General features: G+C 34.8%; 55 protein-coding genes, 1 tRNA gene and 1 pseudogene (2 of these 57 only partly in view). 25 read left to right on the top strand and 32 right to left on the bottom strand.

The genetic code is table 11. From position 1 onward, the window contains the following. Together HZF24_RS04225 and HZF24_RS04220 are read right to left on the bottom strand one after the other, a co-directional pair. On the bottom strand, window positions 1-406 hold the 5' end (the start) of the coding sequence (locus HZF24_RS04225) for an ABC transporter substrate-binding protein (protein ID WP_179237020.1). The gene continues 743 nt to the left of window position 1, outside the view; the window shows 406 of its 1,149 coding nt (coding positions 1-406); the start codon lies at window positions 404-406; its stop codon lies beyond the left edge, outside the window. 218 nt (window positions 407-624) lie between these two features. Continuing rightward, window positions 625-2,241 carry a PucR family transcriptional regulator gene (locus HZF24_RS04220; RefSeq protein WP_179237019.1) on the bottom strand — a complete coding sequence of 539 codons (1,617 nt, stop codon included), beginning with the start codon at window positions 2,239-2,241 and terminating at the stop codon, window positions 625-627. Between the two features lie 243 nt (window positions 2,242-2,484). On the opposite strand from HZF24_RS04220, the gene HZF24_RS04215 reads away from it, so the two are divergent. From HZF24_RS04215 to HZF24_RS04205, 3 genes are read left to right on the top strand one after another with little or no spacing between them, the layout of a single operon-like run. Next, window positions 2,485-2,862 (top strand): hypothetical protein, encoded by a 378-nt coding sequence (locus tag HZF24_RS04215; protein ID WP_179237018.1) that lies wholly within the window; start codon window positions 2,485-2,487, stop codon window positions 2,860-2,862. Window positions 2,863-2,864: 2 nt separating this feature from the next. Further along, the gene (locus HZF24_RS04210; protein ID WP_179237017.1) at window positions 2,865-4,586 is read left to right on the top strand and encodes an ABC transporter ATP-binding protein; all 1,722 of its coding nucleotides are present in this window, start codon (window positions 2,865-2,867) and stop codon (window positions 4,584-4,586) included. 10 nt (window positions 4,587-4,596) lie between these two features. Beyond that, window positions 4,597-5,325: an MBL fold metallo-hydrolase gene (locus HZF24_RS04205; protein WP_179237016.1), complete on the top strand. Its 729-nt coding sequence runs from the start codon at window positions 4,597-4,599 to the stop codon at window positions 5,323-5,325. A gap of 180 nt (window positions 5,326-5,505) precedes the next feature. Here the strand turns inward: HZF24_RS04205 and HZF24_RS04200 are convergent, their stop codons facing one another. Together HZF24_RS04200 and HZF24_RS04195 are read right to left on the bottom strand one after the other, a co-directional pair. Further along, window positions 5,506-5,772, bottom strand: a complete 267-nt coding sequence (locus HZF24_RS04200) for a GlsB/YeaQ/YmgE family stress response membrane protein (RefSeq protein ID WP_179237015.1) — start codon at window positions 5,770-5,772, stop codon at window positions 5,506-5,508. A 97-nt stretch (window positions 5,773-5,869) separates the two neighbouring features. Beyond that, the gene (locus tag HZF24_RS04195; RefSeq protein WP_179237014.1) at window positions 5,870-6,847 is read right to left on the bottom strand and encodes a C39 family peptidase; all 978 of its coding nucleotides are present in this window, start codon (window positions 6,845-6,847) and stop codon (window positions 5,870-5,872) included. 191 nt (window positions 6,848-7,038) lie between these two features. Between HZF24_RS04195 and HZF24_RS04190 the strand changes: the two genes are divergently transcribed. Next, on the top strand, window positions 7,039-7,260 hold the full coding sequence (locus HZF24_RS04190) for a hypothetical protein (protein ID WP_179237013.1): 222 nt from the start codon (window positions 7,039-7,041) through the stop codon (window positions 7,258-7,260). On the opposite strand, the gene HZF24_RS04185 is transcribed toward HZF24_RS04190, so the two are convergent. Genes HZF24_RS04185 through HZF24_RS04175 form a run of 3 tightly spaced genes read right to left on the bottom strand, consistent with a single transcriptional unit; the run spans window position 7,244 to window position 9,886 of the window. Beyond that, window positions 7,244-7,993 (bottom strand): ABC transporter ATP-binding protein, encoded by a 750-nt coding sequence (locus HZF24_RS04185; RefSeq protein ID WP_179237012.1) that lies wholly within the window; start codon window positions 7,991-7,993, stop codon window positions 7,244-7,246. The genes HZF24_RS04190 and HZF24_RS04185 overlap by 17 nt on opposite strands. Then, window positions 7,980-8,882 carry an ABC transporter permease gene (locus HZF24_RS04180; RefSeq protein WP_246345946.1) on the bottom strand — a complete coding sequence of 301 codons (903 nt, stop codon included), beginning with the start codon at window positions 8,880-8,882 and terminating at the stop codon, window positions 7,980-7,982. Before HZF24_RS04180 ends, HZF24_RS04185 begins: the two co-directional genes overlap by 14 nt. A gap of 17 nt (window positions 8,883-8,899) precedes the next feature. Further along, window positions 8,900-9,886, bottom strand: coding sequence for an ABC transporter substrate-binding protein (locus HZF24_RS04175; protein WP_179237011.1), 987 nt, complete (start codon window positions 9,884-9,886; stop codon window positions 8,900-8,902). 457 nt (window positions 9,887-10,343) lie between these two features. On the opposite strand from HZF24_RS04175, the gene HZF24_RS04170 reads away from it, so the two are divergent. The 5 genes from HZF24_RS04170 to HZF24_RS04150 are packed head-to-tail and all read left to right on the top strand — an operon-like array spanning window position 10,344 to window position 14,232. Beyond that, window positions 10,344-11,318, top strand: a complete 975-nt coding sequence (locus tag HZF24_RS04170) for an RnfABCDGE type electron transport complex subunit D (RefSeq protein ID WP_322790719.1) — start codon at window positions 10,344-10,346, stop codon at window positions 11,316-11,318. After that, complete coding sequence (locus tag HZF24_RS04165; protein ID WP_179237009.1) at window positions 11,315-11,917, top strand: FMN-binding protein; 603 nt, start codon at window positions 11,315-11,317, stop codon at window positions 11,915-11,917. Before HZF24_RS04170 ends, HZF24_RS04165 begins: the two co-directional genes overlap by 4 nt. Then, window positions 11,918-12,544 (top strand): NADH:ubiquinone reductase (Na(+)-transporting) subunit D, encoded by a 627-nt coding sequence (locus tag HZF24_RS04160; protein WP_179237008.1) that lies wholly within the window; start codon window positions 11,918-11,920, stop codon window positions 12,542-12,544. It abuts the gene before it with no gap. Beyond that, window positions 12,541-13,131, top strand: coding sequence for an Rnf-Nqr domain containing protein (locus tag HZF24_RS04155; protein ID WP_179237007.1), 591 nt, complete (start codon window positions 12,541-12,543; stop codon window positions 13,129-13,131). The genes HZF24_RS04160 and HZF24_RS04155 overlap by 4 nt, the downstream gene beginning before the upstream one ends. 9 nt (window positions 13,132-13,140) lie before the next feature. Then, window positions 13,141-14,232 carry an NADH:ubiquinone reductase (Na(+)-transporting) subunit F gene (locus tag HZF24_RS04150; RefSeq protein ID WP_179237006.1) on the top strand — a complete coding sequence of 364 codons (1,092 nt, stop codon included), beginning with the start codon at window positions 13,141-13,143 and terminating at the stop codon, window positions 14,230-14,232. A 63-nt stretch (window positions 14,233-14,295) separates the two neighbouring features. Here HZF24_RS04150 and HZF24_RS04145 read toward each other — a convergent pair whose 3' ends face one another. After that, on the bottom strand, window positions 14,296-15,519 hold the full coding sequence (locus HZF24_RS04145) for a CCA tRNA nucleotidyltransferase (protein WP_179237005.1): 1,224 nt from the start codon (window positions 15,517-15,519) through the stop codon (window positions 14,296-14,298). Between the two features lie 146 nt (window positions 15,520-15,665). After that, window positions 15,666-15,938 (bottom strand): annotated as a pseudogene (locus tag HZF24_RS04140) (anaerobic carbon-monoxide dehydrogenase catalytic subunit); the annotation flags it as partial. 305 nt (window positions 15,939-16,243) lie between these two features. On the opposite strand from HZF24_RS04140, the gene HZF24_RS04135 reads away from it, so the two are divergent. Beyond that, the gene (locus tag HZF24_RS04135; protein WP_179237004.1) at window positions 16,244-17,896 is read left to right on the top strand and encodes an EAL domain-containing protein; all 1,653 of its coding nucleotides are present in this window, start codon (window positions 16,244-16,246) and stop codon (window positions 17,894-17,896) included. Window positions 17,897-17,977: 81 nt separating this feature from the next. Here HZF24_RS04135 and HZF24_RS04130 read toward each other — a convergent pair whose 3' ends face one another. Further along, window positions 17,978-18,493 carry a GNAT family N-acetyltransferase gene (locus HZF24_RS04130; protein WP_179237003.1) on the bottom strand — a complete coding sequence of 172 codons (516 nt, stop codon included), beginning with the start codon at window positions 18,491-18,493 and terminating at the stop codon, window positions 17,978-17,980. A 132-nt stretch (window positions 18,494-18,625) separates the two neighbouring features. Continuing rightward, window positions 18,626-18,712: transfer RNA gene (locus HZF24_RS04125), tRNA-Ser, on the bottom strand. 284 nt (window positions 18,713-18,996) lie between these two features. On the opposite strand from HZF24_RS04125, the gene HZF24_RS04120 reads away from it, so the two are divergent. Beyond that, complete coding sequence (locus HZF24_RS04120; protein WP_179237002.1) at window positions 18,997-20,340, top strand: MATE family efflux transporter; 1,344 nt, start codon at window positions 18,997-18,999, stop codon at window positions 20,338-20,340. A 130-nt stretch (window positions 20,341-20,470) separates the two neighbouring features. After that, window positions 20,471-20,689, top strand: a complete 219-nt coding sequence (locus HZF24_RS04115) for a hypothetical protein (protein WP_179237001.1) — start codon at window positions 20,471-20,473, stop codon at window positions 20,687-20,689. 61 nt (window positions 20,690-20,750) lie between these two features. Here HZF24_RS04115 and HZF24_RS04110 read toward each other — a convergent pair whose 3' ends face one another. Together HZF24_RS04110 and HZF24_RS04105 are read right to left on the bottom strand one after the other, a co-directional pair. Next, entirely contained in the window at window positions 20,751-21,431 is a 681-nt protein-coding gene (locus tag HZF24_RS04110; protein ID WP_179237000.1) for a CPBP family intramembrane glutamic endopeptidase, read from the bottom strand. Between the two features lie 29 nt (window positions 21,432-21,460). Next, window positions 21,461-22,333 (bottom strand): DegV family protein, encoded by an 873-nt coding sequence (locus HZF24_RS04105; RefSeq protein ID WP_179236999.1) that lies wholly within the window; start codon window positions 22,331-22,333, stop codon window positions 21,461-21,463. 217 nt (window positions 22,334-22,550) lie between these two features. Between HZF24_RS04105 and HZF24_RS04100 the strand changes: the two genes are divergently transcribed. Next, the gene (locus tag HZF24_RS04100) at window positions 22,551-23,105 is read left to right on the top strand and encodes an NADPH-dependent FMN reductase (RefSeq protein ID WP_179237147.1); all 555 of its coding nucleotides are present in this window, start codon (window positions 22,551-22,553) and stop codon (window positions 23,103-23,105) included. Window positions 23,106-23,252: 147 nt separating this feature from the next. Here HZF24_RS04100 and HZF24_RS04095 read toward each other — a convergent pair whose 3' ends face one another. The 4 genes from HZF24_RS04095 to HZF24_RS04080 form a co-directional block, all read right to left on the bottom strand. Next, window positions 23,253-24,530, bottom strand: coding sequence for an HD domain-containing phosphohydrolase (locus tag HZF24_RS04095; protein WP_179236998.1), 1,278 nt, complete (start codon window positions 24,528-24,530; stop codon window positions 23,253-23,255). A gap of 123 nt (window positions 24,531-24,653) precedes the next feature. Continuing rightward, entirely contained in the window at window positions 24,654-25,409 is a 756-nt protein-coding gene (locus tag HZF24_RS04090; protein WP_179236997.1) for a tRNA threonylcarbamoyladenosine dehydratase, read from the bottom strand. 62 nt (window positions 25,410-25,471) lie between these two features. Then, a complete protein-coding gene (locus HZF24_RS04085) occupies window positions 25,472-25,942 on the bottom strand; it encodes a YbaK/EbsC family protein (protein WP_179236996.1) in 471 nt (156 codons plus the stop codon). 211 nt (window positions 25,943-26,153) lie between these two features. Next, window positions 26,154-27,092, bottom strand: coding sequence for a hypothetical protein (locus tag HZF24_RS04080; protein ID WP_179236995.1), 939 nt, complete (start codon window positions 27,090-27,092; stop codon window positions 26,154-26,156). Between the two features lie 251 nt (window positions 27,093-27,343). Here HZF24_RS04080 and HZF24_RS04075 point away from each other — a divergent pair, with 251 nt between their 5' ends. Continuing rightward, a complete protein-coding gene (locus HZF24_RS04075; protein ID WP_179236994.1) occupies window positions 27,344-27,529 on the top strand; it encodes a DUF1858 domain-containing protein in 186 nt (61 codons plus the stop codon). 335 nt (window positions 27,530-27,864) lie between these two features. Here HZF24_RS04075 and HZF24_RS04070 read toward each other — a convergent pair whose 3' ends face one another. Further along, window positions 27,865-28,089, bottom strand: coding sequence for a glutaredoxin family protein (locus HZF24_RS04070; protein WP_179236993.1), 225 nt, complete (start codon window positions 28,087-28,089; stop codon window positions 27,865-27,867). 208 nt (window positions 28,090-28,297) lie between these two features. Here HZF24_RS04070 and HZF24_RS04065 point away from each other — a divergent pair, with 208 nt between their 5' ends. Continuing rightward, the gene (locus tag HZF24_RS04065) at window positions 28,298-29,161 is read left to right on the top strand and encodes a DUF11 domain-containing protein (RefSeq protein ID WP_179236992.1); all 864 of its coding nucleotides are present in this window, start codon (window positions 28,298-28,300) and stop codon (window positions 29,159-29,161) included. Window positions 29,162-29,232: 71 nt separating this feature from the next. Here the strand turns inward: HZF24_RS04065 and HZF24_RS04060 are convergent, their stop codons facing one another. The 6 genes from HZF24_RS04060 to HZF24_RS04035 all read right to left on the bottom strand — a co-directional run bounded on the left by HZF24_RS04060 (window position 29,233) and on the right by HZF24_RS04035 (window position 35,404). Then, window positions 29,233-31,206, bottom strand: coding sequence for an LTA synthase family protein (locus HZF24_RS04060; RefSeq protein WP_246345945.1), 1,974 nt, complete (start codon window positions 31,204-31,206; stop codon window positions 29,233-29,235). A gap of 27 nt (window positions 31,207-31,233) precedes the next feature. Further along, complete coding sequence (locus tag HZF24_RS04055; RefSeq protein ID WP_179236990.1) at window positions 31,234-32,256, bottom strand: DmpA family aminopeptidase; 1,023 nt, start codon at window positions 32,254-32,256, stop codon at window positions 31,234-31,236. A gap of 29 nt (window positions 32,257-32,285) precedes the next feature. Further along, window positions 32,286-33,194 carry a D-2-hydroxyacid dehydrogenase gene (locus tag HZF24_RS04050; RefSeq protein ID WP_179236989.1) on the bottom strand — a complete coding sequence of 303 codons (909 nt, stop codon included), beginning with the start codon at window positions 33,192-33,194 and terminating at the stop codon, window positions 32,286-32,288. Window positions 33,195-33,324: 130 nt separating this feature from the next. Beyond that, entirely contained in the window at window positions 33,325-34,188 is an 864-nt protein-coding gene (locus HZF24_RS04045) for a nitroreductase family protein (protein ID WP_179236988.1), read from the bottom strand. 76 nt (window positions 34,189-34,264) lie between these two features. Next, window positions 34,265-35,089 (bottom strand): DegV family protein, encoded by an 825-nt coding sequence (locus tag HZF24_RS04040; RefSeq protein ID WP_179236987.1) that lies wholly within the window; start codon window positions 35,087-35,089, stop codon window positions 34,265-34,267. A gap of 72 nt (window positions 35,090-35,161) precedes the next feature. After that, window positions 35,162-35,404 carry a GIY-YIG nuclease family protein gene (locus HZF24_RS04035; RefSeq protein WP_179236986.1) on the bottom strand — a complete coding sequence of 81 codons (243 nt, stop codon included), beginning with the start codon at window positions 35,402-35,404 and terminating at the stop codon, window positions 35,162-35,164. 125 nt (window positions 35,405-35,529) lie between these two features. On the opposite strand from HZF24_RS04035, the gene HZF24_RS04030 reads away from it, so the two are divergent. The 5 genes from HZF24_RS04030 (at window position 35,530) to HZF24_RS04010 (ending at window position 39,754) form a co-directional block, all read left to right on the top strand. Continuing rightward, on the top strand, window positions 35,530-36,222 hold the full coding sequence (locus tag HZF24_RS04030) for a 5'-methylthioadenosine/adenosylhomocysteine nucleosidase (RefSeq protein ID WP_179236985.1): 693 nt from the start codon (window positions 35,530-35,532) through the stop codon (window positions 36,220-36,222). Between the two features lie 43 nt (window positions 36,223-36,265). Next, complete coding sequence (locus tag HZF24_RS04025) at window positions 36,266-37,021, top strand: acyl-CoA dehydratase activase (protein WP_179236984.1); 756 nt, start codon at window positions 36,266-36,268, stop codon at window positions 37,019-37,021. 14 nt (window positions 37,022-37,035) lie between these two features. Continuing rightward, window positions 37,036-38,082 carry a 2-hydroxyacyl-CoA dehydratase family protein gene (locus HZF24_RS04020; RefSeq protein ID WP_179236983.1) on the top strand — a complete coding sequence of 349 codons (1,047 nt, stop codon included), beginning with the start codon at window positions 37,036-37,038 and terminating at the stop codon, window positions 38,080-38,082. A 138-nt stretch (window positions 38,083-38,220) separates the two neighbouring features. Further along, complete coding sequence (locus tag HZF24_RS04015) at window positions 38,221-39,498, top strand: double-cubane-cluster-containing anaerobic reductase (protein WP_179236982.1); 1,278 nt, start codon at window positions 38,221-38,223, stop codon at window positions 39,496-39,498. Between the two features lies 1 nt (window position 39,499). Then, window positions 39,500-39,754 carry a DUF3343 domain-containing protein gene (locus tag HZF24_RS04010; protein WP_179236981.1) on the top strand — a complete coding sequence of 85 codons (255 nt, stop codon included), beginning with the start codon at window positions 39,500-39,502 and terminating at the stop codon, window positions 39,752-39,754. 191 nt (window positions 39,755-39,945) lie between these two features. On the opposite strand, the gene HZF24_RS04005 is transcribed toward HZF24_RS04010, so the two are convergent. Both HZF24_RS04005 and cls read right to left on the bottom strand, forming a co-directional pair. Further along, window positions 39,946-40,836, bottom strand: a complete 891-nt coding sequence (locus HZF24_RS04005; RefSeq protein WP_179236980.1) for a diacylglycerol/lipid kinase family protein — start codon at window positions 40,834-40,836, stop codon at window positions 39,946-39,948. Window positions 40,837-40,956: 120 nt separating this feature from the next. Then, on the bottom strand, window positions 40,957-42,402 hold the full coding sequence (gene cls, locus HZF24_RS04000) for a cardiolipin synthase (RefSeq protein ID WP_179236979.1): 1,446 nt from the start codon (window positions 42,400-42,402) through the stop codon (window positions 40,957-40,959). Between the two features lie 133 nt (window positions 42,403-42,535). On the opposite strand from cls, the gene HZF24_RS03995 reads away from it, so the two are divergent. Together HZF24_RS03995 and HZF24_RS03990 are read left to right on the top strand one after the other, a co-directional pair. After that, complete coding sequence (locus tag HZF24_RS03995) at window positions 42,536-43,423, top strand: DMT family transporter (protein WP_179236978.1); 888 nt, start codon at window positions 42,536-42,538, stop codon at window positions 43,421-43,423. A 21-nt stretch (window positions 43,424-43,444) separates the two neighbouring features. Next, entirely contained in the window at window positions 43,445-44,620 is a 1,176-nt protein-coding gene (locus HZF24_RS03990) for an O-antigen ligase family protein (RefSeq protein WP_179236977.1), read from the top strand. A gap of 39 nt (window positions 44,621-44,659) precedes the next feature. Here the strand turns inward: HZF24_RS03990 and HZF24_RS03985 are convergent, their stop codons facing one another. Beyond that, window positions 44,660-46,264: a CTP synthase gene (locus HZF24_RS03985; protein ID WP_179236976.1), complete on the bottom strand. Its 1,605-nt coding sequence runs from the start codon at window positions 46,262-46,264 to the stop codon at window positions 44,660-44,662. A 334-nt stretch (window positions 46,265-46,598) separates the two neighbouring features. On the opposite strand from HZF24_RS03985, the gene HZF24_RS03980 reads away from it, so the two are divergent. Continuing rightward, window positions 46,599-48,146, top strand: coding sequence for a DUF3794 and LysM peptidoglycan-binding domain-containing protein (locus HZF24_RS03980; RefSeq protein WP_179236975.1), 1,548 nt, complete (start codon window positions 46,599-46,601; stop codon window positions 48,144-48,146). Between the two features lie 70 nt (window positions 48,147-48,216). Here the strand turns inward: HZF24_RS03980 and dnaB are convergent, their stop codons facing one another. From dnaB to HZF24_RS03955, 5 genes are all read right to left on the bottom strand, one after another. After that, entirely contained in the window at window positions 48,217-49,548 is a 1,332-nt protein-coding gene (gene dnaB, locus HZF24_RS03975) for a replicative DNA helicase (RefSeq protein WP_218835248.1), read from the bottom strand. Between the two features lie 10 nt (window positions 49,549-49,558). Then, window positions 49,559-50,005 carry a 50S ribosomal protein L9 gene (gene rplI / locus HZF24_RS03970; protein ID WP_179236974.1) on the bottom strand — a complete coding sequence of 149 codons (447 nt, stop codon included), beginning with the start codon at window positions 50,003-50,005 and terminating at the stop codon, window positions 49,559-49,561. Next, on the bottom strand, window positions 50,002-52,011 hold the full coding sequence (locus tag HZF24_RS03965; protein ID WP_179236973.1) for a DHH family phosphoesterase: 2,010 nt from the start codon (window positions 52,009-52,011) through the stop codon (window positions 50,002-50,004). Before HZF24_RS03965 ends, rplI begins: the two co-directional genes overlap by 4 nt. A 21-nt stretch (window positions 52,012-52,032) precedes the next feature. After that, window positions 52,033-52,998, bottom strand: coding sequence for a DUF2232 domain-containing protein (locus HZF24_RS03960; protein ID WP_179236972.1), 966 nt, complete (start codon window positions 52,996-52,998; stop codon window positions 52,033-52,035). Between the two features lie 66 nt (window positions 52,999-53,064). Beyond that, window positions 53,065-54,798: a sigma-54 interaction domain-containing protein gene (locus HZF24_RS03955; protein ID WP_179236971.1), complete on the bottom strand. Its 1,734-nt coding sequence runs from the start codon at window positions 54,796-54,798 to the stop codon at window positions 53,065-53,067. A 352-nt stretch (window positions 54,799-55,150) separates the two neighbouring features. Between HZF24_RS03955 and HZF24_RS03950 the strand changes: the two genes are divergently transcribed. Beyond that, on the top strand, window positions 55,151-56,410 hold the full coding sequence (locus HZF24_RS03950) for an L-cysteine desulfidase family protein (RefSeq protein WP_179236970.1): 1,260 nt from the start codon (window positions 55,151-55,153) through the stop codon (window positions 56,408-56,410). A 65-nt stretch (window positions 56,411-56,475) separates the two neighbouring features. Continuing rightward, window positions 56,476-57,671: the 5' portion of a S41 family peptidase gene (locus HZF24_RS03945; RefSeq protein WP_179236969.1), read on the top strand. 178 nt of this gene lie beyond the right edge of the window; 1,196 of the gene's 1,374 nt are visible here — the first part of the coding sequence; the start codon lies at window positions 56,476-56,478; its stop codon lies off the right edge, out of view.

Here is a 57,671-nt window from a genome sequence, read left to right as displayed (position 1 = left end):
ATGGTACTATATGAGGAGTTTTCGTTTCTGCAATCATATCGAGGACTGCCAATACCTCAGGGCTATTATTAGAACCAATTGTTGCAATTACTTTATCTTTGTGAAGAAACTTATTCATAATATTAACCGCATTTTGAGCATTACCTTCAGTATCTTCAAAAATTGGGACAAGTTTTGCACCTAAAACTCCGCCCGCTTCATTAATCTTGTCAATTGCATATTGAACACCATCTTTCTGACGTGTTCCTCCAATTGCCATAGTACCTGTTAAAGGACCGAAAACTCCTATTTCAATCTCTTTTACATCAGATTCTTTACTATTACTACCGCTGTTTGAACATCCACTAAACATCATCGTAGTTAACATAATAAACACAAATAATGATACTAATATTCTTTTACCCATCTCTTTCCTCCTCTTAATAATTATATTAATCGACATCCATATGGATATCGATTTGAAAACCTTATCATTGATAATTAAAAATTATAATTATTATTTATTTTGAAATATTATATCACATCTTGGAAGGAATGCTCGTTAATACTTTTATGTGATATCATAGAAAAAGGCACCATTAGTTATGATATCACATAGCTAAAGGTGCCACGAACGAACGGCTTTTATTCATTATCTCCTATTATAAAATGGAGCTTAATAGTTAATTGTAAGACAAGCAATCCATCTGATGTATCTAAAGTGTACCCTGTAAGCTGCTCAATTTTATTTAACCTGTATCGAAGTGTTTCAACATGAATAAATAGACTGTCTGCGGTATCTTTCATATTCATATTATAATCAAAATAATATTTAAGTGTTTTAATTAGTTCTCGCCCATACTTTTTATCATAATCTGACAACACATCAATAGTTTTTTTATAATACTCCGTAAATTGCTTATCATCTTTAAGAGGATAAACAAGTTTTACAGTATCAAGTGAATCATAATACGTTATTTCATACTTTTTATCAAACATTCTTGTTATCATACAATCATTATACATTTCAAGAACATCTCTGATTGACTCATACATGCGTGATATTCCAAATGTTATTCTTATATTTTTATTGTAGTTCTTTTTTAAATACAGCTTAATAGTTTTTAACAATCGATCCATATCTTCTATACTGTCTATTGCAAAAAAAACAATTATACTGTTTTGCCTTTCTGTAATTAAATATTCAATTTTTTCAAATATTCTATTAATAATTCTGTAAATATATTGCTTCATTTTTTGTACGTCTTTATTAACAGAAAATTTTCTTGTGTCCTCAGAAGTAATTACCAGACCGATTGCACCTTTCTTTGAATTCCACGAATAATCATATTCAATACTATTATAAAAATCTTCCCCAAGATTTGCATTGTTTAGAATCAATTCCGTAATTGAACGCTTTAACTTAATCTCTTTTAAACTTTGTCGTTCTTCTTTTTTTTCTTTTAGTGAAAATATCATGCTGCCGTATTGCAGCGCTTTTTCCTGAAGAATACTAATTTCCATATCGCCGGCTGCACACATATAACTTGCAACCCCATCCGACGGCATTAGGAAATATTTAACAAAATAGGTCTTGTCATCAACCTCCAATCTATAACACTTACCAAATTTTCTTTTATTAAGCAAATCCTTATATTCAGCACTTTCAAAAACTAATTTATGTGTTTCATTAACCAAACAACTTGATATTTCGAAAAATGCTTCATCGTATACAACTATGGAAACATTGGTAAGTCCGGAAATCCCTACTATTACTTCATCCGCTTTATTCTTATCGAAAACAAGATTCAACAGTCTTTCATCCATGTTTTTTGCCTGTACAAGATACTCATTTTTGATATAAAACAGCGCCTCATAAAAAGATGCAATTTTATCAGTATAAATAGAGTCAATAGGTAGCAATATGATTGGTAGATTATATTTGTCGGCCTGTTCTATCATTTCTTGAGGGATTTTTGATAAATATCTTTTTTCTTTTATAGCTATTGCGGCTATCCCCATCTTGTGTGCCCTGACAATTACAGTTTTCCAAGCCTCAGGATTATCCTTAAAAGCAAATCCGGACGTCAAAAGAAATTCTCCTCCCTGAAGCCACTCAATTCCTTCCGGTGTCTCTAAAATAATCATATGCCTGCAGCGATTATTAAGTCCACCTTTTCCTGCAATAAGTTGATATCTTTCAAAATTTACATTATTTAATACTTCTCCAACACTTAGAGTATTGCTTACAAGATCCTGCAAAAATTTTCCTTGATTATTTGATATTGCCCTCACCTACTTTTCAAATTCCACTTTTATTTATAGATAATATCAAATTCGTGTTTGAAAAACAATGCATATGTTTAAAAGTTTTTAAGTTTTACATGCTCAATACAATTTTAAATACTGCTTAAAGGTATACAGGGAAATTGACCAAAATTGACGTTGTAAAGTACATTGAAAAATGATAATATAAATACATAATATGTATATCCGAGGTGCCCTATGTACGAAATGCGAAAAAGAAAGCAGAGAGAAATGCAGCAAAAAAATTGGTGGAGCTATGCTCTGTTGGCAGCTGCCATATTTGTATACACGCAAGGATGTTCATTGATAAAAACTAATATGGGTTATTCACTTCCTGTAATTTTATTAAGTTTTATTATGCATTTAAGAAGTGTGGGGGATTTATCAACAAAAATTTTTAAATTAAAAGAATCCAAAACAGCAAATATAGCAATGCTGATTGCGTTAACAGCTGTAGCAGTTATTTGCTATTTAAAGGAACTTAATATTTTTTATATTTTACTATTAAATATAGCAGCAATATTTATTTACATAATTGCAGCGGCAATATTTTCTAAACATAATAAGGAGCAATAATAATGATCAAAAGATTTATATCGTACTACAAACCTAAGCCTATCAAGAAAATATTCATTACAGATATGATATGCGCATTTATTATGGCGGTTTGTGATTTGTTTTACCCTATGATTACGAGGAACATAATAAATATCTATGTACCTAACCAGCAATTCCAGCTGATGGTTACATGGCTTGTAATCCTTGGTTTTTTGTATATATTGAAAGTAGGACTGAATTATTATATAACATACTACGGTCACATAATGGGCGTTATGATGCAGTCAAACATGAGGAGAGATATATTTGAACATCTGCAGGATCTTCCCTTTGTATTTTTTGACGAGAATAAAACAGGAACCCTGACTTCAAGAATTATCAATGATTTGATGGAGGTTTCTGAATTAGCTCATCACGGTCCCGAGGACTTGTTTATTTCACTTGTAATGCTGGTTGGTTCATTTATTGCACTGAGCACTATAAATCTGCCCCTTGCCTTAATAGTGTTTTCTGTCGTTCCTTTTCTTGTATTTTTAGCAATGAAATTAAGAATTAGAATGTCTGATTCATTTATGGAAACGAGAGAAACCATCGGCGAGGTAAATGCTACAATTGAAAACAGCATTTCAGGCATAAGGGTATCTAAAGCATTCAGCAATAAGGACAATGAAATTGAAAAATTTGAACGCAACAATGTTAAATTCATTAAAGCAAGGGAAAAAGCATACAAGGTCATGGCCGAGTTTCATGTGAGCTCATCCTTTATAATAGATTTTCTTAACATCTTAGTATTGAGTGCCGGCGGTATATTTTTCTTTAAAGGTTATATAAACTTCGGTGATTTTGCGGCATTTATATTATACATAGGAAATTTTTTAAATCCTATACGTAAGCTGATTAACTTCGTGGAGCAATATCAGTCCGGTGTATCAGGCTTCAAAAGATTTACTGAAATTATGGATAAGAATGTTGAATACGACGAGCCTGATGCCAAAGATATTGAATCGGTAAGAGGCGATATAAGATTTGAAGATGTAAGCTTCTCATACGACGATAACAAAGAAATTTTAAAGGATATAACCTTCAATATTGAACAAGGCAAGACGGTTGCATTTGTAGGACCTTCGGGAGGAGGAAAGACAACTCTCTGCCATCTGATTCCCCGCTTTTATGAGGTAGAAGAAGGAAGTATTTATATAGACGATACAAACATTAAGGATTTCACAAGAAAATCCCTGAGAAAAAATATAGGTATAGTACAACAGGATGTATTCCTTTTCACGGGAACTATTGCCGACAACATACAGTGCGGCAAATTTGATTCAACCGAAGAGGAAATACAGGCAGCAGCTAAAATGGCAAACATTCATGATTTTATAATGTCGTTGCCGGAGGGATACAACACATATGTGGGCGAACGCGGAGTAAAGCTTTCAGGCGGACAGAAGCAAAGAATTTCAATAGCAAGAGTATTTTTGAAAAATCCTCCTATATTAGTATTGGATGAAGCAACCTCCGCTCTTGACAATGCTACAGAATTGCTTATCCAGAATTCATTGGAAGAACTTTCAAAGGGAAGAACAACAGTTGTAGTAGCTCACAGATTATCAACAATAAAAAATGCAGATGAAATAATTGTTATAACAGATAAGGGCATAATAGAAAGAGGACGGCACGAGGATTTAATCAGCAATAACGGCATTTATGCGGAATTGTACAATTCACAATTTAAAAATATGTAATGGAGAAATTATGAAGGTTACAATAATAGGACATTGGGGAGGTTTCCCCAAGGCAGGGGAAGCAACCTCGGGATATTTAATAGAGCATGATAATTACAGACTGTTACTGGAATGCGGCAGCGGGGTAATCAGTTCAGTTCAAAAGGTTACGGACATAGGAAAGATTGACTCTGTTCTTATATCGCATTATCATTATGACCATTGCTGCGACATAGGACCCCTGCAATATGCGCGGCAAATTAAGACGCTTCTGGGAGAAATAAATACCTCTCTGCCTATTTACGCACCTGAGGGTGAATTCTTCAAGCTTTTGAAGTGGGAGAATTATACCTACGGCGAGAGCTTTGATAAAGACAGCATATTAAACTTAGGACCCTTTGAAATCAGCTTTCTGAAAAATAATCATCCTGTTTTAAGCTACAGCATTAAAATCAAATGCGATAATAAAATATTGTCGTTTACTTCGGATACTTCATACTTTGATGAGTTGGCTGATTTCTTTAAAAACTCAGATTTGTTAATTGCTGAATGCAGCTTTTATTCACAGATGGACGGTACGCAGGCAGGACATCTGAACAGCTCACAGGCAGGAATGCTGGCAGAAAAGTCAAAGTCTGAGAAGTTAATACTAACACACTTGCCCCACTTCGGAAGCATAGATGATTTGGTATCCCAAGCCAAGGAGCAATATAGGGGAGAAATAATTTTAGCATCATATTTGCTGGAAGTAAATATATAAATAAATTTACTATAGAGGAGCTTATGAAGATTCACTAAGCTCTGCACTTCTGCCGCGAGATGATTTGTAGAACTTTCTAAATTCTCTTGCCATTATTTTTAACCACCAATATAATAGATGTGCTTGCATTAAAAAGGCAACAGATTAATTTCTGCTGCCTTAGCTATACTAAAAATTACCCTATTCTTTTGTAGATTCATTACCTTTTAATCTATTTACTATATACAATAATACACAAGAACCAATTACAGCAACTATTATACTCCATATATTAAACCCCGTAACACCGGATGCTCCTATTAAATTAAATATAACTCCTCCAACAAAAGCTCCTACAATACCAACCGTAATATTTGCAAAAGCACCCATCTCTGAATCCTTACCCATAAACATACTTGCTATCCATCCTGCAAGTGCTCCTAAAACCAACCATGCAATATATCCCATGATTTCACCTCCTTATTTATTTGAAAGTATACCCAATATATTACAATAATATTAAAAATGTTGTTCGTAATATACTGCTTTATCATTTTGTTTTCATTTATTTTTCAACATCAGGAGTTACGATATAAACATAATGCCTCCACACCTTAACCCATTCATCAAGCAGGTATGATTTTCTTACTTCTGCATCGGAATTGGCAGCAGGGTCATTTACAACTATGTATTCTGTTCCGTCCTTTATTTCAAAGCCGACAACGACCATCAGGTGTCCGTGAGGAAATGCAGATATGGCTCCTGATAATTGTTCTTTATCCTGTACGCATACGGAAGCAACAACCGGAATTCCCTTGGCAATAAAATTTTTCACCGGATTGATGGACTTGCATCTCTTGGTGTAGGCTCTCATCCCCAATTCGCCTGCCATAGCTACATTTTGAGGCCAATTTCCGTAAGCACCGTTTCCTGAGTCAAGTGTCCCTCTTGCAACCTGATCTAAATCAACATTTTTCCCATGAAACTTTAAAGCCATTGTCAAGGAAGTGGGACTGCAAATCACGCGGGCATCCTTATGGCCGCTTGCGAGCTGAGAAATCAGCGGAATATTCTCAAGAATTCTCAGATAACTTCCTTCAACAGCCTCATCTTCGCCTCCGTCGGTACTGAATGCAATAAGCGTGAGCTTAGGATTGTTTCCTTTAAATACCACCTTTATATGAACGGCATCTCCGAATTTTTCATCCTTAACAAATATTCTGTCGCTTGTAACCTTCATAAGGTCATGGGATTCGCGTTCTTTAATACCTATATTATTTCCATTTGTTGACCATACACCGTAGCTAATATATGGTGTCCACTTATTTTCTGCTCTTATTCTTATTAATAATTCAACCGAGCTGTCAATATTAGTTTTTGAATTCCAGGACGGAGTTATCTCTGTAAACCTTTCAGTTTCTATTATCGGAGTTTCCAAATAGCCTTCTTCATGATTTTCTTTTAATTCAACATAATCATTATTAATCTGTAAATTATGAAGTATATTTTCAGACAACGCACCTTTTTCACATATCCAATCCATTTTTTACCTCCCTATATAATACACTAACCTCATATTATCATCTAAAATTTGGTTTTTCAATTTATTCTTGAAAAACTTTTTATAAGAATGTATAATTGGCTATAATGGAACCTTTTGTGGACGGTCCTTTTTGGGACGAAGTTCAGTCCCAAAAAGGACCGTCCACAAAAGGTTGAATAGGATGTGAATTGATGATAGCTGTTAAAGGCAGACGCAAATGTGAAAACTGCGGCAAAAGATATAATTATTACTATGCTAAGGGTCCCGAAGCAGAAAAAAAAGTAAAATTCAAGGGCAAGGATGAAAACGGCAGTGAAGCAACAAAGGTAAAGGTGCTCTCTGTTTATACGTATGAAGTAACCGTAAGCTGCCCTGAATGCGGATTTGAAGAAATATTTATTTATACTGACTAACCAGCTCCTGAACGGTTAGTTTTTTTCTTTCTTCTCCGCATACATCAATAATTATTTCCCCCAGATCCATCATTATTGTTCTGCTTCCGTAATCTAAAGCAGATGTTATGTTATGGGTAATCATCAGTGTCGTTATATTATTTTCCGTTACAATCTTTTCTGTAAGTTCCATCACCGCTTCTGCACTGACGGGGTCCAAGGCTGCCGTATGCTCATCCAGCAGCAACAGCTTCGGTTTGACCAGTGTAGCCATGACTAAGGCTACCGCCTGTCTTTGGCCGCCTGAAAGCAATCCGATTTTAGTGTTTAATCTATCCTCAAGCCCTAATTTCAAATCTGCAAGGCGCTCCTTAATATAATTCTTTTCCTTACTTGACGGAATGCTCAGATTGTTTTTCTTCATGCTTTTCATATATGCGATGATTAAATTCTCTCCGACAGTCAGGCTTGGAGCAGTTCCTTTCATCGGGTCCTGAAAAATCCGCCCAACATAAGAAGCGCGTTTATATACAGGCATATAGGTTATATCCGTTCCGTCTAATTCTACCACTCCTGAATCGCATAAAATGCTCCCTGAAATTATATTGAAAACAGTGGATTTTCCTGCACCGTTCCCTCCTATGACAGTTACAAATTCCCCTTCCGAAACGGACAAGTTTAAGCTTTTTAATGCAATGAACTCGTCAGGCGTATTTTTATTAAACACCTTATGAACCGATTCAATTCTTAGCATGCAATCTCCTCCTTTCCAATTTCCTTACATCCATTTTCTTTTTAATGTTCGGAAAAGAAAGTGCCGTTATTACAATCAGTGATGATATCAGCTTCAGATATGACGGCGGGAAATTGGTTGTAAGTATGAGTGCGATTATAAATCTGTATATCAGGGAGCCTATTATTACAGAAAGAAGTCCCAATGTTATATTTTTGTTTTTTATTATAGTGCTTCCTATGATAATTGATGCAAAGCTTATTACCACCATCCCCGCTCCCATATTCACATCTGCCGACTGCTGCATTTGTGCAACCAGTGCGCCGGATAATGCAACTATCGCATTTGATAATGAAAATCCTACAATTTTAATAAAATCCGTATCTATGGATGATGCCTTGCACATTTCTTCGTTATCTCCTGTAGCTCTTATGGACAGACCCAGCTGAGTTCTGAAAAACCAGTTCAGAATGGCAAATACAAATGCTATGATTATAAACAGGGCAGCTATTTTGTATCCTCTCCCCGGAAACAATTGCTCAGCATAGGTAAAAATGCTTGTTTTGTTCAGCAGTGGTATATTTGCTTTTCCTCCCATTACTGTCAGATTCACTGAATACAGTCCCGTCATTGTAAGAATACCTGAAAGTATGGGCTGTATACCCATCTTGGTCTGAAGCACGGCGGTGATAGTCCCCGCCAGTGCCCCTGCTGCAATTGCCACTATAAGTCCCAGAACCGGATTGCCTGAAAATGTGAACACTGCCGAAGCTGCTGCTCCCAAAACAAAGCTTCCGTCAACCGTCAGATCAGCTACATTCAATATTTTGAATGATATATATGTTCCAAATGCCAGAAGTGAATAAACCAGTCCCAGTTCTATCGCTCCTATAAATGATGTCAAGCTCAATTTGTGCCTCCCTTATATTATTCAAACACTTTTATTTCCTTTAATGCATCCTCGGAAATTTCAATACCGAGAGATTTTGCTGTGGTTGTGTTTACCATTCTTGAATATTGACTTATAATTTCAACAGGATTGTCGGAAATTTTCTCCCCTTTTAAAATTCTTTCTGCCATAGCAGCAGTCTGTCTTCCCAGAACCTTGTAATCAATACCTACTGTTGCAAAGCCTCCGTCCTTAACCATGGAATCTGCTCCCGTATAAACTGGTATACCTGCATCAATTGCCTCCTGTGCAAGTACGGACATTGCAACAGCCACGGTGTTGTCATTTGGTACGAATATAGCATCAACTTTGCTTGCCAATGACTGTGCCGTTTGCTGAAGCTCACCTGAATTTGCAATATTTGCTTCAACATACTTAAGGCCGTTTGCATCGCAGTAGTCCTTTGCTCTCTTGATGCCTGATGCAGAGTTCACCTCTCCCGGGTTGTATATGAAGCCGTATGTTTCAACCTCAGGTGTCAGCTCGGCAGAAAGCCTGAATATATCTTCCACTGCTATTGCATTGGATACTCCCGTTATGTTGCCGTCTGTTTTATTCATATCCTCAACCAACCCTGCCTGTACGGGATAGCTCACTGCCGCAAACACTATGGGTATATCCCTGGTCGCCGCCAATGCCGACTGTGCTGCACCTGTTGCAATGGGAATAATCATATCAACATTTTCTCCCACAAACTGATTTACAATGGTTGTTACGTTTGTGGGATCATTTTGTGCGTCCTTGTATATTATTTCCACGCTGTCCTTCATGCCTGCTTCCTCAAGTCCTATAATTATATACTCTCTTATTTCGTCCAGAGACGGATGATTTTGCGCCTGCACTATCCCTATCCTGAATTTTTTGTCATCACCTGAAGCTCCTTTGTCATCTGCCTTCGCCGCACATCCTGATAAAGATGTAAATAGTACTGATAATAATGTTAAAACTGCAATAATTTTTTTCATGTTATTCTCCTGAATTTTATTTACAAAAACGAACAAAAAAACCTGTCCTTTACATAAAAGGACAGGTATAACCTGCGGTACCACCTTAATTGACTGAAAGTTCAATCCACTTTAACAAAAATGCCATCACATTTTCTGCCTGTAACGTAGGCATACGTTTCAGATACTAGAGTGTTAACCCGTTCACCTCACCCTCAGCGATCCATTTGTCTGTACTGCGTTCTGCCGGGCTCTCATCCATCCCAACTCTCTGTAAGTGCACATATCAGTTTAATCTTCGCTTCAACGGTTTGTTTTTGTATTATTGTTATGCAGTTTATCACCCACTTTTATCTTTGTCAATGGTTAATTTTAAAAATTGTGTTTTTTATTTTTTTAAAGTATGTTTTTTGTTATGTTTTATCTTGCCAAAAGTGAGGTATATATTATAGAGTTAAAACGTAGGTCTATTATGGAGGTGCATATTTTGAATGAATTTTATAAAAAAATTTTTATTAAACAAAAATTAATGCGTACAGTACTTATATCCTTAATTCCAATTATTATTTTTTCTACATATCTTTTTGGAATCAGAGTCCTTGTTCTGCTTGCGGCAGTTGCAGCCACGGGAACCATTACAGAATATCTATGGGAAAAGCACTATGGTAACAAAGCGTCTGAGGCAGTATTTGTCACATGCGTTCTTTATACATTAACACTGCCTGTATCTACTCCTGTATGGATTGCAATTTCAGGTATATTGTTTGGTCTTTTTTTCGGCAAGCTTTTCTTCGGTGGATTTGGTAAAAATACTTTTAACCCTGCACTCGTCGGAAGGATTTTTATATATGTGAATTTTCCGGAACCCCTGACAAATTCGTGGAATAATGCTGCATCGATATTTCCCGGCGGATTCAGTACATATCTGACCGACCACATTGATGCAGTATCAGAAGCAACTCCAATGATATTATACAACAATACTGCAAAGTTATATGATATTCAATCTCTTTTATTGGGTACCGTACCCGGTGCAATAGGAGAGACAGCCAAGCTGCTCATAATATTGGCAGGATTATATTTGATATATAAAAAGGTTGCATCATGGGAAATTATGACCGGAACGATAATTGGATTTATTGCCACAAATGTTGTATTTTATTTTTTCAATCTGCCTGTTTTAAATCCCCTTCACGGAATACTGATGGGTGGATTTTTATTCGGAACAGTCTTTATGGCAACAGATCCTATCAGCGCTCCAAAAACCAAGACAGGAAAATGGATTTACGGAATAATTATCGGCTCGGTTACGCTGTTAATCCGGATATTATCTCTTTTTAACGGTGGTATGATGTTTGCAATTCTTATAGGTAATACATTTGCTCCAATAATCGATTACTTCGTAAAGGAAAGCGCAGCAAGAAAGAAAAATAAATTGGAGGCAATTTCATGAAAAATTCATTATATTACCCGATTTTATTTATGATAGCAGTCACAGTAGTATTTATTGCAATACTTGCATCAATTAATTACATGCTCACCGACACCATAGCATTCAATCAGGAAAGTGAACTAAGGCAAAAAATACTTTACATATTCGATGTCTTGCCGGAAAATGACGACCCGCAGGAAATCAAGCGTGCTTTTGATGAAAAAATAAAGCAAAAAACTATTAATGATATTGAGGTATATACCCTTATTGAGAACAACCAGGAGGCAGCTTATGCTGTTCCGATAAACGGACCCGGTCTTTGGGGATCTATAAACGCTTATATAGGACTCAATAAGGATTTTACAAAAATAATAGGTATAGAATTTATAACCCAATCCGAAACTCCGGGACTTGGCGGCAGAATATCAGAGGACATATATAAGAATCAGTTCAGAAACATTGATATTGAAGGTGCTGCAGATGGAAATTATATTATATCATCTCCTCAGCCGGGAAGTAATGTGGATGCCATAGCAGGTGCAACACAAACTTCATCTGCGGTTGTCAAGATGATAAACGAAGACCTTAATACATTTTTTGAATCGACGGGGGTGAGATAATTGATTAAAAAATCTGAAGTTAAAAAAATCTTTAAAAAAGGAATTTATACGGAAAACCCCGTGTTTGTTCAGGTTATCGGAATATGCTCTGCTCTTGCCGTAACTAACCTGATGATGAACTCATTAATTATGGGAATTGCACTTTCATTTGTAACTGCTTTTTCTTGTTTGACCGTATCACTTTTAAAATCCTATACTCCTAAGCATATACGCATGATGGTTCAGGTATTAATAATTTCATCCTTTGTAATTATTGTTGATATCTATTTGAAAGCATATATGCCCAATATGAGCAAGTCACTGGGACCATACGTGGGATTAATTATAACAAACTGCATCATAATGGGAAGAGCAGAGGGCTTTGCACAAGCTAATCCTCCTATTTTATCATTTCTGGACGGCATAGCTTCAGGACTTGGCTATACCTTGGTTTTATTGATGATATCATCAATAAGGGAAATCTTAGGCTTTGGTACCGTGTTCGGTTTTCAAATATTACCGGAAACAATAACGAAATGGACTCTCATGGTAATGCCTCCATCTGCATTTTTCATACTTGCATGCATCATGTGGGTAACAAACAACAGAAGATTAAAGCTTGAAAGAAAAGGAGTTGAGAAAAGATGATAGAAGTTAACCCGATTATAATAATCTTTGCAGCCATATTCACAAGCAACATGATTTTCTCAAACTTCCTTGGAATGTGCTCCTTCATAGCCGTTTCAAAAGAGATTCCCACGGCAATAGGTCTGGGTATTTCCGTTACAATGGTTATGACTGTCACAACAATATTGAATTACATAATATATTGGACCGTCCTGGTTCGTTTTAATTTAGAATATCTGATGTTCATAATATTTATTCTGATTATAGCTGCATTTGTACAGCTGTTGGAAATGGTGCTGGAACGTTATCTGCCAACTCTATATTACTCGTTAGGAATATTTTTGCCGCTAATAACAGTGAACTGTGCAATATTGGGGATTTCTCTGTTTATGGTAACGAGACAGTATAATTTTATGCAGACACTGGGATATGCCGTAGGTTCAGGGATAGGATGGCTGCTTGCTATTACCGCAATGGCGGGAATCAGGTCAAGATTAAATGAAAAATCCATACCCGAAGGTCTGAGAGGCACACCCATCACCTTAATTATAACGGGTATCATGGCACTTGCATTCGTAGGATTCAGCGGCATGGTACAAATTCAATAGGAGGCGGCAATGAATACAATACTGACAACCATATTTATTGTTACTTGCATTACTGCGATACTTGCCACATTGCTGACCATATCGAATAAAACCATCGGTAATTACGGTGAAGTAACCTTAACTATAAATGATGATAAGGAATATATTGTTCAAGGCGGCAACACCCTGTTGGACACTCTCAGAGCAGAAAGTATTTTTATACCGTCGGCATGCGGCGGCAAGGGCTCATGCGGCTACTGCAAAGCAAGGGTGCTTGAGGGCGGAGGTCCTGTTCTTGCAACGGAAAAGCCCTTGCTTTCAAAAGAAGAGCTCGATAGTAATGTAAGATTGACATGTCAATGCAAGGTAAAACAAAACATTAAGATAGAAATTCCCGAAGAGCTGTTTAATGTAAAGGAGTATGCTGTCTACATTGAAAAAATTGAACAGCTTACATCTACAATAAAGCTGCTGCGATTTAATTTCGGCGATGAGGAAATATCATTTAAACCGGGTCAATACGTACAGCTTAAAGCCCCTGCGTACGAAGGCAACGAAGAAGAGGTCTACAGAGCCTACTCAATTGCATCATCCGTAAATGATACGCATGCGGTGGAGCTTCTTATCGGATATACAGGAGGTATTGCAACCACATATGTACACCATCATTTAAGAGAAGGGGATCAGGCCCATGTAAACGGACCTTACGGAGATTTTTATTACCATGAGGACGACGGGGGACCAATCATACTTGCGGGAGCCGGAACAGGCATGGCACCCATTATGTCAATTCTGCAGTACATGGCAGATAATGATATTAAGCGTAAGGCAATATTTTTCTTTGGTGCGAGGACCGTGGATGATTTGTTTTTGTTGGATAAACTGAAAATGCTTGAAGAAAAGCTGTATGACTTTAAATTTATTCCAACTCTTTCCCGTGAAGAATCACAGGAATGGAAAGGCGAAAAGGGCAGAGTAACTATAGCAATAGATAAATATGTAGAAAAGGGCGGAAACTATACTGCCTACCTTTGCGGCAGTCCACAAATGATCGACTCTATAGTAGAGGCATTATTGAAAAAAGAAATTCCTTTAGAAAAAATATATTACGATAAGTTTTAATATATAAAATAGTAATATGATAAAAATTATAGGCTGTTTAAAAGGCTCATCTTTTTAAACGGCCTATTTTCTATGATTCTTCACATAATCAATCAATACATCCCTTTGATTTTCTAATTTCTCTTCTATTACGAGATTCAAAACATCGTTTAAAGTCACACCTACTTCCTTACCTTTTTTGAAACCTTCCTTTATTAAATCACCGCCGTTTATTGCTAATGATTTTAAGTCGTATGCTTCATTTTTTTCTATGATTTCATCTATCATTTTTTTAGAATTTTTAATAATTATAACCTCATTGACGATATTATCGGCCAAGGCAGCCGCAGTCTTAAAATTTAACAATAAAAATAAATTATCATGACCAAATTTATTTAATTGCTTTTTTAATTTAATTTTATCAGCTATAATCATTTCATTTACATTACTGTTTAATAATACTGCTGTGGTGATTGTTGCATTATCATATTTTAAATCCTTTAAAATGGACTCTGTTCTGTTTGTATATAACAGCAATAATGCCAATTTGACAGTTTGATTATCTGCAAAGCACATGGATTTTAACGCATGGTCCCATTCCATCCGGGTATAATTTTTTATTTCAGGTATGAATATCTCTATGACATCCCTGTATTTATTTAAAATATTTAAAAAATTTTCCCCGTTAATAAGCTTATTCAACTCTACGCTTATTCTTTCCCTGGAAATATTTTTCAGAAGCTCTTTGTTCTTATGTACACTGTATGATGTTTCATCATCTATGATGAAATTTAAGACGGATGCGAAACGGAGTGCTCTTAAAATTCTGAGACCGTCCTCATTGAATCTTTCATCGGGATTTCCAACACATTTTATTACTTTGCTTTGCAAATCCTTTATTCCATCAAACAAGTCCACAATTCCATTATTATTGTATGCGAGAGAATTTATGGTAAAATCTCTTCGCTTTAAATCATGATATACATCATCGGTGAATACCACGTTATCAGGCCGCCTGTTATCAGTATACTTGCCGTCAATCCTGTAGGTGGTAACCTCAATCTGGACATGATCAATAAGCACCGTAACCGTTCCGTGCTTAAGACCCGTATTAATAGTCCTATAGTTGTTAAAGCAATTTATAATTTCATCCGGTTTAGCCGATGTGGTAATATCCCAATCATGAGGAGCAGTACCCAATAAGCTGTCTCTTACACAGCCTCCTACAACGTATGCTTCATAACCACTTTTCTTCAGAGTATTTAATGCTGTTTCAACTTCTTTTGGCATATTTATTTGTACATTCATAATTTCCCGCCATTTTCCTTTTTATATAATTATAACCTATGCGAAAATGAATTCAAGCTGTTTTTTAGGCAGATGACTCAAATTTTAATTTGGTGTCAGTCGCTTATACTGTAAGTGCAAAAAAGCTGCCATGTTGGCAGCTATATTTATATTCCCATCTTCTGTCTCTTCATCATTATATGGGCCTCAATACCGTTGGCAGCTTCAACAGGGTCATCACCCACTGCAACCTTACCGCCTGTCAGGCTCTCCACATCTTCCGTAAGAAGCTTAACTAAATTTGGAGCTCCGGTTATAAAAGGTGTAGGAGACAAATGAGTGTAACAGCCATAAGCAACTGCAAACAAACCGTCAATGGTAGCTTTTTGCTCCATCCATTCGTGGGCCGTAACCGCAATCGGTAAATACGAGACACGACCTTCCATTCTTTCTAAAACTGTTTCAGACATATAACCCTCCCTAAAATTGTTCTAATTCATATTTAGGATGACCACATGCATAAATAAAATTCTTTTTTTTGCTAATTTTATGAAATATATGTTTTGGCGTATATTATATTGGTATATATATGGTAATGACAATAATTAACAACATTTGACATGGAGCAATAATATATCATATCTGAGCCGAGTGCAGCGCAAGCTCGCTTGCATTGCCGAGGCGATGGTATGATATATGCATTATATCATAATAAGTAAAACGTTATCAATTTCGTGGAGGTATTATGCTGTTTGATTTGATAGGTTTCGGCAAATATAAAGAAAACAGGCCCTTTAAAATAGTGGCGGGCTTGGCAATAATAGCAATGATAATTTTATTTCGCTTTATCATATATTTATCAGGTGGAACTACAGCATTTGTACACATAATGTATATTCCTATTCTTTCATCTGTGTTTATATTAGGTATAAAGGCCGGAATAGCTGCCTCCATAATAGCAGGAATACTTCTTGGACCTTCCATGCCATTCGTTGTAAGCCAGGGAATAATGCAAGACACAAAATCCTGGGTGTTCCGTATATTCATGTTTATTACAATAGTATTGGTGGTGGGCATCTTACTTGAATATATAAAAAGAATGCATGAGAGAGAAAAAGAAAAAGCATATATTGATGTCATAACCGGTTACCCCAACACCAATAAATTTGTAGAAGATTTAAACTTTATGATAAATGAAGGCAGATTCAATACACTGTCAATTATAGTATTTGAATATAAAAATATGGAAATGATAAATCAATATGTTAATCATGAGGTGGGAAAAAAATCATTTATTAATTTATTAAAGCATGCTGATAAGCATTTTAAACACTGCAATATATATACTATCAGCACAAATAAATTTATTATAATAATACCTGAAACAGACTGCAGCAGAGCAAATCATATGGCAAACAAATTTGAGGAAAAAACAAGAAAGCCAATGTTTGTTGATACCCTTCCTATTTCCCTCATTGTAAGAGGAGGAATAGTTAATTATCCGATGCATGGAAACCACATAAATGAAATTACATCAAAATTAGAAAAGGTTATGACCCAATCAGTAAAAACTCAAAAAATCATAACTATTTACGATAATATTATAGAAGCAGAACGTATGAAGTACTATGATACATTGGTTTCATTATACTTTTCATTGCAAAATGATATGTTCTATTTAGTATATCAGCCAAAGATAAAAATAGATACAAATGAGATAGTGGGAACTGAAGCATTATTAAGAATAAAAAATGATGAATACAGTAATATTTCAATATCACAATTGATTGAAATGGCCGAAGAAGTAGGATTTATAAATGAAATAACCAAATGGGTCATTACAAATTCAATATTACAAATAAAGAAATGGAAGGAATCAGGAATTCATACGAAGGTATCCGTTAACCTGTCATCCATCGATTTAAATGATGAGTCCATTATTGACTTTACCATTGATTGCTTAGATGAAAATCATATAGATTCATCTCTTATAGAATTCGAGCTTACCGAAAGATCTATTATTGAGGATGTTGAAAGGGCTTTATTTGTTTTAAAAAAGATGAGAGAAAAGGGAATAAAAATATCTTTAGATGACTATGGATCAGGTCACAATTCCCTGAGCCATCTGATGAAATCATCAAACCAATTTGATTATATAAAAATTGATAAAATTTTCATCGATAATATAGACGAAAAACAAAATGAAGTTTTAGTAGAGGGAATAATAAATACGGCTCACACCTTAGGCATGGAGGTAGTTGCCGAGGGTGTCGAAACAGAAGTTCAGGTTGAAATATTAAGAAAAATCGGCTGTGATATCATTCAAGGCTACTTTTACAGTAAACCTCTGCCACCGGAAGAATTTCTTAACCATAAAAAAATTACGCAATGTCAATAAGCGTAATTTTTTCGCTGATACAGCGCTTATTCTCTTCGGCTTTGAAACTTTCCAGATAAAGTTGCCTTCTACAAGATATGACTACAAGGTAATCCAGTATCGTTGCGTAATACTTTCCATCTCAGAAATTTCATTTTCTAAAATTCCACCATTATTCTGAATCGTTTTAGCAGAAGCAATATTTTGCTTATCACAAGTAACGAGAACCTTAAATATCCCAAGTTCCCTGCATTGCTCTAATGCAAGTGCCAACATTTTTGTTGCGATACCTTTTTGTCTTTGCGATTTTATAACGCTATATCCAATGTGACCGCCAAAATTCATTAAATAATCATTTAATCTGTGTCTAATATCAATCATTCCGACTAAATCATCGTTCTCATCAACTGCCAAGAATGTAGTTGCCGGGACTGAGCCATCACGCACAGTTGATTCTGACAAGTTATCTTTCCATACAGCATACCATTCTTCAAATGTAAGCGCATCTTCCAGCCCTGCGCTCCCATCCATGCTGTCACCATTTTTAATAAAATCTGCCTTGTATCTTAAAAGCTTTTCTTTGTAATCAATAGATGGTAAAACAAGTTTAATCTCCATTTCTGCAGTCCCTTCTGTTACATAAATCATGTAAAATGAAATAGCTTTTTGCTCTGTATTATTTAAAGTATAGTATAAAAAATCAAGCTGAAACAGAAGCAGTTCTGCATCTGTTTCAGCTTGATAACCTGACGGAGAATGAGGGATTCGAACCCTCGATACAGTTTCCCGTACACACGCTTTCCAGGCGTGCTCCTTCAACCACTCGGACAACTCTCCAAAATGCTTTACAGCAGATGTTATTATATCCTAAAAAACAGGTATATGTCAATGGCTTTTTGAAGCTTATACTAAAAAGAAACGCTAAAAAGAATTTTTAGTTGTAAATATCTTGACAAAAATATTCTGCTTTGATATCATGTGGTCAATGTAAAGTGAATACATCTCATATATTATGCTCGCCGGAGAATAATATATCTTTAAAATGAGAAAACAAAATCGCAACGGTAGGCCTGAGGTTGCATCAGGTCTGCCGTTTTTATTTTTATCTTGGGAGGATTAGTATGAAAAATTGTAAAACAGCAGCGGAAAATCAGTCAATAAGTATATTAAGGCAATTATTGTCCTACATTATACCCGGAATAGCAGGTCTCATTTTTAACTCGTTATACATCGTAGTTGACGGAATTTTCGTGGCAAGAATGCTTGGAAGAGAACCTCTGGCAGCAGTAACTGTCGGTGTGCCCGTCGTAGAAGTATTGCTTTCTTTAAGTATGCTTGTATCAGTGGGGGCAGGTGTGCTGATTTCAGTTAAAAACGGCAGAAGAGAGCATAAAAAAGCAAGAGATATTTTTAATATATCTGTCAGATTGTTGGCCATAGCTTCTGTACTGATAGCAGCAATCAGCTTGATATTTATAAATCCCCTCGCAAGGATGTTAGGAGCTACTTCGGACATAATGGCTTTGGTAGTTGAATATTTGTCATATTTTTTTGCATTTTCTCCTGCCTTTATGTTCAGCTATGCCATGTGCACCTGGCTTAGAAATGATTCTCAGCCAAGGCTTGCAATGACTGCTCAGATTATCGGCGCACTGTCTAATGTATTTTTAGACTGGTATTTCATGGGGCCTTTAAAAATGGGGATTGGAGGCGCTGCAATAGCTACCGGCCTGGGTCCGTTAATTAGTATAATAATAATGCTGCCGCATTTTATGTTGAAAAAAGGTAATTTATATCTTGAAAATGTAAAAATGGATTTGAAAATTATCTATGAAATACTTTTAAGGGGAATACCTTCATTTATTATGGAATTCGCACTTGGTATAACAACACTGTGCGTTAATATTGCAATAGGAATACACATAGGTGCTTTAGGCTTTGCGGCATTTGGGATAGTCGGATATATAGCTTTAATAGTCTTGTCGGTATTTTTAGGTATGGCAGAAGGTTCACAACCGCTAATAAGCTTTTACCATGGAGCCAATGAAAAAAACAATATACGAACAATTTTAAAAATCAGCCTTTGCATATCTTCGGCAATTGGAATAATAGCATATTTACTTTTATTTAAATATCCTGAAATTCCGGTGAATGTATTTGCTGATAATGATATAGAGCTTGTTGAAGCGGCTGCTACTGCAACTATTTATTATTTTCCGGCTTTGTTTGTATCCGGTATGAACATTCTTTTAGCCTCATATATGCAATCTATAGGGCATTGGAAGGAGTCTGTGGTTATATCCTTATGCAGGTGTTTGCTTTTACTTCTTCCGTTATTGATGGTATTACCTATGTTTTTAGGAAATAACGGTATATGGATATCCGTACCACTTGCAGAAATATTAACTCTGCCTGTAGCTTATGTATTATTGAGCAGGAGACATAGTTGCGTAAAAGGTATATGATTATCTTATTTAATCTTATTGAAAAGTATTATCTTGCGATAAACCAAAAAAATTAGAAAAACTTAAAATAAATAATTAATATAAATGTAATAAAAAAATTAAATATTTTTAATTCGTCATGCAATACTAAATGTATATTTTAAAGGCATCCGTGATGCTTCTTCCAATATATACTGCAATTGAAACAGCATGGAAAAACAGAACAATACAAGGAGTATGTATGAAACAGCAAATAGCAAAATTAACTGACGAACAGGAAAAAAAGATTAAAAAAATGGAAAGTGAATTAGGCTGTGTATTAGTTGCTTATCAAGCACAAAACCCTTCAGGCGGCGGTGAAATGAAATAGTATAAAAAATACTGCAAACATCTTTTTAGTTTGCAGTATTTTTCTTATAGTTATTATACAGTTATATCATCCCGAACATCATAAGGCCTATGGTATTGATAGAAAAATTTGCACACATATGCACAATCCACGAGTTAAGTATATTGTTATATCTGTCGTTCAGCCGGTTAAAGAATAAGCCCGTTACAAATAAGCCTGTTATAAACAATGCATAAATTATTATGTTAAACCAATTGGCAAGTATGGACACATGGTAAACAGAAAATGCAAGTGAACTGATTATGTATGTATACCTTTTCGATGAGAACTTACGGAGAGTTATGAAACCGAATCCTCTGAAGAACAATTCCTCAAGCAGAGAATTAATAAATGATATATAAAGTGAAACAAAGATAAAATTGTCCTTGTTGATGCTCAGGTTATTTTCAAGATTCATTGCAATATTATCTAAATCAATAAATCCTTTGAGAATATAATAGCCTGCCTGTATAAGCAGATAAACACCCAGCCCGAGCATCACAGCAAATTTTATTTGTTTTTTATCATTTATTCTGAAATATTCTTTAAACCTTACTTCCTTGTCAAATGCACAATAAATTAAAGGCAGTCCTGCAAATATAATTATTTTGTAAAGTGATTTAATTGCATAGTCAGGCCTGATATAGGATTCTACCAAGTACATTAATATACATGCTATAATCATTATGCCTGATGTTATTATCCTTCTTTTATAATTATTCATAGCCTCATTAATATAATTTTACTATCTTATTATCTTTCTTTACCGAAGAAAAACAATGCCAAAGCTCCCTGTCCTGTATGAGACCCTATTACGGGACCAATAAAGTTGATTGCAACCTCTTTTACGTTTAGTTTTTCTTTAATTAAATTACCTAAGTATTCAGCATCTTCCAGACAATCAGCATGACTTATAAAAACCGAATTTTCTTCAGGATTTATACACGTTGCTTCCATTTGCTCCAGTAAGGCATTTATAGACTTTTTTCTGCCTCTGACATTTGTAACAGGTACCAAGTGTCCTCCATTATCAACGTGTAATATCGGCTTAACACCAAGAGCTGTACCTATGGTTGCAGTCATTGCATTTATTCTGCCTCCACGCTTCAAATGATTTAAGTCGTCTACGGTGAACCAATGACATAATTGAAGCTTATTGTCTGAAATCCACTTACTTACTTCATCGAGGCTTTTACCTTCCTGTTTCATTTTAGCGGCATAATAAACCAGAAGACCTTCACCCATTGATGCAGACAGGGTATCAATACATTCTATTCTTGCATCCGTATATTTTTCCAACAGTTCTTGCCTTGCTATTAAGGAAGAGCTATACGTACCGCTAAGAGGTGATGAAAATGCTAAATATAAAATATCATTTCCAGCTTCTAATAAAGGGGTTAAATAATCTTCAAATGTTTTTGCATTTACAAGAGTAGTAGTTGAACGTTCACCTTTTTTAATTCTTTCATAGAATTCCTTTATCCCCAATTGTCTATGATCAGGATAATTTATATAATTTTCATTTTCAAAGCTATAACTCAAAGGAACTACCGTCAAATTATATTCTTCAATAATATCAACAGGTAGATCTGCCGTAGAATCTGTTACAATAACATAATTTTTCATAATCTTAATTTCCCTTCTATTCATATCATAAAGCTTTTTATTTAAATTAATATTAACATATTTTTACATCCTTTACAATACATAATAATCAAGCAAACATTTATTTTCTAATTAATTTACATGTTGTCCAATCGATTTTCTATTATATACCGAGGTGTTTAAATTTTAATTTTTAGGGTATTAATAAGGCATAACATTTATTAATAGGAGGTTTAAAATTATGAGAATAGCTATAATTTTAGGAAGCACAAAGCCGGGGAGAAACGGAGAAGCCGTTGCTAAATGGGTTTATGATATATCAAAGAAAAGAAATGACGTACAGTTTGAATTAGTTGATGTGGCTGAATATAATTTGCCGCTTTATGATGAACCGTATCCTGCAATGATGCAGCAATATCAGAAGGAACACACTAAAAAATGGTCACAAAAAATAAATGAATTTGACGGTTACATATTTGTAACTGCAGAATATAATCACAGCGTACCGGGTGCATTGAAAAATGCCATTGATTATCTTAATGTTGAATGGAAAAATAAAGCTGCGGGTTTTGTCAGCTACGGTAGTGCAGGCGGTGCCCGTGCAGTGGAACATTTAAGACAAATAGCAGGTGAGCTTCATATGGCTGATGTCCGAGCTCAGGTAATGTTAAGTTTATTTACTGATTTTATAAATATGAGCGAATTCAAACCTGATCCGCGCCACGAAGATGAAGTAAATGAAATGATAAATCAGGTTGTAGCCTGGAGTAAAGCCCTAAAAGTATTAAGGTAAGCAGATGACCCAAATTTTATATTTGGTGTCAGTCGCTTATGCTGGAAGTGAAAGCAGATGACCCAAATCTTTGATTTGGTGTCAGTCGCTTATGCCGGAAGTACAATCAAGGCTGTTGAAAAAAAATTTTCAACAGCCTTCTCTACTTTAATGGAAGCTTAAATATAATTCATAAAGCTCATCCCTATATCTTGAAAGCGAATCTATAATACGGGGGTCAAAATGACTGCCGCTGCCTTCAATAATTTGATTTATACTTTCTTCAAATTCATACGGCTTTTTATACGGTCTTTTGCTCGTTAAAGCATCAAATACATCTGCAACAGCTACAATTCTCGCACTTAACGGAATTTCATATCCTTTCTTATTATAAGGATACCCTGAACCATCCCACCATTCGTGATGTCCTTCGACTATTTCAATTCCCATTTTAAACATACTGTATTTTTGCTTTGCTATGTTACTTTCAGCAGTTCTTAAAACGTCAGCTCCATAAATTACATGCTTTTTCATTTCGTCAAACTCTTCTGAGGTCAGCTTGCCCGGCTTTAATAGTATGCCATCCTTAACACCTACCTTACCTATGTCATGCATTGGGCTGAATCTTTCGATTCCCTTTAAAAAAGGAACTGTTAACTGATCACAATATAAATTGTCACGTAGCAAAAATTCTGTTATTTTTACGGAATATGCAGTCATCCTATCAAGATGCTCGGCTGTTTCTTCATCCCGGGCTTCCGCCATTTTAGTTAATGCCAGCAATGTTGAATACAGCATTTCGTCTATAAATATATTTTTATTTAAACTTATGGCTATGCTGTTTGATAATGTAACTAAAAATTCAATATGATTTTCATTATAAATGTTTTTCTTGGTATTGGAAAAAAATATTATTCCTATAGGTTTATCGTAAACTCTTAAAGGCAATGTAATAGACGATTTTATTCCGGCCTGCAGCAAAATTTTGTTATAGTCAGTATCCTTATTGGTGGTGTAAGCTTCTAAATCGTTAATAATTCTTGGAGTGCAGTACTTTACTATATTTTCTAAGCTTGTTTCGCTGACTTTAGCTCTGATTCCAACAAGCTTTTTAGGCAACTCCTCTAAATGTACATCAGAAATTCCGTATGAAGCCTCCAACACTTTACTCTCATCCTTTAACAGAGCAATACCAATATGATTATACGGTATAAACTCTGAAAATGTTGAGTATATGTAATTTAGTATACCTTCAAACGAAACGTTCTGATTCATGTTTTCGATTAAATTAATCAATTTGTCAAGCTTGTTAAATCCTAAATTGATTTCATCCAAAACAGGTTCTATAACCTGTCCTTTATATATTCCAATATTGCTTATTTTATTGAACAAATCGTTAATCGGGTCTGTCAAATAATTATAAATTTTTTTATCAACATTCTCCATCGTGTCCATTCCCTTAATGTATTTTTTACTGATTACTTATTATATAACATTATTCGACAGAATTACCAATAAAATAAATAAAAAATTCTTCGTTACAGTCAGTATGTATCGAAGAATCTCTTATTAATCAATTGCTATATCTTTTATAACCTCACTTGCTATTATTAATCCTGCTACGGAAGGAACAAATGATACGCTGCCCGGTATAGCTCTTCTGTGTGTGCATTTTCTTGTAGTACCCGGGGGACATACACAGTTATCCTTGCAGCTTATATTATCTTCATCTATAGGTGTTAATGGCTTTTCCTTTGAATAAACTACCTTTAACTTTTTTATTCCTCTTTTTTTGAGCTCATTCCTCATAACCTTTGCCAGCGGATCCATGGATGTTTTATATATATCCGCAACCTCCAGCATTGTAGGGTTCAATTTGTTTCCTGCACCCATGCTGCTGATGATGGGCACATTAGCCGCCTTAGCTCTCACTATCAATTCAATTTTCGCAGAAACAGTATCTATAGCATCAACTATATAATCATATTCCGAAAAATCAAATTGATCAGCATTTTCCGGTAAATAAAAGCATGCATGTGTTTCCACTGCTGCTTTGGGATTTATCTCCATAATCCTTTCAGCCATTACATCCACCTTTTTTTTACCGATCGTTTTTCTTGTGGCGATAAGCTGTCTGTTAATATTTGTCAGACACACTTTATCATCATCAAAGAGTGTAAAGCTTCCTATTCCGCATCTTGCCAATCCCTCTACAACAAATGTTCCGACTCCACCAATGCCAAATACCGCCACCCTTGCATTCTTTAATTTATCCATTGCTTCCTTGCCCAATAAAAGCTGGGTTCTTGAAAATTCGTTTATCATATTATCCTTCTGTTTTATTTTTTTAATTGTTATCCTTAACTACGCTCAGAATAACAAATGTATTATTCCCAATTCTTGCACACATCAATCCATTTTTGTGATTTCGATATTTCTTCCAATTCATTCAGTGTAAGTTCAATTGCGGAATTACCGCTGCCACAGGCAGGAAACATAGTTTCAAACCTTTTCATCGAATCATCTAAGTACACTGTTACTTTTTCAGGAAGTGCAAAGGGGCAAACACCGCCAATTGCATGCCCTGTAAATTTTACCGTATCTTCGGGCACAAGCATTCTTGCTTTAAATCCGAAATGCTCTTTAAACTTCTTGTTGTCAATTTTAGCATCTCCGGCAACAACGATAATCATTGCACTATCTTCGTTATAAAAGGAAAGTGATTTAGCTATTCTCGCTTCCTCAGTTCCAAGAGCCCTTGCAGCTAATTCAACCGTAGCTGTTGATTCATCCATTTCAAGAATATCCCGGTCCTTGCCGAAGCTCTTCAGATATTCTCTAACCTTTTCTATTGACATATATAAAACCCTCCTTAGTAATCATAATATATTCTCGGTCAAATTCACAATTTTTTTGCTCCTGAAGCCGCATAAAAACAACCCTCTCAATGATGAGAGGGTATAGTTGCTTAACCGTCTCTCATCTCCCAAAGAAAGTCTTTGTCAGAATTAGCGCCTTTCAACATAACTCTAGGCTACCGAGACATCACCGGATTTTTATTTTTTTATTTTATACACTTTCTATAATACTCTTTATCTTCTCTTCCAGTTGTTTTAACATGAATTCTTCGGTTACCTTTTCTTCGTAAAGCTTTGACATTGCTTTATCTATCTGATTCTTAGTATCTTTAACAGCATCTAAGGATTTGCCTATTTCAGATTGAACAACCCAGTCAAAAATCAAACCGTCGAAAAAATAATCGGCAAATGTTTCAAATGTGCCTATGGAAATTTCTGTACCGGTAATCATTTTTATGTCTGACATTTCTCTTTTAAATCTGCCTAAGGCTCGTTGAGCTTCATCAACATATTTACCTGCCTTATCGATATGATCATATTTTACGGCAGTAACTATAAGACCGCCGCCCAGCATATCTGCAATACCCCATCCTTCGGCACTTTCAAGCTCTTTAATCGTATTTTCAATTTCAGTTAATGCTTCCTCTCCCGCCTTTATTGCCTCATCGATTTCAATTATATTGGCATGCATGCTTTCTTTACGTTCAATAATATTTTTAAGCTCGTCACTGATTTCTTTATTTTCAAGATTAATAAGTGCTAATTTTTTATTGATTAAATCTTCATATTCAGATTCGCATATCTCAACCTTTGAAAGCTCATCAACCAATCTTTTTGATTCCTTCGCAAGATATTCAACATTATTTTTGCATTGGTCATATTTAAGCCGGGCTTTTAATACCTCTTGCTTTTCTTTTTCTAATTTTTCATCCTTAGTTCCTAATATAGCATAAAACAATGAAGTTATATTTGCAGATTCTAATTTTAAAACATCTTCATTCTCTTTTCGTAATTCTTCTGAAAGCTTATTTAAAAGTAATTTTTCCTTGATCATATCTTGTTCAGTTTGTTTTAAAAGAGTATTCAGCTTATTCTTTTTTTCCATGCACTCTTTAACATAACTGATTCTTTCATTTAATTCACGATGCATATTAGTTCTCCTTTTATTGCAACCTATAAATAAGTTATATATTATTTTCCATAAGAACCTATCCGTCATTCAACAGTTAAGTAAAACAATTTTTACTGTTCTTAACATTTGTAAGTATATCATACATTAATTTGCGATTCAAACAGTTTTTAATACTAATCTGCAGGAATACGTTGGTAATTAATAATTTTTGTTGAATCTGCATTTTTCATCATGTATAATTAAATTAACAATTAATGAGGAGGAAAATTATGTCTATAACTAAGGATATGGTTATTCGTGAAATTATTCAATCTAAACCTGAGGCTGCAGAAATATTGATGGCGCACGGAATGGGTTGTGTAGGATGCCCCGGAGCTCAAATGGAAACATTAGAAGAAGCAGCGGCTGTTCACGGAATGGATTTACAACATTTAATGGACGCATTGAATAAGTAAGCAGACGACCCAAATTTCTGATTTAGTGTCAATCGCTATATTGTAAATAAAGCAAGCAAAAACCGGCAAAATTCCAATTCAGATTACGATCTTATTTTTGTTTTCCTTAATGCACACACTGATGTCATATCTATCGGATCACTTAAATATCGATTTATTTTCATAGCAAAGCATTTGAAAATACTGGATTGCAATAAATGCCGGTTTTCTATTTAAAAAGCAAATAATGAATATCTGCTTATGAATTTATTATTTACATTTCTTAGTTTAATAGTATGCAAATATTTTAGTTAATTTAGATAAAATTGTTAATTAAATTTGCGTTTATTCCATTTTTACAATAATTCTTCTAATTTTTGTTTGTTAAATCCAACAACAACCTCATCATCAACAAATATTATAGGTACACCCATGTAACCAAGCGATATCAGTTCCTTTTTTGCTTCAGCATCTAATGAAACATTTTTTTCTTCATATTCATATCCTTTTTCCTTTATTAAATCCTTTACTAATGTACAATTAGGACATGTCGAGCTTGAGAATATTTTTATATTTTTCATATGTTCCTCCTATAGAAAGTATCTTTTCGCTTATTTTACCATAATTTATAATAGAACTCCATAAATATTTAACTGAATTTTTCACAAATAGTCTTAATCAGAATAATATAATTTATAAATGCGTATTACAGCGGTAAGGGGACACACCTTTAGTACGGGGACAGTCTTTGGGGTTAAAAGGAATGTCCCCAATTAAAAATGAAAGGAAATGAAATGCATGAAAGAACTAATTATTTCAATCAAGCCGCCTGATAAAATCTTAAAGGGTGCAGGTATTCCAAATACTTCATTCATACCATCTTACATATATAAATTAAATATTGAACTTATAAACAACAGTAATCAATCTAGATTATGTTCATTTAGTTCTACTCTGGGTAATGGAATACGGTATTTAAAAAATATGGAGCATACCGGACCCGATAACATAGTTGACAAAATAAAAATTGTTGAACCATGTGAAGATGTGTACAATAATAATGTAATAGTATTCGCTAACAATATTAACTTATCACCAAATTCAACAAATATAATAACCCTGGACATTGGTCTTTGTGATAAATATACCATTGATTGCATTGAAAACACAGGAGATAAAATATCTCACAAAGAGAAAATCCATTACTATGGGCATTTAATATGTGAAAGCTATGTAGATTCTTGCTCGGCAGTATCTCTTGCTTGCGACTATGAGCTCATAGTAAAATGTGATGCTGATAAACTGCAAAAGGGGGAATCAACCAAGTATTACATACATTGCCGCACCGGTCAGTACGATATGGCAAGAAGCGTCTATGTCAGGTGTGTATTAGACAACGGATTGGAATTTATAGGAGATTCCAGCAATCTTCAACCTGAAAAAGTATATAGTTTTAACGGAAAAACAATTATAAAATGGAATGTGGGAAGTCTTCAGCCTTCGGAAATTAAAAGAATAGGCTACATGGTCAAGGTAAAGGAAGATATTGAACAGGGCAACGTATTGAAAAGTAAATTAAACTCCAATTGCGTAAACAATTCAACATACACTCAATGCCCCTCAAGCTGTGAACACCTTTTAACAGTAGAATAAGAATTAACAGATAGATTCCTCACTACGTTCGGAATGACGAAATTTTGTCTTCCTGAACGCAGTGAAGAATCTCATTTATTAAATACCGCTTTATAATAATTATTATCCAAAACTAAGCTTGAATATTTAAATTTTTGCTTAACTTCATTAATTTTTTCATTTATATAAATGCTGTCAACATTGAATCCCTCTTTATTCGTAACTCTTTCCGTCTTTGCTTCAAATATAATTTTATCTGTTACGAAACTTCTGTCTTCAAATACAACCAATGGTTCAGCATCAGACAGTATATCCCTGCCCATCAACAATCTTGAGTCGTAATCCAAACCCATCAGATTTGAAATTGTAGGTATAATATCCAGGCTTGAAGATACCTTGTTAATTTCAACTGGCTCCATACCCTTTGACCAAAGCAGAAATACACCTTTATAAATTTCAAAATCAGATTTAATTTCTTTTCCGGCAAGCTCACTTAATTCCTGTTTAGTTAAACCGTAAGGATAATGGTCAGGACTTATGGCTATTAATGTATCCTCAGCAATTCCTGCTTCCTCAAGCTCGGAAATAAGTATTTCCATCGCCCTGTCAAGCTCTATATTGCATGCAAGATACGCTTTAACATGCTCCGAATAATTCAGATGCTCCACTAAGCTTCTATTTTTGGCTGCTATATAATTTCCTGTAAAACTATACTGCAAGTGACCGCTTACGGTCATATAATAAGCATGAAATGGTTGATTGTTTATAAATTCAGGTACGGATAATTCTATCATTTCTATATCTGATTCAGGCCAGGTTTCCGTTACATCGAGTCCGTTGCCTAACCCCTTGTAAATATATCCCATATTAGGATGGGATTCGTTCCTGAAATAATAATCATAATAATGATTATGGTACGCGTATGTATTGTAGCCTACACTTTTCAACTGATTTCCCATACTGAAAGGCATGTAATTTTTTGCTGACTTATAAAAACTCCAAACACCTTCCTTCGGCAAAAGACTTGTACAAGCTACATATTCTCCGTCTGATGTGCTGACCCCCCAAAGAGGTGTGTAGAAGTCAGTAAATTTAAAGCCGTCCTCCTGCATCATATACAGTGTTGGAGTGATGTCCTTGTCTATAGCATAGGGTGAAAATCCTTCTGCTGTTATTAATATTAAATTTTTGTCTTTAAACATTCCCGTATACTTGTTTTTCTTAGTGGGCTTAACATTCATAAAATATTTATGCATATCTGTGATAGATGACCTGTGTTCGTTCTCTATTAGATCATCAAAAGGAATATTAAGCTTATTGTATCCATAAGCAATTTCATTTTCGCCTGTCGGTTCCTCTGCTTCGATGACATCAGGCATATCATTATCTGTTATGTCCTCAGATTCAACTATTTTTATCGGTATGTCTTCATCTGCATAAACATCTATATTTTTCAATATGTTCTTTATATCCAGACGTCCCGTTGTTAAAAGTCCAAATTTATCAACGGAATCCTGTATTATAAAAACCTCAGTATATAAATAAGACGGACTCAGCATTCCATTATCTGAAGAAGCCACCAGGAACACTACTGATGCTTGTAAAACCACAGCAGAAAAAGCAACTTTATAAATGCTTTCCTTAGGTATTTTAATAAAATTTATTTTCTTAAACAAAATCACGGCAGCGATTAAGGGCAGCATTATAAAAAACAAGGGAATAAGGTTATTTCCTATCGTATCGTATAATATGAATACAAACTGTGCCGCTTTTTTAGCTCCTATAAAAAAGTATAACGAAGCAAAGGTGGAAAAAATTTTATAGTAAAGCATTTGTCCACCATAATAAATTGTTAACAATGATAATATTGATATAAACAGTATTTTGTTTGTTTTTTCTTTAAATCCCGATGTCAGCAAGTAAAAAGCAATACCTGCCGGAATAGAAAACAAACACATAAAAATATAACCCTCATTCATTACTTCTTCATATACAGATACTTTTAAAACCGTTTCAAAATATATAATTATTGAGGGCAATAAAAATAAATATTTTATATTTCTCATTTTAGAAATCATTGTTATCTTCTTTCATTATAAATATTCTTTTAGGCTTTTAACTGTCTTGCCATTAATTCCTGTTGTGGTTTCGGCGTGATACAAAGCGCTTATAATCGATTCTTCAACCGATTCAGCCACTACCTTAAATATATAATCCATTGAATTTTCTTCAATCATCTTCAAGTCAATTATTTTTGTATCTGAATAATGCTTCAATGTATTTGCCGTAGTAAAGGATATGCAGATATCTCCGCTTCCATTACCTAAATAAGAGCCGGTTCTTACAAGCCCTACAACAGAACGAGTAGCAATTCTTTTTAATTGTCTTTCACTAAGAGGCATGTCGGTTGCGATAATTATTATTATTGAACCTTGATCAGCACTTTCATTGTCACTTCTATTGATTCTCTCTCCGATTTTATCGCCGTTTATAGTCAAATATTTTTTTGAACCAAAGTTAGCTAATACCAACGTACCAATTGTATATTCTTTATTATCTAATTTAACAATTCTTGAAGATGAGCCTATACCTCCCTTTAAATCAAAGCAAACCATTCCCGTACCTGCTCCTACTGCTCCTTCCTCAAAATCAGCGACAGCATTGTTTATTGCCTGAAATACATGCTCTTCTTTTACATGAAGACCTCTTATATCATTAAGAGTACCGTCATTGCATTCAGTTACGACACAGTTGACAGTTCCGGTTGTAGTGCCTATATCGCCATTTTCACTGAGCATATATTTAATCAATCCTTCGGCGACAGTTCCTACACTCAGCGTATTAGTCATCATAATCGGAGTTTCGATACTTCCGAGCTCTTCTATCTGCAAGAGTCCCATGCTCTTACCAAAACCGTTTATAACACTTGCCGCTCCCATTACCTTTTCCTTGAATATATTGCCTCCATGAGGCAATATGGCAGTAACGCCGGTTTTTATTTTTCCGTCATTTAATGTTACATGCCCGACCTTAACCCCTTTAACGTCGGTAATCAAGTTCTTGTTACCCTTTTTTATTTTTCCTATTTGAATTTTTCCATCCTTTGGTAAACCCATTATTATAATATCCTCCAATTTGTCGACAGCTATTTGACTACATTTATCAATGTTTCATTCTCTATAAAGTTTTTTATATTTTTTATAATTAATTTTTCCCATCTGTACTTGTTTTGCTTAACTAAAGCACAAGCATGAGGTGTTATATATACATTATCCATATCCCAAAGATCATCATTTTCCAGCAGAGGTTCAACTTCAAATACGTCAAGACCTGCATAGCTTATTGCCTTATTTCTCAATGCATCCTTTAAATCTCCTTCATTAATGATTGCTCCTCTGGCAATATTAATAATTGAAGCAGTTTCCTTCATTAGCTTGATATTGTCCTTATTGATTAAATGGTATGTGCCTTTGTTTAAATCTGCAGTCACAACTATATAATCACTATTTGACATTACAAATTCCAAGCCTTTTTTTCCTGCGTATATTTCGTCAAAAAACGGCATGCTGATAACAGGAGTTTTCTTGTATCCTAATATGTTTACCCCGAACGGCTGCAGCCTTTTTGCTATTTCGGTGGCAATTGAACCGGTCCCGATTATACCAACAGTCTGACCGTTAAGTTCATTTCTTTTTAAATGATTATCCCATATATGAGATTTTTTATTCTCTAAATATTTAAATGCATTAGTATTGTGCATCAATATTTTACAAACTACATCTTCAGCTATCGGTATGGAGAATATATCCTTTCCGTTGCACAGGATAAGACCTCTTTTTCTGATGTAATCCATATCCAGCATATCAAACCCCGCTCTGAAAAGCTGCAGCCATCTTAGGTCAGGCAGCTTCTCCAAGCTTTCTTTCTGCATTAACTCCGGCTGGCCAATTACCGCTTCGGCCTCAGGACACTGATCAATTTCAGTGTAAAATTCAATCTCAGGAAATTCTTTTGCAACTATTTCATAAAAATGTTTATCAATTATTATTTTCATACGTCTTATTTTCCTCCTATCAAATGGGGGACGTTCCTCTTATCCCTATAGACTTTCCGTATCAAAAAGAGGTGTGTCCCCATTCCTTAAAAAAAGGACGCATCTGCGCCCCATAAAATCAATATTATAATCAACTGATGCAGTATGCTACAATTTCATAATCTGACGATATTTCATAGTCTTTGTCCGGATTGCCAAATTTCCATTCTAAATTAAACAACGTACTGTCAACGATAAGCTTAAAGTAAAGCATCACTATTCCTGTATCGACTTTTTGTTCATATTCGTTCACATTTTCATCTTTTCTCAAAGTAAGAACAACAGTGCCGTTGTCATAAATAAATCTCCATGGCTGTCTATTTTTTGTTGACGGCGCTAGCCTAGCATAGAAGAATGCATCCAAAAGCCCTACTCTTGCCAATTCATCCGGGTCAGCATCTTCACCCCATTTGCCCAAATAAACTAAATCTCTTACTCTCATTCTTTCCGAAACATTATCTTCCACTATTTCTACTTCAGCACGAGAAGGATTATATTCGGATACATTTTCATATAATACCTTGTTCTTATTGTCATCATAACCAAGAGCAATGATAGCAGACAATTTCTTATCTGAATTGATGTTTAACTTTTCTTTTATTGCTTCCCCGTCTTTGATAGTTATCCAGCATGAACCGACTCCCGACTCAAAAGCCTTAAGCATTATATTCTGCACAGCATATCCCGTATTTTCTATATAATGTCCTTTGTCCTCTGAAAGAAAGATTAAATAATGAGGTGCTTCAATCATCAAATCATTATAACCTGCAATGTTCTTAAGATTTCCATAAACCTCATCCTTATTTTTTAGCATAACTTCAAGCTGTATGTCATCTATTAATCTTTTCCCTTTTTCAAAATCAGCTTTTAGCTGCTCTAATATTTCCGGACTTACAGTATCTTCTTTATAATTTCTTACTGATTTGATTCTTGAAATAATGTCTTTGTATTCCATGTATTCCCTCCGTATTCATTTATTATAGCTTTTATACCCACTTATTATGTAAAAGTAACAATTAATTTTCTAAACATTAAAATGCTATAACAATCCCACCATCATCAGCATAAACAGTACTTAACCCTGATGAATTAAATATTTTAATATCCTTAAACGGATATTTTGCCTTTATATCATCACGAAGCTTTTCTGCTTTTTCAAGACAATTCACATGTGTAATGCCCAATACAGTGTTTTCAAAATCCACATTGTATTCGGCAATCATATCGACTAATCTCGCAAATGCCCTCTTCTTGCCTCTGACACTTTCTTTTAATTCTATTCTTCCTTCGCCGTCTTCCCCCATAATGGGAACAATGTGAAGCATACTTCCGAGTATCGCCTTAAGGTTCGAAATTCTTCCGTTCTTAGCTAAATTATCTAAAGATTCAAGTATAAAAATTGTTCTCACCTTGGAAATATACTTGTTTGTTTGCTCAATAATTTCCGCAGCATTAAAGTTTTCTTCTATTAATTGCTTTACCTTCATGGCAATTAATGTTTCTCCTGTTGCCGCAGTCTTTGAATCAAAAATGTGTACAAAGCTGTTTGGAAATTTCTCCTTAAAGCTTTCGACAGCTACCATTGCACTGTTGTAGGAACCGCTTAATTGACTGGATATGGTTACCACAAAATTATTTTTATGCTCCTTCCATTTGTTGATAAAGTCCTCAGGAGGAGCACACGCTGTTTTTATCTGATTCTTTGTATTTTTCATTTTCGCTATAAGATTATGTATATTTAAATTTTCGTCAATTATTTCTTCCTCATCTATTAGAATTCTGAACGGTACTCTGCCGATGTCCTGGGTATCTTCGTTAAAGTCAACACAACTGTCAACTATTAAATTATCTTTCATACAGATTCTCCCTTCGCTTAAATTTTCTTTAACTAATTATAGCAAAATTTGACATGCTATACAATTCATATTTTACTTTTTATTTATTAATAACAACTTTTTTTCTCTTTTTAATTTCTTAATATCGCACTCTCTTTTAGCTGCATCACTCCTGTTGCTGAACTCTTCAAAATACATTAAAGAAACCGGAGTTCTGCCTCTTGTGTATTTTGCTCCCGTATTGCTGTTATGTTCCTTCATTCTTCTGTTCAGATCAGTTGTATACCCCGTATACAATGATCCGTCACTGCATTCCACGATATATATATAATGCATAGTATCATCCTTATTATTAACATGATATTTATTTTAACACAAAATATTTATGAATAGTACTTATATTTGACTTTTATATTTTCATATAATAAAATAATACCAGAATGATTAAAGAGAGGGAAACAATGAAAATAGGTATACTTGGAGCCATGGAAGTAGAGGTTCAGGAACTTATCGAAAACATGGAAAATATAAAAGAAGAAACAATAAGCAGTATTACCTTTTACAGCGGAACGCTGCAGGGTAAGAATGTTATCGTTGCAAGATGCGGAGTGGGAAAGGTTCATTCAGGCATTTGCACTCAAACAATGATATTAAAATATGCTCCGGATGCAATTATAAACACGGGTGTAGCCGGAAGCCTGAACGCTGATTTGGATATTGCCGACATTGTTATATCCGATAATGTGGTGCAGCATGATTTTGACACGTCGGCATTCGGTGATCCTATGGGACTTATATCAGGTATTAATTTAGTTAAAATACCTTGCCCTAAAGAGCTGGTTCAGAAAATCAAAGAAGCTGCGGATACAATCGAAGGAACCAACGTAGTTGTGGGAACCATCGCTTCCGGAGACCAATTTATTTGCAGCGGTGAAAAAAAGGATTTTATAGTTGGTAATTTTGATGCACTGTGTGCTGAAATGGAAGGTGCGGCAATCGGTCAGGTATGCTACATCAACAATGTTGATTTTTGTATAGTACGAGCTATGTCCGATAAGGCTGACGGCTCGGCACATATGGATTTTCCTACGTTTACGCAAATCGCAGCAAAAAAATCAACACAGCTTATCAATGAGTTTTTAAAATGTATATAACTTGAACCCCGCCTATGGCGAGGTAAAACTACGGAGGTTATGAGTGTATAATGTTGGAATCGACATTGGATCTACTGCTGCAAAGGCAGTGATAATGTCGGAGGATAAAAAAGAAATTATTCATAAATTATTGATGCCTACAGGTTGGAGCAGCAAGGAAACAGCAGACATGGTACTTAACTGGATGAATGAAAGAGGAGTTAATACTGAAAATTCAAATATAACTGCTACCGGATACGGCAGAGTTTCGGTTCCTTATGCAAACAAGGTTATAACGGAAATTACATGTCACGGAAAGGGAGCTCTTTTTTTAAACGGAGGGGATTGTGCAATCATTGATATAGGCGGGCAGGATACAAAAATTATATCTATTGAAAATGGTGTTGTCTCCAACTTTTTAATGAACGACAAATGTTCGGCAGGCACGGGCAGGTTTTTGGAAATTATGGCAAATACACTTGGAGTATCTCTCTCTGAAATTTTTAACCTTGCTGAACAGGGCGAAGAAATCTCAATAAGCTCCATATGTACTGTCTTTGCCGAATCAGAGGTTATAAGCCTGATTGGTAAGGGCTGTTCTAAAAATGATATTGCCTGCGGTGTAGTCAGCTCAATAGCCAATAAGGTAGTGAATCTTTGCGGAAAGCATAATTCCAGAAGCGAATCCTACTTTCTCACAGGCGGTTTTTGTGACAGTGAATATATGTGCAGAAAGCTTAGCCAGAAGCTAAAAAAGCCTGTTGTAACTAATCAGTTGGCAAGGTATGCCGGTGCTATAGGCGCATCATTATTGGCTTAATAGAGGGTGTATAAATGGAGAATCTTTATAATTTATTGGAAGAATTTCAGGAAGCCAGAAGAAATGCTTATGTTGACGCCATATACTTAAAAAGTCATAGCAAACATGTTGCCGGCATTTTTGGTAAAAATATTCCCAGAGAAATTTTATGGGCGTTGGATATAACACCTGTTAATGTTTATAGCATCGATGGTTCTAATATTGCCGCATCATATGGTATTTTAGATAAAGAAAATTGCTCTGTGGTAAAGTCGAGCTATGGCTATACCGCCACCGAAAGATGTCCCTTGATATATTCAGCCGACATAATTATCAGCAATGATATGTGTCCTCATAAGACTTTAATGATTTCAAAAATTGATAAACTTAAGGACATCTATATTATTAAGGATTCCAAAAATGCTGCCGGGCTTGAATCGGAATATAGAAAATTTGTTGATTTTATTGAAAATAAATTTTCCGTGAAATTAAACGAAAACAAGCTTAATGCAGCAATTGACAAGGTTAACAGTATCAGTGATATCACAACAAAGATTATTAATATGTATATGGAAAGAAAATGTCCGATAAATGTTTATGATTTATACAATATAATATATGGAAGTCAATTTATCTTAAATTTGGATGAAAGATATTCGAAGCTTTCTGAAATTCATAATATATTGAAAGAATCATTAAGTATTGATGTGTTTAATAAAAATAATAAAGCTAAAATAATTCTTATAACTGGTGCACCGCTGGCTGGGTTAACAGAAGAAATATTAAGGCCCTTATCACAAAACAAGGATATATTCGTTATCTTTTCAACATCACTTTGTGAAGGTGAAAATTACACCCCTGTAAAACTTTGCGATAATCCTTACATGGCATTGGCAAATAAGTATGTAAATAATGACGATGCTGTAAAAGAAAATTTTAAAGAAAATATTTCACAAATAATAGATGTGCGGCTTTCAGGGTGTAATGTATTGCTAGAACCAAATCATCACTTACCTTATTTATCGCTAACTGCCAATTACGGTGATAATATCGAAGAAATTAAGATGTTTCCTAAGCAATAGAGCTGGAAAACATCTTTTTTAGTATAGTAATTTCTTATTTTATAACCTTCAAGCATAGGTTTTAGTAATTTGTAATTTGTAGAATTTTTAACTATAATTAATAATGTATATTACAAATAAAATACTTGGAGGATGTAAATGGCTGATTATCGTCAAATGTGGAAAGATTTAGGTATGGATTTAGAGCTTCATGATCAACTTTGCGAAGTATTGCCGACGGCCTTTGGAGATGTGTACTTATCTCAGGAGGATCGACCGGAATCAATGGATTATTATAATTTTGTTGTATCTGAAATTCATGGTGTCAGACCGGCAGAATTAATTGAATCACAAAAAAAGGGCGGAAAGGTATTTGGTACATTCTGTGTATTTGTTCCGGATGAAATAATATTTGCGGCTGATGCTATTGCAACAGGCTTATGCGGCGGTTCACAATTTTGGGTTCCCGGCGGAGAAAAGGTTTTACCGACTAATACATGTCCGTTAATAAAGGCTTCTGTTGGTGCTCGTCTTGAAAAAACATGTCCTTTCTTCAGAATTGCGGATATGTTCGTTGGGGAAACTACCTGCGACGGAAAGAAAAAGGCCTGGGAAATACTTGCAGAAGATGTTCCTATTCACGTTATGGACATGCCTCAAATGAAAAGACAGAAGGATTTGGATGCATGGACGAATGAGATAAGTATTTTCAAGAATAAGGTTGAAGAATTTACAGGAAACGAAGTTACATCCGAAAAATTATCTCAGGCAATAAAATTAATAAATGACAAAAGAAGAGCATTAAAGCGTCTGTATGAATTCAGAAAAAATGAAAATCTTCCTATAAGCGGCAAGGATGTACTGCTTATATCTCAGATTGCTTTCTACGACGACCCTACCCGTTTTGCATCAATGACAAACAAATTGTGTGATGAATTAGATGAACGCGTAAAAAATAACATCAGTGTTTTCACAGCAGGAACAAAGCGTATAATGCTTACAGGAACTCCTATGGCAATACCTAACTGGAAGCTGCATCATATTGTTGAAACAAGCGGAGGTGCTGTAGTAGTTGAAGAAACATGTACAGGTACGCGTTACTTTGAAAATCTGGTAGATGAAACTAAAACAATTATTGACGAGCAAATCGAAGCTTTAACAGACAGATACATGAAAATTAATTGTGCGTGTTTTACTCCTAACACAGGAAGAATCGACGATATACTGCGTTTAGCAAAGGAATATAATGTAGACGGTATTATTGATGTCAACCTCAAGTTCTGTAACTTATATGATACAGAGGGATATTTTGTTGAACGAGCTTTAAAAGAAGCTGGTATACCTGTTTTAGGAATTGAAACCGACTATACGGATCAGGACGCTGAACAACTCAGAACAAGAGTTGGTGCTTTTATAGAAATGCTTTCAAATAAATAATATGGTTTACTATGTACTTTTTAATGATGTAGATAATGGTATGAAGCTGTACAATTTGCTGAAATCTGCTAAAATAGCAGTCACTATTGCTCCTGCTCCCAGGGAAGCCAGCAAATGCTGCGGAATATCCTTATTATTTAAAAACAAGGAAGATATTCCTTTCATACAAGAATGTATAACAAATAATAACATTGAAATTAATAAAATTTTTGAAACTGAATCAAAAATAAACCCCAAGAGGGATAAATTCTGCTAGTGTAAATAAAAGGCTGTTGAAAATATATTTTTCAGCAGCCTCAGATTGATTCCAACACTGTCATTCCGAGGACTTGCCCCTAGGGATCTCATCGTTTCAATAAACATGAGATCCTTCGCTTTCGCTCAGGATGACACAACGGAGTTTGTCAATAGACCTAAAGCTGTCAAAAATGAATTTTATGCAGCCCGTTATGGTGTAAGTATTTCTATGGCATTATGCACTGAATAAATTTCTGCAGGTACGTTACAGCATAAATCTCCATCTGTATCTATGGGTAGTTCTTTCTCTGAAAATACTTTAATACTTTTTCCTTGGAAATAATGAACTTTCGGGTGGGTAATATGCTGCCCGTTAAAGACCTTGGTGAATATCTGCAATAATTCCGCATTGTTTGTTTTTTCAAAAATAACTATATCCAGCAATCCGTCATCAAGCTTTGCTTTTGGACAAAGCTTCTTAAATCCTCCCGCTCCTGTAGAATTTATAACTAAAAACAATAATGTTTTATAGGTATATTCAGCACCATCTATTATATATGTAACTTCCTGAGCGTTTTCGAGCTGACCTGGAACCTCTAAAGCAGCTTGAAAATAGTATGCATATTTTCCTAATATGGTCTTTGCCTCAATAGTTACGTTGTGAGGAATACTTGTAAATGCTCCTCCGCCCACAACGTTGATAAAATACTTATCGTTAATTTTACCGACATCTATTGTTCTGAAATTTTGCTTCATAATAAGAGAGGCAAAATTAGCATACGCCTTCGGTATTTTTAGCTGTACGGCAAAATCATTTACAGTTCCTGCAGGCAGTATGGCTAACTTTGTTTTAACAGGACTTTTCATTATACCGTTTACAACTTCACTTACCGTGCCGTCTCCTCCGCATGAAATAATCATATCGTAACCTTCCTGACAGCCCCTTATTGCAGCAAGCTCAGCATCGCCCTTTTTCTTGGTTGCGTAAAAGGTAAACTCTATATCTTCTACTTCCAGCAATGTTTCAGAGGCACGAAATATTTTTTGTCCCGCAAGCTCATTTCCGGATGTGGGATTGTAAATTACATAGTATCTTTTCATAATATCCCCTTTTTCATAAGTAATGCTAATTCGCGTTAATTGCCTTGAATCGAATTAGCAGATATTGTATATCTTATTTTACCATAATTATTAATAATTTCAATATGCCATTGATAGTCTTTATAGTAAAGGTGCAAGCAACCGGCAAATGGATTCCTTAAATCTGATTATGATTCCTCTTTCAAGATAAAGCTCTCTGGTTAATTCCAGGGAATAATTCAAATCTTCCATAAAATATTCGTAAAGGGCCGTTGATGTATCAGTATCGTAAATCACAGCATTGCATTCAAAATTAAGCTTAAAGCTTCTGACATCAAAGTTTGCCGTTCCTACGGAAGATACAACTCCGTCAATAACAATGGTTTTAGCATGCAAAAATCCATATTCATACGTATACACCTTTACACCGTATTGCAAAAGCCCGCCGCAATACCAGTATGTTGCCCAATAAACAAAGGGATGGTCCGGCTTGCAAGGTATCATAATTTTTACATCCACCCCTGACATTGCCGCTATTTTTAATGATTCAAAAACGCTGGCATCAGGCACAAAGTATGGTGTTTGAATTAAAATACTTTTTTTTGCGGAATTAATCATTTTAACGTAATTGCTTTTAATAATTTCGTCTAACTTGTCCGGTCCGCTGCTGATTATCTGTATACCGACATTACCATTATTGTTGCTGTCAGGAAAATATTTAGGCAAAAACATTAAATCTTCTTTAGAAGCATAGCCCCAATCCAGAAAAAATCGTGTCTGCAAATCAATAACCGCATCGCCTCTGATTTTTATGTGTGTATCTCTCCAATATCCTATTTTTTTATTTAGCCCTAAGTATTCATCACCAACATTAAAGCCGCCTATAAAGGCAGTTTTACCGTCAATAACAACAATTTTGCGATGGTTTCTGTAATTGATTTTAAAATTAAAAAACGGCAGGTTACTGGCAAAAAATACTGCAATTTTCACACCTGAATTTTTCAATCTCTCAATAGTTTCTTCAGGTATGTGCCTGCCCCCTATGGAATCAAACAAGAACCTGACCTCTATGCCCTCCCTTGCCTTCTTTTCCAGCAAATCCAGCAGCCTATTTCCCAAATTATCATTTTTTATAATGTAGTATTCCAAATGAACATGGTGTTTTGCATTTTCGATATTATTTAATAAATCATGAAATTTATCTTGTCCATCCGTATAAATTTTTACTTCATTATTTTGTGTATAAGAGAAGTCATGTGAAAACAAATTCATTTTAATTAAATCTTTATATTCTTCTACATTTTTATCATGCAAGACCAGCTTCCCCTCGTTAAAGAGCTCTTGCTGTACCCTTATGTAATCGCCAAATGTTTTTTTAGCGTAAATTTTCATGGTAAAGAGTTTTTTTCTGCTGAAATTTTGAGAAAGCAGCAAATAAAATATGAATCCGATACCGGGCAATATTAATAGCACCAACACCCAAGCCAATGTTGCTGTGGGGTCTTTACGCTCCAGAAAAATTACAATTACCGCCATGGCAAAATTAATTAGATAAATTAATGAAACTGCGCTGAAAAAATCAAACATAATACACCCCCTCAACAATAAGGTTTATATATTTATTACCTTTATATTACAATTTATTCTTTTTGTTCCTATCCATTGAAATATTAACTTTTTTATGCTATTATGGCTATACCGTTTTAAGGAAGGTAGCACAATGGAAAAAACACCGTCAAAATATATAGTATTAGCAGGAACATTTTTTACATCATTATCATCAATAATCATCAGGTTCTCAACAGCTCCGGCTTTAGCAATATCATCTTACAGAATGCTTTTCACATGCATTATGCTGCTTCCTGTTATTATAAAAAACCGTGATGAATTTACGGAGTTAAACAAGAAAAACTTAATTCTTTGTATAATAAGCGGAATATTCCTTGCATTTCATTATGCAACATGGATATCCTCAATTAAATTGACAACGATTGCCAATTCTACAATATTAGTATCATGCAGTCCTATATTTGTAGCCTTGGCAAATTACTTTATCATTAAAGAAAAGCTTAGCAAAAAAATGATTATAAGTATTGCGGTTTCACTTGCGGGCACAATTATAATTGCCTTGGAATCTGCAGATGCATCAGCCGGTAATATGATGCTTGGAAACACGCTTGCATTTTTGGGTGCTATTTTTGTAGCAGGATATCTGGTGATAGGCGGGATTGTAAGAAAAAACTTAAGTGCCGGCGCTTATGTATTTATAGTTTACTCAGTATCAACAGTTGTGTTATTCATTATGTGCTTATTAAGCGGTACATCTATATATCCCTACCCACCAAGAGAATTTACATTGTTTATAAGCTTAGCATTCTTCTGCTCAATATTGGGTCATACATTGTATAATTATATGGTTAAGTATGTTTCATCAACGCTTATATCTGTATCAACATTAAGCGAACCGATATTTGCAAGCTTAATGGCATTGTTAATTTTTAAAGAGATACCTTCTTTATATACCCTTTTGGGGGGTATAATAATCATAGCGGGTATATTAAACTACCTCATTACACAGAATAATGAAAGGTTAAAAACCAAGAACTAAGTTTATACAAAGAGGAACAACATGAACTATGAAATAACCGGCAAACAGATTACTGAATTGTCGAATGATAAAACCAACAAAGTAACTATTTTATTATTAATATTATCAATTGTATTCATTCCTGCTGCTTATGTATTCTTGGCAGCGCTTTTAATTAAACAACAGCTAAAAAAAAGTCCGATAACAAATTATAATAAATCTTTTACTTTATTATATGCATATATAGCAATTGGTTTAATATCATCAGAATATAAAATTATTTCTTTATTTTTTGGAGTGTTAATGATTTTATGCATTCATTCCTTTAACATATTCAGCACGTCATTAACAAAAGATGATTTAACAAAAATAAAGAAATATGTATTTATAGTGTCACTGATAGTATTTTTTTACGGTATCTTACAATATATTAGTCCGGATTTTATTCTTCCTGATAAATGGGTTGATGCAGCCGAATATAAATTAAACAAAAGAATTTATTCCACGTTCTTTAATCCAAATGTGTTCGGATTCTATATTAATTTTATAATACTTTTAGTATGCGAAGACTTAGATACAAGAAAATTAAATTTAGAATCATGTGTATTCTTAATTGCTGTTTTCTGTTTGATTTTGACATTTTCAAGAGCTGCATGGATTTCTTTAATAACGACCTTGATAATTGCCGGATTTATGAACAAAAATTATTTTAAATACGCATTGATAACAGCTGTTCTGATATTTAGTGTCGATTTTATTTTAGAGTCTGGTCGGATAGATCCTTCAAAAGCAGTAAGAGACAGTTCTATTATTTACAGATTGGAAGTTTGGAAGGCATCCATAGCAATCATAAGAGATAACTTTTTATCGGGTATTGGCTTTGGCACACTGTTTAAGCATGTGGGAAATTATTCAGGTATGGTAAGCAGTAAAATTGAACATAGCCACAATCTGTACCTGCAGGTTTTTACAGAAACGGGAGTGTTGGGCTTCGGAATATTTACATACTTAATAATAAATGCATTTACGTATTTTCGCATTAAGCTAAAAGAAAATAAAAGTCAATTCATCACACCATCGGCCATTATGATAATGTCATTGATACACGGCTTTGCCGATTCGGTTGTTCTAACACCTCAGATAATGATGATACTGTGTATTTACGGAGGAATTGTAAAAGCATCCATAAGCAAAAAAGCTTTGCACCCGTTTGTTTAATGGTGATAAGTAATGGAAACGGGTGCAAAGCTTTTATAATTATTTATTATTTTCTACCGCTGCTTTAATGAAGTTTCTGAACAACGGATGACTTCTTGTAGGTCTTGATTTAAATTCCGGATGGAATTGAGCGGCAACAAACCAAGGATGGTTTTTTAACTCAACAATTTCAACCAATTTGTTATCCGGAGAAACACCGGAGATTATTAGTCCGTTTTCTGTGCAAACTTGTCTGAAATCATTATTAAATTCATATCTGTGTCTGTGTCTTTCATTGATCATATCAGCACCTTCATAAGCTTCCTTTGCCTTTGTGCCGTCAATCAACTTGCACGGATAGCTTCCTAATCTCATTGTGCCGCCTTTATTTTCAACTTCTTTCTGGTCATTCATTAAATCAATTATTGGATGTTCTGTTTCCATATCAAATTCTGAACTGTGAGCATCTTTATAATCAAGTATACCTCTTGCAAATTCAATTACAGCCATTTGCATACCGAGACATATTCCTAAAAACGGAACATTGTTTTCCCTTGCATATCTTGCAGCCAAAATTTTACCTTCTATACCTCTGTCTCCAAATCCACCCGGAACTAATACACCGTCATGACCTTTTAATATTTCCTTATAATTTTCTTCGTTGACATTTTCGGAGTGAATCCAGGAAACATCTACATCTGCTAAATTATCTATGCCGGCATGCTTCAATGCTTCATAAACAGACAGGTAAGCATCTTTCAGCTCAACATATTTTCCGACCAAAGCAATTTTTACGCGGGAGTTGTGCGTCTTTGAGCGTCTGACCATATCATTCCATTCAGACAAGTCCGGCTCCTTACAATTTATACCGAAATGATTACATACTATTTTTGCCAAACCCTCTTCTTCTAACAATAAAGGAATATCATACAATGAATCAGCATCCGTATTTTGAATTACATTTTGACTTTCAACATTACAGAATAAAGCAATTTTAGATTTTAAATCCATTGTTATTTCTTTTTCTGTTCTGCATACAAGAACGTCCGGTTGGATACCAATGCTTAATAATTCTTTTACGCTGTGCTGAGTAGGTTTTGTTTTTAATTCACCTGCTTTAGTTAAGTAGGGAAGTAATGTTACATGTATATACATTACATTTTCCCTGCCGACTTCATAGCGTATTTGACGAATTGCTTCCAAAAACGGTAAGCTTTCAATGTCACCGACTGTGCCACCGATTTCGGTAATAACTACATCTACATCATTTATACTTGAAACTCTCTTAAGCATACATTTTATCTCATTTGTCACGTGAGGGATTACCTGTACCGTTCCTCCGAGATAATCACCTTTTCTTTCCTTGTTCAAAACTGACCAGTATATTTTACCTGATGTTATGCTCGAATACTTTGTCAAATCTATATCAACGATTCTTTCATAATGCCCTAGGTCCAGATCGGTTTCCGCGCCATCATCCGTAACATAAACCTCACCATGCTGATAAGGGCTCATCGTTCCAGGGTCCACATTTAAGTATGGGTCAAACTTCTGTAAAGTAACCTTCAATCCTCTTGCTTTAAGTAATCTTCCTAATGATGCAGCTGTAATCCCTTTACCTAATGAAGAAACTACTCCTCCCGTTATAAAAATGTATTTTGGCATTTTTTCCTCCTGCGTTCCTCTCTCGATATTATTCCACTATTTTTTTATTTTTAACATTGGTTTGACCCAAATTTCCTCCTAACATAAAAAACAGAGACAAAAAAGGGGTTTTTTTTTTGGCTCTATTATTTGCTAATCGGTAATATATTATTGTATACTATTTTACAAAAATTCTTCAAAAGTATTTACTAAACAATTTTATATTATCTAAAGCAAAAGGTCAATGATTTTTTAAAAAAATTTGCATATACGTTGTACTATTGAAATTTATTATGCATATACATTTATAAAAGAATGCTGATTCTAACTGTATTATCTTAAAGGAGGATTTATTTTGTATAAATTAATTAGCGATACTTTTAATATTAATGAGTTTATTAACTCAAATTCAACTGAAGTTCTGTTGGAAAACGAGTTTACAATCCCTGATAATGCTCCAAATATAGAAAAAATCGTATCTACGGAGGGCAAGGCAAGGATTAACGGCGTTACGGTCAGTGATGGCTCTGTAACAGTAGAGGGAGAGGTTGTTTACAACATTATTTACCGTTCAAACGATGAGGAAATATTGGTATATTCAATCACAGACACGATTCCTTTTACTGAAGAAATTGCATTTCCGGATGCTCGGGAAGGCATGACCGCACATGTTGACGCAATTCTTGACTACATGGATTCCGACTCGCCTGCAGAAAGAACTTATTCAATCAAGGCTGTAATTGTATTGGATACAGAGTTGACTAATAATCATCCCGTAACATTTGTTTCCAATTTAGAATCAGACGGAAGCTTTCAGGCAAAAACAAGAAATATAAAATACACAGATGAAGTTAATTCGTTGTCAGAGGAAGTAAATATTAATGATGCTGTAGAGCTTAATAAAGGCTCTGATGAAATTGCCAAAGTATTGAAGGCAGACTCGGAAGTATATATTACCAGCATTGATATATTGGATGAGAAAATGCTTGTTGAAGGAACATGTAAAGTTGCATTTCTTTATTCGGAAAACAACAATTTGAATTCCACAGGTTATGTATCGGAAGAATTCCCGTTCACTCATTACATAGAAGCAAAAAATTTAAGTGATGATATGCTAAAAGACATAAATATCTCTCTTAACGACATGACATACAAGGTAGCTGAAAATTATGACAATGAATTAAAGTTAATTGAATTTGATCTTTCCTTCATGATTAATGCAAATTTATTTGATACCATCGAAAAGAACATTATTACCGATTGCTATTCAACAGAATATGTGCTCGACTTAGAATCTGAAAAAGTTAACTTGACCAGTATTTCAGACATAATGAATAAGACGGTAAAATATGATAATAGCTTTGATGTTGTAACCGGTACAATTAAAGATATTTATACCGTCGATATCAGTCCGAAGGTTTCAGAAAAAAAAGTTCTTGACAACAAATACATTATTGATGGCTTTATGGATATGAATATATTGTATCTGAATGGTGACATCAATAAGATAGATAAGGCATATGCATCATTGCCATTTACGGCAAGCTTTGATTTGAAGGATAATGAAGCTAAATCTGAAATTGATTCGGATATTACCATCACAAAATCCGGTGCTTACAGAAAAGGCAGTAACTCGGTAATTGTTAACTGCGACATCAACGTATGCATGAAATTAAAAGATAAAGACGAAATAACAGTTATCAGTAATATTGCCGAAACTACACCTATAGACAGAAGTAAAATGCCAAGTCTGGTATTCAGAGTTGTTCAGCCTAATGAAAGCATTTGGGATATTGCTAAAAACTATAACCTTTCAATCAATTATTTGAAGGAAATAAATAATTTTCCTGAAGACAATGAAGTGGCAGCAGGTTCAAAAATAATAATCGCACGCATGGTGTGATCGATGGATTACAATTGACAGGCAATTGAAAAGAGCGCATATGCGCTCTTTAATATTTATCCATTGTTCACTATCTTTGTATATTTCCAAACTTAGTGAACTGACCGATCCATGCAAGCTCTACTGTTCCGACGGGACCGTTTCTTTGCTTTGCTATAATTACATCGGTTATACCCTTTTTTTCCGATTCTTCCTTATAGTAATATTCATCTCTGTAAAGCATGAGAACTACGTCGGCATCCTGCTCTATGGCACCGGACTCTCTTAAGTCAGACATAATCGGCCTGTGGTCGTTACGCAGCTCCGGAGCACGAGAAAGCTGTGATAATGCAAGTACGGGACAATCCATTTCTCTTGCAAGCGCCTTCAAGCCTCGGGATATGTTTGATATTTCCTGCTGCCTGTTTGAAGAGCTTGTACCGTCGGACATCAATTGTAAATAGTCTATTACTATTAAGTCCAATCCCTGTTCGATTTTCAGCCTTCTGCATTTAGACATAACTTCAAACAGCGTAATTGCAGCAGTATCATCTATAAAAACCTTGTAATTTGAAATTAAACTCATAACATCTATCAGTCTTGTCCAATCATCGTCACCGAGGTTTCCTGTCCTGAGCTTAGAGCTGTCGACCATTGATTCCATACTTATAATTCTTTGAACGTACTGCTCCTTAGACATTTCCAGGGAAAACAATGCGACTGATGCTCCTGTCTTAACTGAATTCATTGCAATATTCAATGCAAGAGCGGTTTTTCCCATTGAAGGTCTTGCAGCAAGTAGTATTAAATCAGACCTTTGAAGTCCCGATGTCATTCTGTCCAAATCATCATAGCCCGTAGTCAATCCGGTAAGTCCGCCCTTATTCATGGCTCTTTCTTCTAACTGATTGAAAACGCTCATTAATACTTCTTTAATTTCAGTAAAAGAATTTATGCTTCTGTTCTGTGATATAGAAAATATTCTTGATTCTGCCAGCTCAATGATCCGTTGAACCTCATCATTTTCCTTATAGCTTTTATCAATAATCTCATTTGAAGCACTGATTAATTTTCTTAAGGTTGATTTTTCTCTGATAATATTGCAGTAAGCTTCGACATTTTTAGAGGTTATAATATTATCAGTGAGGTTTGCCAGATATTCAAATCCTCCCACATAATCAATTTTGCCTCTTTTGCTCAGCTCCTCCGTAACCGTAAGAGCATCCACCGGAACATTCTGCATATGAACCTGCTTGATGCAGTCAAAAATCTCTTTATTAGCTTCAAAATAAAAATCTTCGGCACTTAATAAGTTAATGACCTTTTCAACAGCTACATGGTCAATTAAAGCAGAGGCAAGAACTCTTTGTTCTGCCTCGGCATTATGCGGCGGTACTTTTCCTAAATTTATCAAATCAGCCATACTTTCCTCTTTACTTATCAGTTACTATTACTTTTAATTTTGCATTCACCATAGGATGAAGCTTAATTTTTACAAAATATTCTCCTACTGATTTTATTGGATCATCTAAATCGAACTTCTTTTTATCGATATTTATTCCATGTTCCTTTTCAAGATTTTCAGCGATTTCTTTTGTGGTTACAGCTCCGAAAAGCTTACCGTTTTCGCCTGCCTTGCCCTTCAAAACTATTGTAACCTTCATTAATTCTTCTTCAAGTTTTTTTGCTTCCTCAAATATTTCTTTTTCTTTTGCTTCCTTCTGTTTATTTGCATGTTCTAAATTTTTTAAGTTTACCTGTGTTGCTTCTATAGCTAAATTCTTAGGAAATAAAAAGTTTTTTGCATAACCGTCTTTTGCATTGATTATCTCTCCTTTTTTCCCTACATTCTTAACATCTTCCAACAGTATTACTTTCATTTATCGTTACTCTCCTTCTTGTAGTGTGAAATTGCATCGTAAAGCTTATTCTTAGCTTCCTCCATATCCTGAGTAGGTATCTGAGCCCCTGCCATATTTAAATGGCCGCCTCCGCCAAGGTACTCCATAATTACCTGTACATTGACAGTTCCGGATGAACGGGCACTGATATTTATATAATCCTCATTTCTTACAAGCACAAAACTCATCTTAACGCCCTTAATGGTTAATAATTCATCGGCGCTTTGTGCTGCTATAACATTTGAGTTTTCCGAATTTTCGTCAATATATGATACCGCAACATCGTCAAGTATAATTTCCGATCTTTCAATAATTTCGGTTTTCTTTTTCATAGAATCCAGGCTTTCGTTAAAAAGCTCCTTAACATCAACCGTATCCGCACCGTTTCTTCTTAAAAACGATGCTGCCTCAAATGTTCTTACCCCCGTTTTAAAGGTAAATGAATTTGTGTCTACAACTATTCCGGCCAATAATGAATCAGCTTCAAATTTAGTAAGCTTTATATGTTCTTCCATGTATTGTACAATTTCGGAAACAAGCTCACAGGTTGAGGATGCGTACGGTTCTATATAATCCAAAAGTGCATTTTCTATATATTCTTCACTTCTTCTGTGATGGTCAATAAGCACTATTTTATCAACTTTTTGTAAAAGCTCCGGTGCCTCTGTATAGCTTGGTCTGTGAGTATCCACTACTACAACCAATGTATTTTGATCCACAAGATTAAGTGCTGCCTCTGTACTTATCACTGATTCAATGTAGTGGCTGTCTTCCTTTTTCATTCTTTCATACATGTTTTTAAGGGCGTAATTTATAGTGTTTAAAACAATGTATGGTTTTTTACCCCTGCTTTTAGCAATTGCATAAAGCCCTATGGATGCACCTAAGCTATCCATATCGCCTACACGGTGACCCATTATTAATACGTTGGAGCTTTGGTCGATTATTTGTCTCAGTGCATAGGATATAATTCTCGCTTTAACCTTAGTTCTTTTTTCAACCGCCTTGCTCTTTCCTCCATAAAACTTAACGGAGTTCATTCTCTTGACAACTGCCTGATCTCCGCCTCTGCCAAGTGCCACATCCAACGCACCCTTAGCATATTCTAAATGCTGAGTCAGGTTTTTGGCTAATGCACCGGTTCCGATACTAAGCGTAAAACTAAAATCTGTACCGCCTCTAAGACATTTTACTTCTTCAAGCATGCTAAACTTATTGTTTTCAAGATTTTCTAAAAATTTATTTTCAAACATCATTAAAAATTTAGATGTATCGTATCTCAGAACAAATCCATTCATTTCCGAAGCATATCTGTTCAATATTTTTTCAACCTCGGCTGTCATGGCTGCTTTTTCACCCTTATCAAGTTTTTCGGATATTTCATCATAATTGTCTATCTGAATTAAACTTACTATTGGTCTTTCATCGTTATACTTTATTTTTAAGTTGGCAAATGCGGTGTTCTCATTCCAGTAGCATACATATGATACGCTATCTCCGAATCTTCCTTCTTCTAACTTATAGTACATTACATTGAATGTCTTACCCGTTTCAACTATTTCAATGTTACTTAAAATGCCTTCCTTGTAATCCTCCAATGTTTTCAAAGGAAAGTTCTGTATAAAATCATTTATAAATTCGATATTTTCATTTTCCTCGTCAATCAGCTCTTTGAATTTATTATTGAACCAAAAAATTTTACCCATAGGACCTATAATACTTATAGGCAGCGGGGAATAATAAAATGAATTTACCGACAGATTTTCTATGTTTTTTGTATAATTTATTATGTAGTTTTTAAGTTCCTTCTCTCTTTGTATTTGCCTTTTTAAAGCTAATCCGGCAACGCCCATTAAAATTAAGCTTGAAATACCGGCATATATATACATACCTTCAATTAAGAAAATTACAATTAATACAATTATCACCGTCAAGTATATTATACTGTCATCCTTTAAAAATTTAGGGGTATTTTTATTTTCCAAATCATTACCTCCATAAATAAATTATACAGTACGATTTAACTTTCTCAAATCAACAGTCAAATCGACAAGTCCCAATAAAGCAATCACTATCATCGCTCCGCCAAAAACAAACAACGACATAACTACAACCATACCCATCATCAGGTTCTGAAGGTTTTTACTCAATTGCCTTTTTATAAAATACATTTTAATTACAGCGATGCCCTGCAAATACATGGCAGCAAGCATTATTAAAAACAAATTGAGCTGGATAGCATTAACATTTATTTTCAGAGCGCCCATTAAATATGAAATTAAAAGCATCACAGCCATTGCAACCATAAAGGTTTTAGGAAATGAAAAATATCCGAGTCCCTCATGGGCTTTAATTTTTATTTTAAATCTATTCGCAAATTTACTTGCCACTAAATAATTAATGTATGACATTATAACAGATGTAATAATCAACATAGCAGGAAACATAATTGAAATAATCAATGGATCTATTTCATCAATGACCTTTTTCATTTCTTCAACCCTGCCACCTGCTAATCCGGCAGGGTAATTATTGAGCATCTCCTTCATCATTCCAAGGCTTTCACTATATATATCCTGCAGCTGCTGTATGAAATTAACTCCAATAATTAAATCCAACAAAAATATAAGGATTACAAAAGAAATCATATAAGAAGCAGTTCCATAAAGAATTGTTCTGTTTGCCTCCTTATCCCTGCAAATTGCATACGATAGAGCCATTGAAAAAGGAGTATAAAGAATAAAAAACACAAGACCTGTTTGAACACCCAAAAGCATCGATACAATTAAATCTGATGCTATCAATGACAAAGCTGCATATTTTAATCCCTTTCTTTTAGCTAAAATTATAGCCGGAGTAGGATAAAAAAACATTATTACAGAAAAAAAAGAAGATAAATACGCTATAATAACAAGTATACCTGTAATCATTGCGGATTCAGTAATACTTGATGTTTTATAATTTCTGTTCATTACTACCTCGTATTGTTTTAATTATACTATTTTACCTTATAAATAATATAAAGTCAAAAACTTATTTTATTCTTCAAGCTTCCTATAAAGCGTTGCAATACTTATACCAAGCTGTTTAGCAGCTTTCTTTTTTGCCTCAAGGTCATTTCCGTACATTTTTATTTTATTTAATATGACAGATTTCTCATAACCCTTGGTTAAGTCTGCCAGCTTAAAATTTTCTTCTTTGCTGTCAGCACCTATTTTCTTTTTTATGCTTTCGGTGCCAATCATGCTGTTTTCTTCAAATATTACTGCATATTCTATCAAATTTCTAAGCTCTCTTATATTCCCGGGAAATTTATAATTTAAAAGTAAAATTTCTGCTTCTGCAGTAAATTCTTTTATATCCTTGTTATAAATTTTTGAAAAATGATGCAAAAAATATCTTGAAAGAATGATTACATCATATCCTCGTTCCCTTAGAGGCGGCAAATGTATGGGTACAACATTTAATCTGTAATACAGATCATCCCTGAATAAATTATTATCAACCAACAAGCTCAAATTTTTATGCGTAGCGGAAATTATCCTCGGATTAACCTTAATAGGGATACTTCCTCCGACTCTTATTATTTCTTTTTCTTCTAATGCACGGTTTAATTTAACCTGCATTAAAAAAGGCAAATCACCAATTTCATCAAGAAACAAGGTTCCATCCTTACAAATTTCAAACTTACCTATCTTGCCCGTAGTTTTAGCACCGGTAAAAGAGCCCTTCTCATATCCGAAAAGCTCACTTTCGATTAAATTTTCAGGGATAGCTCCGCAGTTTAGTGCCATAAATACATTATTCTTTCTGCTGCTGGCATTGTGTATGGCTCTTGCAAATACCTCCTTACCTGTTCCTGTTTCTCCGTAAATTAAGACAGATGCATCGTTTTCAGCAACCTGTATAGCTTCCCTTCTGGCTTGCAGCAATGGCTCGCTTTCACCCACTATATCATCAAAAGTAATTAAATCCTTCTTTCTGTTGGATTCAAGTACTGATTCTTTCATTTTATTGAAGTCGGAAAACAAAAGCACAAAGCCTTCATTACTTCCTTTAACGACTATAGGATTTGCGTTTATCACAAATTCTATGCCATTCAACTTGACAGGTCCCGCTTCTCCGTTAAAACCAACTGACAGCAATTTATTATAAACCTTTTCAGTCAATAATTCCCGGATTCGCGGCATATTATTGATATTTAAATTTAATTTTTCATTTATGTATTTATTTGTAGTTATTATATCTTTATTATCATTGATTACTATAATCCCGTCATTTAACGAGTTAATTAATGTAAGAAGCTCAGATGATCTGTATTCAAGCATCTTTACGGTGTTTTTTTCACTGAGTATGGTTGATATCAAATCGCTCAATCTGCTTTCAAAATTCATGTAGCTTTCTTTATTTAATAAAAGATTATGCCTTGCAACCTCATCATATGCACACATACCCAATACGCCTATTATTTCATCATTGTATTTAATCGGAATGCAAAATTCGATTAATTCCTTGCAGTCAGCAGAATTAGTGCAATTCAGGCACATTTGGTTTTCCTTTGGATTCTCTATGAAATATTGTTCACCGGTTAATATACATTTATGGAATGCAGAATTAACAGGCGCCTTCCTGCTTGATTCAATATTGCTTTTCACAGTGGTAACCACCCTGTCCAGATGCTCGTCCACTATGGTAATATCTACATTAGTAACTGCCTGCAATGCATCTATTATGTGCAACAGCTCAGAACTGATACTCTTTAATCTGCTCATAACCGTTCCTTTCTTATTGTTTGTCATCCCGAATGAAGTTAAGTGTCTTCTTGGTTAATACATTATAATACATTTCTACTGATTATACAAAAGTTTTATTGACTTTGAGGTAATTAAATACGTATTTTTTATCATTTTTGATAAATTGTTTTCAAAAATGATAAAATGTGCAACTAGATAATTTCAACATTCTTAATTATGTATATATATATGTTTATCATTATTGATAATATTTCTTGCAAATGAAATGCCTGCAAAATTATAAAGTGTTCGAATTGCGCCATAATCGTTTTCCCTCATAAATACTCTTATATTGGCACAAATCATGCAAGTACATAGATGGAGGTGTGTTATGGACGATAAATTATTGGTAGATATATTAAAAAATCAGGTTGTTCCTGCTTTAGGATGCACTGAGCCCGGAGCGGTTGCTTATGCAGTTGCAAGATCTAAGGAAATATTGGGCAGCGAAGTAAAGCAATTAAACATATACGCAGATAAAAACATAATTAAAAACAGTATGAGTGTAGGTATACCCGGAACAAACGAGCACGGAATCATTTTTGCAGCAGCCTTGGCCTTGGTTATAGGCAAATCAGAATATAAATTAGAGGTTTTAAAGGATGTAAATAATGACAGCATAGACAAGGCATTAAAAATTGTCGATTCAGACATAATCAGCTTACAGCTTGAAAATATTCAGGGATTATTCATAAAGGTAGAAGCGTTGAGCGAAAACAACAAATCCTGTGTTACAATCAGACATTCACATACAAATATTATCAACGAAACAAAAAATGATGAAATTATACTTGATAATACGGATGATGCAGCAAGCTCTGTTGAAATAAAATATGAAATCAAAAAATATAATATTGATTACCTAATTAAATTTGCAAATGAAGCCCATATTGAAGATATTGAATTTATTAAGAACGGCATTGATTTAAACATGAGAATTGCGGATGCAGGTTTATCAGGACAAACAGGTGTGGGGTTGGGAAAATATTTTTACACAAGCGCCAAGGATGCCTTTTCAATGGCAAAGGCTTATACGGCAGCAGCTTCAGAGGCTCGGATGTCCGGTTACCTGTTACCGGTTATGAGCAGTGCCGGCTCGGGAAACCATGGTCTTGTGGCAATAATCCCCATCGCTTTTATAGGACAGGAAAAAAATATAGATGCGGAAAGGATAATAAGAGCCGTAACATTGAGTCACCTTGTAACCATATTTGTCAAGGTACACTTAGGTTCCTTATCCCCTGTCTGCGGCTGCGGAGTTGCGGCAGGTGTGGGTTGTGCTGCGGGTCTTACTTATTTACTCAACGGAAACAAAGAGCAAATTAAGGGCTCAATAAACAATATGGTAGCAGGAATATCGGGCATGCTCTGTGACGGTGCCAAGTTAGGATGCTCATACAAACTCTCGATATCCGTTGATGCTGCTGTTGATGCTTCGGAAATGGCGCTTAAAAACATCTTTATACCCGACGATAACGGCATATTAGGTGATACCCCCGAAAAAACAATCGTAAATCTGGCTCACGTATCTAATATAGGTATGAAAAATACAGACGACGAAATCCTCAGAGTTATGATGGATAAATGTTGATTTATCTTTACACATTGCATGTTTTGGAATATACTTAAAACATAATTAAAGTAAAGAGGTGCGACATGAAAAGAAAAACCAGTTTATTATTGGCAGTATTATTAATTTTATCTTCATTTACAACCTTTGGATTTGCAAAAGAAATAGATAAAGATAAATTTGGTACAGACATTGAATTTTTGAAAAATGTAATTTACTTTGTACTTGATAACTATCAATATGAAGTAGAACAGGAAGATATTCTTGAAGGACTATATGACGGGTTCTTTAACGTATTGGACGATTACAGCGTATACTATACTCCTAAGGAATATTCTGCAAAACTTGATATCACAGCAGGAGAATTTACAGGAATCGGAGTTCAGATAATTGACGTAAACGGTCAGATTGTAGTTGTCACTCCACTGCCGGGCTCACCTGCTCTGGATGCAGGCATTAAGACAGGAGACATAATAAAATATGTTGATGGCTATGATATAACAGGGATTACTTCATCTCAGACATCTCTTTTAATCAGAGGCATTGAGGGGACAAGTGTAAATATAGGAATTCTCCGAGGAGAAGAAGCTTTAAATTTTGAAATTGTAAGGTCAAAAATTACAACAAGCGTTGTTGAGAGTGAAATTATGGACAACAATATAGGCTATCTGAGAGTTACTGATTTTGCAGATAATACTGTTGAGCTTGTTGAAAAAGAACTTTCAAAATTTGACCAAAACGGCGTGAAAAAAATTGTAATTGATATGAGAAACAATGGCGGAGGTACATTGCAGGCAGCAGTAGATTTATTAAACTTATTCGTTACCGAAGGTCCTGTAGTATACGTTGATTATGCTTCCGGCAAAGAGGACATCTATGAAAGTACGCTTAAAGAGCAAAAATACGAAATAGCTGTATTGATAAACGGTGGAAGTGCAAGTGCTACCGAAGTATTTGCCGGAGCGGTAAAATATAAGAACGAAGGTGTTATAGTCGGAACCAATTCTTTTGGTAAGGGTATTGTTCAAACGCTATATCCTTTAAAAAGCGGAAGCGGAGTTATTTTTACAACTGCGGAGTATTTCTCGGTTGACAAAACACCGGTACATAAAACAGGAGTTACACCGGACATAATCGTTGAAAATGAAGCAATAGACCTGTCAAAATATCCGTCTTTCAGTAAGGAAAACAAACCTGTTCCGGGCACTGTGAGTCTGGATGTTCTGGCAGCGGAAATGATTTTAAACACATTAGGGTACGATGTAAATGAGCCGGATGGAGT

The organism is Sedimentibacter hydroxybenzoicus DSM 7310 (genome assembly GCF_013403245.1).
In the GTDB taxonomy this organism is placed as follows: domain Bacteria; phylum Bacillota; class Clostridia; order Tissierellales; family Sedimentibacteraceae; genus Sedimentibacter; species Sedimentibacter hydroxybenzoicus.
The sequence above is the reverse complement of the archived record's forward strand: the minus strand, read 5'-3'. Positions and strand labels throughout refer to the sequence as shown.

Bases quoted from the DNA above. Each gene is read 5' to 3' on its own strand.
- HZF24_RS04215 (WP_179237018.1), top strand. From the start codon at position 2,485: ATGTACGAAATGCGAAAAAGAAAGCAGAGAGAAATGCAGCAAAAAAAT.
- HZF24_RS04210 (WP_179237017.1), top strand. From the start codon at position 2,865: ATGATCAAAAGATTTATATCGTACTACAAACCTAAGCCTATCAAGAAA.
- HZF24_RS04205 (WP_179237016.1), top strand. From the start codon at position 4,597: ATGAAGGTTACAATAATAGGACATTGGGGAGGTTTCCCCAAGGCAGGG.
- HZF24_RS04200 (WP_179237015.1), bottom strand. From the start codon at position 5,772: ATGGGATATATTGCATGGTTGGTTTTAGGAGCACTTGCAGGATGGATA.
- HZF24_RS04195 (WP_179237014.1), bottom strand. From the start codon at position 6,847: ATGGATTGGATATGTGAAAAAGGTGCGTTGTCTGAAAATATACTTCAT.
- HZF24_RS04190 (WP_179237013.1), top strand. From the start codon at position 7,039: ATGATAGCTGTTAAAGGCAGACGCAAATGTGAAAACTGCGGCAAAAGA.
- HZF24_RS04185 (WP_179237012.1), bottom strand. From the start codon at position 7,993: ATGCTAAGAATTGAATCGGTTCATAAGGTGTTTAATAAAAATACGCCT.
- HZF24_RS04175 (WP_179237011.1), bottom strand. From the start codon at position 9,886: ATGAAAAAAATTATTGCAGTTTTAACATTATTATCAGTACTATTTACA.
- HZF24_RS04165 (WP_179237009.1), top strand. From the start codon at position 11,315: ATGAAAAATTCATTATATTACCCGATTTTATTTATGATAGCAGTCACA.
- HZF24_RS04155 (WP_179237007.1), top strand. From the start codon at position 12,541: ATGATAGAAGTTAACCCGATTATAATAATCTTTGCAGCCATATTCACA.
- HZF24_RS04150 (WP_179237006.1), top strand. From the start codon at position 13,141: ATGAATACAATACTGACAACCATATTTATTGTTACTTGCATTACTGCG.
- HZF24_RS04145 (WP_179237005.1), bottom strand. From the start codon at position 15,519: ATGAATGTACAAATAAATATGCCAAAAGAAGTTGAAACAGCATTAAAT.
- HZF24_RS04135 (WP_179237004.1), top strand. From the start codon at position 16,244: ATGCTGTTTGATTTGATAGGTTTCGGCAAATATAAAGAAAACAGGCCC.
- HZF24_RS04130 (WP_179237003.1), bottom strand. From the start codon at position 18,493: ATGGAGATTAAACTTGTTTTACCATCTATTGATTACAAAGAAAAGCTT.
- HZF24_RS04120 (WP_179237002.1), top strand. From the start codon at position 18,997: ATGAAAAATTGTAAAACAGCAGCGGAAAATCAGTCAATAAGTATATTA.
- HZF24_RS04115 (WP_179237001.1), top strand. From the start codon at position 20,471: ATGTATATTTTAAAGGCATCCGTGATGCTTCTTCCAATATATACTGCA.
- HZF24_RS04110 (WP_179237000.1), bottom strand. From the start codon at position 21,431: ATGAATAATTATAAAAGAAGGATAATAACATCAGGCATAATGATTATA.
- HZF24_RS04105 (WP_179236999.1), bottom strand. From the start codon at position 22,333: ATGAAAAATTATGTTATTGTAACAGATTCTACGGCAGATCTACCTGTT.
- HZF24_RS04095 (WP_179236998.1), bottom strand. From the start codon at position 24,530: ATGGAGAATGTTGATAAAAAAATTTATAATTATTTGACAGACCCGATT.
- HZF24_RS04090 (WP_179236997.1), bottom strand. From the start codon at position 25,409: ATGATAAACGAATTTTCAAGAACCCAGCTTTTATTGGGCAAGGAAGCA.
- HZF24_RS04085 (WP_179236996.1), bottom strand. From the start codon at position 25,942: ATGTCAATAGAAAAGGTTAGAGAATATCTGAAGAGCTTCGGCAAGGAC.
- HZF24_RS04080 (WP_179236995.1), bottom strand. From the start codon at position 27,092: ATGCATCGTGAATTAAATGAAAGAATCAGTTATGTTAAAGAGTGCATG.
- HZF24_RS04075 (WP_179236994.1), top strand. From the start codon at position 27,344: ATGTCTATAACTAAGGATATGGTTATTCGTGAAATTATTCAATCTAAA.
- HZF24_RS04070 (WP_179236993.1), bottom strand. From the start codon at position 28,089: ATGAAAAATATAAAAATATTCTCAAGCTCGACATGTCCTAATTGTACA.
- HZF24_RS04065 (WP_179236992.1), top strand. From the start codon at position 28,298: ATGAAATGCATGAAAGAACTAATTATTTCAATCAAGCCGCCTGATAAA.
- HZF24_RS04060 (WP_246345945.1), bottom strand. From the start codon at position 31,206: ATGAGAAATATAAAATATTTATTTTTATTGCCCTCAATAATTATATAT.
- HZF24_RS04055 (WP_179236990.1), bottom strand. From the start codon at position 32,256: ATGGGTTTACCAAAGGATGGAAAAATTCAAATAGGAAAAATAAAAAAG.
- HZF24_RS04050 (WP_179236989.1), bottom strand. From the start codon at position 33,194: ATGAAAATAATAATTGATAAACATTTTTATGAAATAGTTGCAAAAGAA.
- HZF24_RS04045 (WP_179236988.1), bottom strand. From the start codon at position 34,188: ATGGAATACAAAGACATTATTTCAAGAATCAAATCAGTAAGAAATTAT.
- HZF24_RS04040 (WP_179236987.1), bottom strand. From the start codon at position 35,089: ATGAAAGATAATTTAATAGTTGACAGTTGTGTTGACTTTAACGAAGAT.
- HZF24_RS04035 (WP_179236986.1), bottom strand. From the start codon at position 35,404: ATGCATTATATATATATCGTGGAATGCAGTGACGGATCATTGTATACG.
- HZF24_RS04030 (WP_179236985.1), top strand. From the start codon at position 35,530: ATGAAAATAGGTATACTTGGAGCCATGGAAGTAGAGGTTCAGGAACTT.
- HZF24_RS04020 (WP_179236983.1), top strand. From the start codon at position 37,036: ATGGAGAATCTTTATAATTTATTGGAAGAATTTCAGGAAGCCAGAAGA.
- HZF24_RS04015 (WP_179236982.1), top strand. From the start codon at position 38,221: ATGGCTGATTATCGTCAAATGTGGAAAGATTTAGGTATGGATTTAGAG.
- HZF24_RS04010 (WP_179236981.1), top strand. From the start codon at position 39,500: ATGGTTTACTATGTACTTTTTAATGATGTAGATAATGGTATGAAGCTG.
- HZF24_RS04005 (WP_179236980.1), bottom strand. From the start codon at position 40,836: ATGAAAAGATACTATGTAATTTACAATCCCACATCCGGAAATGAGCTT.
- cls (WP_179236979.1), bottom strand. From the start codon at position 42,402: ATGTTTGATTTTTTCAGCGCAGTTTCATTAATTTATCTAATTAATTTT.
- HZF24_RS03995 (WP_179236978.1), top strand. From the start codon at position 42,536: ATGGAAAAAACACCGTCAAAATATATAGTATTAGCAGGAACATTTTTT.
- HZF24_RS03990 (WP_179236977.1), top strand. From the start codon at position 43,445: ATGAACTATGAAATAACCGGCAAACAGATTACTGAATTGTCGAATGAT.
- HZF24_RS03985 (WP_179236976.1), bottom strand. From the start codon at position 46,264: ATGCCAAAATACATTTTTATAACGGGAGGAGTAGTTTCTTCATTAGGT.
- dnaB (WP_218835248.1), bottom strand. From the start codon at position 49,548: ATGGCTGATTTGATAAATTTAGGAAAAGTACCGCCGCATAATGCCGAG.
- rplI (WP_179236974.1), bottom strand. From the start codon at position 50,005: ATGAAAGTAATACTGTTGGAAGATGTTAAGAATGTAGGGAAAAAAGGA.
- HZF24_RS03960 (WP_179236972.1), bottom strand. From the start codon at position 52,998: ATGAACAGAAATTATAAAACATCAAGTATTACTGAATCCGCAATGATT.
- HZF24_RS03955 (WP_179236971.1), bottom strand. From the start codon at position 54,798: ATGAGCAGATTAAAGAGTATCAGTTCTGAGCTGTTGCACATAATAGAT.
- HZF24_RS03950 (WP_179236970.1), top strand. From the start codon at position 55,151: ATGGACGATAAATTATTGGTAGATATATTAAAAAATCAGGTTGTTCCT.